The 56,472-nt window shown below is 69.6% G+C and carries 48 protein-coding genes, 1 tRNA gene and 2 rRNA genes (2 of these 51 only partly in view); 19 read left to right on the top strand and 32 right to left on the bottom strand.

Translation table 11 applies throughout. The features are described from left to right. From RGI145_RS00795 to RGI145_RS00810, 4 genes are all read left to right on the top strand, one after another. Window positions 1-2,540, top strand: a 23S ribosomal RNA gene (locus RGI145_RS00795) (it extends 203 nt beyond the left edge of the window). A 207-nt stretch (window positions 2,541-2,747) separates the two neighbouring features. Beyond that, window positions 2,748-2,862, top strand: a 5S ribosomal RNA gene (gene rrf / locus RGI145_RS00800). A 69-nt stretch (window positions 2,863-2,931) separates the two neighbouring features. After that, window positions 2,932-3,008: transfer RNA gene (locus RGI145_RS00805), tRNA-Met, on the top strand. Between the two features lie 109 nt (window positions 3,009-3,117). Then, the gene (locus RGI145_RS00810) at window positions 3,118-5,439 is read left to right on the top strand and encodes a helicase-related protein (RefSeq protein ID WP_075796841.1); all 2,322 of its coding nucleotides are present in this window, start codon (window positions 3,118-3,120) and stop codon (window positions 5,437-5,439) included. 47 nt (window positions 5,440-5,486) lie between these two features. On the opposite strand, the gene RGI145_RS00815 is transcribed toward RGI145_RS00810, so the two are convergent. Then, on the bottom strand, window positions 5,487-6,284 hold the full coding sequence (locus RGI145_RS00815; protein WP_075796842.1) for a hypothetical protein: 798 nt from the start codon (window positions 6,282-6,284) through the stop codon (window positions 5,487-5,489). Between the two features lie 290 nt (window positions 6,285-6,574). Here RGI145_RS00815 and RGI145_RS00820 point away from each other — a divergent pair, with 290 nt between their 5' ends. Next, complete coding sequence (locus RGI145_RS00820; protein WP_075796843.1) at window positions 6,575-7,288, top strand: type 1 glutamine amidotransferase domain-containing protein; 714 nt, start codon at window positions 6,575-6,577, stop codon at window positions 7,286-7,288. Window positions 7,289-7,319: 31 nt separating this feature from the next. Here RGI145_RS00820 and RGI145_RS00825 read toward each other — a convergent pair whose 3' ends face one another. Beyond that, entirely contained in the window at window positions 7,320-7,904 is a 585-nt protein-coding gene (locus RGI145_RS00825; RefSeq protein WP_075796844.1) for a helix-turn-helix domain-containing protein, read from the bottom strand. Between the two features lie 102 nt (window positions 7,905-8,006). On the opposite strand from RGI145_RS00825, the gene RGI145_RS00830 reads away from it, so the two are divergent. Beyond that, complete coding sequence (locus RGI145_RS00830; protein WP_075796845.1) at window positions 8,007-8,228, top strand: hypothetical protein; 222 nt, start codon at window positions 8,007-8,009, stop codon at window positions 8,226-8,228. Continuing rightward, window positions 8,225-9,589 (top strand): LLM class flavin-dependent oxidoreductase, encoded by a 1,365-nt coding sequence (locus RGI145_RS00835; protein ID WP_156878392.1) that lies wholly within the window; start codon window positions 8,225-8,227, stop codon window positions 9,587-9,589. Before RGI145_RS00830 ends, RGI145_RS00835 begins: the two co-directional genes overlap by 4 nt. Window positions 9,590-9,697: 108 nt before the next feature. Here the strand turns inward: RGI145_RS00835 and kce are convergent, their stop codons facing one another. From kce to RGI145_RS00860, 5 genes are all read right to left on the bottom strand, one after another. Further along, on the bottom strand, window positions 9,698-10,627 hold the full coding sequence (gene kce, locus RGI145_RS00840) for a 3,5-dioxohexanoate:acetyl-CoA acetone transferase (RefSeq protein ID WP_075796846.1): 930 nt from the start codon (window positions 10,625-10,627) through the stop codon (window positions 9,698-9,700). Window positions 10,628-10,629: 2 nt separating this feature from the next. After that, a complete protein-coding gene (locus tag RGI145_RS00845) occupies window positions 10,630-11,550 on the bottom strand; it encodes a 3-hydroxyacyl-CoA dehydrogenase (RefSeq protein ID WP_075796847.1) in 921 nt (306 codons plus the stop codon). A 2-nt stretch (window positions 11,551-11,552) separates the two neighbouring features. Beyond that, complete coding sequence (locus RGI145_RS00850; RefSeq protein ID WP_208863904.1) at window positions 11,553-14,117, bottom strand: branched-chain amino acid ABC transporter ATP-binding protein/permease; 2,565 nt, start codon at window positions 14,115-14,117, stop codon at window positions 11,553-11,555. Between the two features lie 10 nt (window positions 14,118-14,127). Next, entirely contained in the window at window positions 14,128-15,003 is an 876-nt protein-coding gene (locus RGI145_RS00855) for a branched-chain amino acid ABC transporter permease (protein WP_027283098.1), read from the bottom strand. A gap of 76 nt (window positions 15,004-15,079) precedes the next feature. Then, on the bottom strand, window positions 15,080-16,333 hold the full coding sequence (locus tag RGI145_RS00860; protein ID WP_075796848.1) for an ABC transporter substrate-binding protein: 1,254 nt from the start codon (window positions 16,331-16,333) through the stop codon (window positions 15,080-15,082). 93 nt (window positions 16,334-16,426) lie between these two features. Here RGI145_RS00860 and RGI145_RS00865 point away from each other — a divergent pair, with 93 nt between their 5' ends. Together RGI145_RS00865 and RGI145_RS00870 are read left to right on the top strand one after the other, a co-directional pair. Then, window positions 16,427-17,128: a GntR family transcriptional regulator gene (locus tag RGI145_RS00865; protein ID WP_075796849.1), complete on the top strand. Its 702-nt coding sequence runs from the start codon at window positions 16,427-16,429 to the stop codon at window positions 17,126-17,128. 29 nt (window positions 17,129-17,157) lie between these two features. Further along, window positions 17,158-17,925: an SDR family oxidoreductase gene (locus tag RGI145_RS00870; RefSeq protein WP_075796850.1), complete on the top strand. Its 768-nt coding sequence runs from the start codon at window positions 17,158-17,160 to the stop codon at window positions 17,923-17,925. Between the two features lie 343 nt (window positions 17,926-18,268). Here RGI145_RS00870 and RGI145_RS00875 read toward each other — a convergent pair whose 3' ends face one another. From RGI145_RS00875 to RGI145_RS00900, 6 genes are all read right to left on the bottom strand, one after another. Next, a complete protein-coding gene (locus RGI145_RS00875; protein ID WP_167668210.1) occupies window positions 18,269-19,678 on the bottom strand; it encodes an amidase in 1,410 nt (469 codons plus the stop codon). Then, window positions 19,675-19,857 (bottom strand): hypothetical protein, encoded by a 183-nt coding sequence (locus RGI145_RS25355; protein ID WP_027283094.1) that lies wholly within the window; start codon window positions 19,855-19,857, stop codon window positions 19,675-19,677. The genes RGI145_RS00875 and RGI145_RS25355 overlap by 4 nt, the downstream gene beginning before the upstream one ends. A 53-nt stretch (window positions 19,858-19,910) precedes the next feature. Beyond that, entirely contained in the window at window positions 19,911-20,516 is a 606-nt protein-coding gene (locus RGI145_RS00885) for a cytochrome b (RefSeq protein WP_075796851.1), read from the bottom strand. After that, window positions 20,513-21,568: a catalase family peroxidase gene (locus RGI145_RS00890; RefSeq protein WP_075796852.1), complete on the bottom strand. Its 1,056-nt coding sequence runs from the start codon at window positions 21,566-21,568 to the stop codon at window positions 20,513-20,515. The genes RGI145_RS00885 and RGI145_RS00890 overlap by 4 nt, the downstream gene beginning before the upstream one ends. Window positions 21,569-21,873: 305 nt before the next feature. Further along, window positions 21,874-22,278, bottom strand: a complete 405-nt coding sequence (locus RGI145_RS00895; RefSeq protein ID WP_156878393.1) for a hypothetical protein — start codon at window positions 22,276-22,278, stop codon at window positions 21,874-21,876. A 139-nt stretch (window positions 22,279-22,417) separates the two neighbouring features. Continuing rightward, entirely contained in the window at window positions 22,418-22,747 is a 330-nt protein-coding gene (locus tag RGI145_RS00900; protein WP_126281909.1) for a hypothetical protein, read from the bottom strand. 210 nt (window positions 22,748-22,957) lie between these two features. Between RGI145_RS00900 and RGI145_RS00905 the strand changes: the two genes are divergently transcribed. Continuing rightward, window positions 22,958-24,274 (top strand): glutamate-1-semialdehyde 2,1-aminomutase, encoded by a 1,317-nt coding sequence (locus RGI145_RS00905; RefSeq protein ID WP_075796854.1) that lies wholly within the window; start codon window positions 22,958-22,960, stop codon window positions 24,272-24,274. 47 nt (window positions 24,275-24,321) lie between these two features. Here the strand turns inward: RGI145_RS00905 and RGI145_RS00910 are convergent, their stop codons facing one another. The 6 genes from RGI145_RS00910 to RGI145_RS00935 form a co-directional block, all read right to left on the bottom strand. Further along, window positions 24,322-24,669, bottom strand: a complete 348-nt coding sequence (locus RGI145_RS00910) for an H-NS histone family protein (RefSeq protein ID WP_083670240.1) — start codon at window positions 24,667-24,669, stop codon at window positions 24,322-24,324. A gap of 638 nt (window positions 24,670-25,307) precedes the next feature. Further along, window positions 25,308-26,915: a gamma-glutamyltransferase gene (ggt, locus tag RGI145_RS00915; protein WP_075796855.1), complete on the bottom strand. Its 1,608-nt coding sequence runs from the start codon at window positions 26,913-26,915 to the stop codon at window positions 25,308-25,310. A 62-nt stretch (window positions 26,916-26,977) separates the two neighbouring features. Further along, window positions 26,978-27,871 carry an ABC transporter permease gene (locus tag RGI145_RS00920; protein WP_083670242.1) on the bottom strand — a complete coding sequence of 298 codons (894 nt, stop codon included), beginning with the start codon at window positions 27,869-27,871 and terminating at the stop codon, window positions 26,978-26,980. A gap of 7 nt (window positions 27,872-27,878) precedes the next feature. Beyond that, the gene (locus RGI145_RS00925) at window positions 27,879-28,934 is read right to left on the bottom strand and encodes an ABC transporter substrate-binding protein (RefSeq protein WP_075796856.1); all 1,056 of its coding nucleotides are present in this window, start codon (window positions 28,932-28,934) and stop codon (window positions 27,879-27,881) included. Then, on the bottom strand, window positions 28,927-30,045 hold the full coding sequence (locus tag RGI145_RS00930; protein WP_075796857.1) for an ABC transporter ATP-binding protein: 1,119 nt from the start codon (window positions 30,043-30,045) through the stop codon (window positions 28,927-28,929). The genes RGI145_RS00925 and RGI145_RS00930 overlap by 8 nt, the downstream gene beginning before the upstream one ends. Further along, window positions 30,042-30,872 (bottom strand): ABC transporter permease, encoded by an 831-nt coding sequence (locus tag RGI145_RS00935; RefSeq protein WP_167668212.1) that lies wholly within the window; start codon window positions 30,870-30,872, stop codon window positions 30,042-30,044. Before RGI145_RS00935 ends, RGI145_RS00930 begins: the two co-directional genes overlap by 4 nt. A 267-nt stretch (window positions 30,873-31,139) precedes the next feature. Here RGI145_RS00935 and RGI145_RS00940 point away from each other — a divergent pair, with 267 nt between their 5' ends. After that, window positions 31,140-32,357, top strand: a complete 1,218-nt coding sequence (locus RGI145_RS00940; RefSeq protein ID WP_075796858.1) for a M24 family metallopeptidase — start codon at window positions 31,140-31,142, stop codon at window positions 32,355-32,357. After that, window positions 32,354-33,583, top strand: a complete 1,230-nt coding sequence (locus RGI145_RS00945; protein ID WP_075796859.1) for a metal-dependent hydrolase family protein — start codon at window positions 32,354-32,356, stop codon at window positions 33,581-33,583. Before RGI145_RS00940 ends, RGI145_RS00945 begins: the two co-directional genes overlap by 4 nt. Before the next feature lie 57 nt (window positions 33,584-33,640). On the opposite strand, the gene RGI145_RS00950 is transcribed toward RGI145_RS00945, so the two are convergent. The 7 genes from RGI145_RS00950 to RGI145_RS00980 all read right to left on the bottom strand — a co-directional run bounded on the left by RGI145_RS00950 (window position 33,641) and on the right by RGI145_RS00980 (window position 44,300). Beyond that, entirely contained in the window at window positions 33,641-34,867 is a 1,227-nt protein-coding gene (locus RGI145_RS00950; protein WP_075799722.1) for a metal-dependent hydrolase family protein, read from the bottom strand. 214 nt (window positions 34,868-35,081) lie between these two features. Then, complete coding sequence (locus RGI145_RS00955) at window positions 35,082-36,866, bottom strand: acyl-CoA dehydrogenase C-terminal domain-containing protein (RefSeq protein WP_075796860.1); 1,785 nt, start codon at window positions 36,864-36,866, stop codon at window positions 35,082-35,084. Window positions 36,867-36,903: 37 nt separating this feature from the next. Further along, a complete protein-coding gene (locus RGI145_RS00960; protein ID WP_075796861.1) occupies window positions 36,904-39,219 on the bottom strand; it encodes a 3-hydroxyacyl-CoA dehydrogenase/enoyl-CoA hydratase family protein in 2,316 nt (771 codons plus the stop codon). Beyond that, complete coding sequence (locus RGI145_RS00965; protein ID WP_075796862.1) at window positions 39,216-40,355, bottom strand: thiolase family protein; 1,140 nt, start codon at window positions 40,353-40,355, stop codon at window positions 39,216-39,218. The genes RGI145_RS00960 and RGI145_RS00965 overlap by 4 nt, the downstream gene beginning before the upstream one ends. A 295-nt stretch (window positions 40,356-40,650) precedes the next feature. Further along, a complete protein-coding gene (locus RGI145_RS00970) occupies window positions 40,651-41,028 on the bottom strand; it encodes a MerR family transcriptional regulator (protein WP_075796863.1) in 378 nt (125 codons plus the stop codon). A gap of 66 nt (window positions 41,029-41,094) precedes the next feature. Beyond that, window positions 41,095-42,927 (bottom strand): long-chain-fatty-acid--CoA ligase, encoded by a 1,833-nt coding sequence (locus RGI145_RS00975; RefSeq protein WP_075796864.1) that lies wholly within the window; start codon window positions 42,925-42,927, stop codon window positions 41,095-41,097. Window positions 42,928-42,941: 14 nt separating this feature from the next. Next, window positions 42,942-44,300 (bottom strand): OmpP1/FadL family transporter, encoded by a 1,359-nt coding sequence (locus tag RGI145_RS00980; RefSeq protein ID WP_167668213.1) that lies wholly within the window; start codon window positions 44,298-44,300, stop codon window positions 42,942-42,944. Between the two features lie 121 nt (window positions 44,301-44,421). On the opposite strand from RGI145_RS00980, the gene RGI145_RS00985 reads away from it, so the two are divergent. Next, window positions 44,422-44,739 (top strand): SCP2 sterol-binding domain-containing protein, encoded by a 318-nt coding sequence (locus RGI145_RS00985; protein WP_075796866.1) that lies wholly within the window; start codon window positions 44,422-44,424, stop codon window positions 44,737-44,739. Window positions 44,740-44,976: 237 nt separating this feature from the next. Here the strand turns inward: RGI145_RS00985 and RGI145_RS00990 are convergent, their stop codons facing one another. From RGI145_RS00990 to nfi, 4 genes are all read right to left on the bottom strand, one after another. Further along, on the bottom strand, window positions 44,977-45,519 hold the full coding sequence (locus RGI145_RS00990) for a hypothetical protein (protein WP_075796867.1): 543 nt from the start codon (window positions 45,517-45,519) through the stop codon (window positions 44,977-44,979). 363 nt (window positions 45,520-45,882) lie between these two features. Further along, window positions 45,883-46,338, bottom strand: coding sequence for a protoporphyrinogen oxidase HemJ (hemJ, locus tag RGI145_RS00995; RefSeq protein ID WP_075796868.1), 456 nt, complete (start codon window positions 46,336-46,338; stop codon window positions 45,883-45,885). Next, on the bottom strand, window positions 46,338-47,003 hold the full coding sequence (locus RGI145_RS01000; protein WP_075796869.1) for an HAD family hydrolase: 666 nt from the start codon (window positions 47,001-47,003) through the stop codon (window positions 46,338-46,340). Before RGI145_RS01000 ends, hemJ begins: the two co-directional genes overlap by 1 nt. 133 nt (window positions 47,004-47,136) lie before the next feature. Then, on the bottom strand, window positions 47,137-47,874 hold the full coding sequence (gene nfi, locus RGI145_RS01005) for a deoxyribonuclease V (RefSeq protein WP_075796870.1): 738 nt from the start codon (window positions 47,872-47,874) through the stop codon (window positions 47,137-47,139). A gap of 119 nt (window positions 47,875-47,993) precedes the next feature. Here nfi and RGI145_RS01010 point away from each other — a divergent pair, with 119 nt between their 5' ends. Continuing rightward, entirely contained in the window at window positions 47,994-48,590 is a 597-nt protein-coding gene (locus RGI145_RS01010) for a 3'-5' exonuclease (RefSeq protein WP_075796871.1), read from the top strand. Window positions 48,591-48,978: 388 nt separating this feature from the next. Here the strand turns inward: RGI145_RS01010 and RGI145_RS01015 are convergent, their stop codons facing one another. Beyond that, window positions 48,979-49,893, bottom strand: a complete 915-nt coding sequence (locus RGI145_RS01015) for an AEC family transporter (RefSeq protein WP_075796872.1) — start codon at window positions 49,891-49,893, stop codon at window positions 48,979-48,981. A 229-nt stretch (window positions 49,894-50,122) separates the two neighbouring features. Here RGI145_RS01015 and RGI145_RS01020 point away from each other — a divergent pair, with 229 nt between their 5' ends. The 3 genes from RGI145_RS01020 to RGI145_RS01030 all read left to right on the top strand — a co-directional run bounded on the left by RGI145_RS01020 (window position 50,123) and on the right by RGI145_RS01030 (window position 52,824). Continuing rightward, entirely contained in the window at window positions 50,123-51,229 is a 1,107-nt protein-coding gene (locus RGI145_RS01020; RefSeq protein ID WP_075796873.1) for a TRAP transporter substrate-binding protein, read from the top strand. Between the two features lie 130 nt (window positions 51,230-51,359). After that, complete coding sequence (locus RGI145_RS01025) at window positions 51,360-51,773, top strand: DUF2501 domain-containing protein (RefSeq protein WP_075796874.1); 414 nt, start codon at window positions 51,360-51,362, stop codon at window positions 51,771-51,773. Between the two features lie 295 nt (window positions 51,774-52,068). Beyond that, window positions 52,069-52,824: an SH3 domain-containing protein gene (locus RGI145_RS01030; RefSeq protein ID WP_075796875.1), complete on the top strand. Its 756-nt coding sequence runs from the start codon at window positions 52,069-52,071 to the stop codon at window positions 52,822-52,824. A 631-nt stretch (window positions 52,825-53,455) separates the two neighbouring features. Here the strand turns inward: RGI145_RS01030 and RGI145_RS01040 are convergent. Beyond that, complete coding sequence (locus RGI145_RS01040) at window positions 53,456-54,136, bottom strand: GntR family transcriptional regulator (protein WP_075796877.1); 681 nt, start codon at window positions 54,134-54,136, stop codon at window positions 53,456-53,458. Between the two features lie 164 nt (window positions 54,137-54,300). Here RGI145_RS01040 and RGI145_RS01045 point away from each other — a divergent pair, with 164 nt between their 5' ends. Together RGI145_RS01045 and RGI145_RS01050 are read left to right on the top strand one after the other, a co-directional pair. Then, a complete protein-coding gene (locus RGI145_RS01045; RefSeq protein ID WP_027280827.1) occupies window positions 54,301-55,233 on the top strand; it encodes a dihydrodipicolinate synthase family protein in 933 nt (310 codons plus the stop codon). 86 nt (window positions 55,234-55,319) lie between these two features. Continuing rightward, a protein-coding gene (locus tag RGI145_RS01050; protein ID WP_075796878.1) for an ABC transporter substrate-binding protein crosses the window boundary here: on the top strand, window positions 55,320-56,472 show its 5' portion. Its footprint extends 446 nt past the window's final position; the window shows 1,153 of its 1,599 coding nt (coding positions 1-1,153); its start codon is at window positions 55,320-55,322; the stop codon falls past the right edge of the window.

Below are 56,472 nucleotides of genomic sequence, written 5' to 3' on the forward strand. Positions count from 1 at the left end.
CCGGAGGAAAAGACATCAACAGAGATTCCGCGAGTAGTGGCGAGCGAAAGCGGAGCAGGCCAGTGATTGTGCGAGAAGAAGCCGAACGGTCTCGAAAGGCCGGCCAGAGCGGGTGATAGCCCCGTAGGCGTAGTGTCTGGCATGATCCTCGAGTAGGGCGGGGCACGTGAAACCCTGTCTGAACGTGGGGGGACCACCCTCCAAGCCTAAATACTCCTTGGCGACCGATAGTGCACAAGTACCGTGAGGGAAAGGTGAAAAGCACCCCGACGAGGGGAGTGAAAGAGACCTGAAACCGAGCGCCTACAAGCAGTCGGAGCACTCTTGAAGTGTGACGGCGTACCTTTTGTATAATGGGTCCGCGAGTTTCTGTTGGCAGCAAGCTTAAGCCGAGAGGTGTAGGCGCAGCGAAAGCGAGTCTGATAAGGGCGCTTGAGTTGCCGGCAGAAGACCCGAAACCGAGTGATCTAGCCATGGCCAGGTTGAAGGTGGGGTAACACCCACTGGAGGACCGAACCCACGCCTGTTGAAAAAGTCGGGGATGAGCTGTGGCTAGGGGTGAAAGGCCAATCAAACTCGGAAATAGCTGGTTCTCCGCGAAATCTATTGAGGTAGATCGTCGTCCGATTACCTTCGGAGGTAGAGCACCGGAAGGGCTAGGGGGGCCCAAAGCCCTACCAAACCCTACCGAACTCCGAATGCCGAAGAGTACAGGACGGCAGACAGACAGTGGGTGCTAAGGTCCATTGTCGAGAGGGAAACAGCCCAGACCACCAGCTAAGGCCCCCAAATCGTGGCTAAGTGGGAAAGCATGTGAGACGGCCAAAACAACCAGGAGGTTGGCTTAGAAGCAGCCATCCTTTAAAGAAAGCGTAATAGCTCACTGGTCTAATCAGCTGTCTTGCGGCGAAAATGTAACGGGGCTCAAGCCACGTGCCGAAGCTGTGGATTGCACGCAAGTGCAGTGGTAGCGGAGCGTTCCGTAGGCCTGCGAAGGGAGACCCGTGAGGGCTCCTGGAGGTATCGGAAGTGCGAATGCGGACATGAGTAGCGATAAACAGGGTGAGAACCCCTGTCGCCGAAAGTCCAAGGGTTCCTGCGCAAGGTCAATCCGCGCAGGGTGAGCCGGCCCCTAAGGCGAGGGCGAAAGCCGTAGTCGATGGAAACCAGGTGAATATTCCTGGGCCTGACAGACGTGACGGCTGCCAACCGTTGTTCCTCCTTATCGGATTGGAGGGGCAGCCAAAGCAGCCCAGGAAATAGCGCTGTCGAGAAAGACCGTACCCGAAACCGACACAGGTGGACTGGTTGAGAATACCGAGGCGCTTGAGAGAACTATGCTGAAGGAACTAGGCAAATTACTCGCGTAACTTCGGGATAAGCGAGACCCCTTCTTGCGCAAGCAAGGTGGGGTGGCACAGACCAGGGGGTAGCGACTGTTTAGTAAAAACACAGGGCTCTGCGAAATCGAGAGATGACGTATAGGGTCTGACACCTGCCCGGTGCCGGAAGGTCAAGGGGAGATGTGCAAGCATCGAACCGAAGCCCCGGTAAACGGCGGCCGTAACTATAACGGTCCTAAGGTAGCGAAATTCCTTGTCGGGTAAGTTCCGACCTGCACGAATGGTGTAACGACTTCCCCACTGTCTCCAGCATAGACTCAGCGAAATTGAATTCCCCGTGAAGATGCGGGGTACCCGTGGTCAGACGGAAAGACCCTATGAACCTTTACTGCAGCTTCGCAGTGGTGCCAGGAAGGAACTGTGTAGGATAGGTGGGAGCCATCGAAACCCGGGCGCTAGCTCAGGTGGAGGCAACCTTGAAATACCACCCTGTTTCTTTCTGGCATCTCACTGAGCCCGGTTAGCCCGGGCCAGGACCCTGCGTGGTGGGCAGTTTGACTGGGGCGGTCGCCTCCCAAAGTGTAACGGAGGCGCGCGATGGTGGGCTCAGGCCGGTCGGACATCGGCTGTTGAGTGCAAAGGCATAAGCCCGCCTGACTGCGAGCGCGACAGCGCGAGCAGAGACGAAAGTCGGCCTTAGTGATCCGGTGGTCCCGCGTGGAAGGGCCATCGCTCAACGGATAAAAGGTACTCTAGGGATAACAGGCTGATCTCCCCCAAGAGTCCACATCGACGGGGAGGTTTGGCACCTCGATGTCGGCTCATCGCATCCCGGGGCTGGAGCAGGTCCCAAGGGTTCGGCTGTTCGCCGATTAAAGCGGTACGTGAGCTGGGTTTAGAACGTCGTGAGACAGTTCGGTCCCTATCTGCCATGGGTGTTGGAGACTTGCGAGGATCTGTCCCTAGTACGAGAGGACCGGGATGGACGTACCTCTGGTGCACCGGTTGTTCCGCCAGGAGCATCGCCGGGTAGCTAAGTACGGAACGGATAACCGCTGAAGGCATCTAAGCGGGAAACCAGCCTCAAAACCAGGTCTCCCCAAGGGCCGTGGAAGACCACCACGTCGATAGGTCGCAGGTGGAAGTCCGGTAACGGATGCAGCCGAGCGATCCTAATCGCCCGATCGAACTCCATCACTCCCCCGCCGCCGCAGTCCCCCTCAACAAGGGACACCGCGCGCAGCACCAAAGCGCACCCGCTCAGTCAGCAACACACACTCACAACACCCGATACCCCGCTCCCTCCAGCCCCAAAGCCCCATAAAGCCACAAGGCCCAGATCCTCCATCACCCAGCGCATCAGGTCGGTACACTACACACACCTCCACGGTTCCCATCCGGTGGCCTGGTGGCCCTAGCGAGGCTGCCACACCCGATCCCATCCCGAACTCGGCCGTGAAACGCCTCAGCGCCCATGGTACTGCGTCTCAAGACGCGGGAGAGTCGGTCGCCGCCAGGCCGCCCGATGGGAACCTACACACACAACACACCGACCCGATCGCCATCACCGCATCACACACTCACCCAACGCGGGGTGGAGCAGCCCGGTAGCTCGTCAGGCTCATAACCTGAAGGTCACAGGTTCAAATCCTGTCCCCGCATCCAAATCCCACTTACACACCATGCCAACGCCAACACAACCTCCCGTAGCAACACGCTCGGGAGGTTTGGTATATTCCAGACCCGCCTTTGCGGGCGTAAGACAATGTGTTCCATGACCGCTCTTTCCCCCGGCAATCCGGCTGAGGCCGCCATTGAGGCGGCCGGTTACGCTGTTGACAGCCGCGAACTGCCGCAACTCCTCCGCCTCGTCATCCGCCGCTTGCCCGCAGATGGCGACACGGTGCGCCTTGCGCTTTGCGAAGTGCGCCGCCGCCGCTGGGCCTCCCGCCTTCTGGATCTCGCCAACCGTGCCGGCCAGGTCTGGGTACAGCGGAGCGATGCGACGAAAGCCGTCGGCGCGATCGAGAATCCCGAGCCGACGGACGACGAGCTTCTCTCGCGACTCGACAGCACGGTGCGGGAGCGCCTGCGGAATCTCGCCCCCACCCCAGAGGGGGTGATGGAGGCAGTGCTGTCCGAGCTCAGCGATGTGTCCGGCACCCAGCTGAATCCGGAACGCCAGGCCCTTCTCGCCCAGGCGGTGGCCGAGGCCTTTGCCCTCGATCGTCCCGCCCTTCGCGATTTCGTCGGCCGCGTCAGCGCCACCGAGCAGACCCGCCGCGCACAGCAGCGCGAAGCGGAGAAGCTCGCGCGCGAACGCCGCCGGGCCGAGGTCAGCCGCCTGCGCGAATGGGAGAAGAGCCTCGTCGGCATCGAGGAGGTCGCGCATATGCTCGACGCCTCGCTGCGTGAGGCCACGCGCTGGGCCGGCACCGGCCTGATCCCCGTCGCCCGCCGTGTCCCCTCGCGCAAAGGGGAGCGCTGGGAGTTCGATCCGGCGGAGGTTGCGGCACTCCGTGGCGAGATGGCCCTCTGGCGCGAGGCGGAACAACCCCGGCCCGGCCGCCCCGCCGCCCCGGCGCTGATCGGCGGCAAGGGCCTCAACGCCGCCGTTGCCCGTGTCGCCGCGCTGGACCGTTTCGCGGCGCATTTCCGCACCGCACGCGCCTTGAACCGCCGCATCACCCTGGTCACTGGCCCGACCAATTCCGGCAAGAGCCACTTGGCGCTGGACCGCCTTTCCGAAGCGGAAAGCGGCATGGCCCTGGCACCCCTCCGCCTGCTGGCGCACGAGTTCCGCGAGGCGCTCGCCAGCCGTGGCATCGCCGCCTCGCTCTCCACGGGGGAGGAGCGCATGCCCGTGGAGGGTAGCCGCCATCTCGCCGCGACCGTGGAGATGTGCCCCTTCCACAACCCGACCGATGTGGCTGTGGTGGACGAGGCGCAGCTTCTCCAGGACCGCGATCGCGGTGCTGCCTGGACGGCCGCGATCATGGGCGCCCCGGCGCGGCATGTCCTCGTGCTCGGCGCGCCGGACTGCGTGCCGATGGTCAAGCGCATTGCCTCGCTCTGCGACGACCCGGTCGAGGAGATCTCGCTCCAGCGCAAGAGCCCGCTGCGCGCCGCCCGCGCGCCGGTGAACTTCGGCGACCTGCGCCCCGGCGACGCACTGGTAGCTTTCTCCCGCCGCGACGTGCTGGACCTGCGGGCCGAGCTGGTGCGGCGCGGCCGTCGCGTCGCCGTGGTCTATGGTGCCCTCAGCCCGGAGGTCCGCCGGGCCGAGGCCGCCCGCTTCCGCGATGGCGAGGCCGATATCCTGGTCGCCACGGATGCCATCGGCATGGGGCTGAACCTGCCCATCCGCCGCATCGTCTTCTCCACCCTGCGGAAATTCGATGGCGAGCAGCGCCGCGACCTGAACACGCAGGAGGTGAAGCAGATCGGCGGCCGTGCCGGGCGCTTCGGGCGCTTCGAGGAAGGCATCGTTTCCGTCCTGGCCGGGGGCGGCACGCCGGAGCAGATCCGCCGCCTTCTGGAGGCCCCGCCCGACCTGCCGGAGGACCTACGCCCCCAGGTGCAGCCCGATGCCGACATCGTTTCCGCCGTGGCGGCGGAGATCGGCTCGGACAGCCTCTTCGGCGTGCTGGCGCGTATCCGCCGGGCCGTGCTGCGGCGGGACGACCCGAACTACCGGCTGGCCGATCTCAGCCAGCAGATGGCCATCGCCACGGCGGTGGACGGCGTGCAGGGTCTCGCCCTGACGCAGCGTTGGACCTACGCGCTCTGCCCGGTGGATCAGCGCGACAACGGCATCGTCCGGCTGGCGCGCTGGGCCGTGGACCACGGTGCGGGCCGCCCGGTCACGCCGCCCATGGCCGGCCGTCTGCCGGCGCCGGAACGTGCCCAGCGCGACGAGCTGGAGCGGGCCGAGAAGGTCCACAAGCGCCTCGTCGCCTGGCGCTGGCTCTCCCTGCGCTTTCCCGAGGCCTATCCCAACCGCGCCGAGGCCGAGGCCGAGACCATGCGCCTCGACCGCTGGATCGAAGACGTGCTGCGCACCCAGCGCCGGGGCCGGGTCGGCCTCTCGGCCTGATACCGGCGCGGCGTCGCGGCCCGTGCCGTCCCGGCCTTCGCGGGCTTCTACTGCTGCGGTCCCTTCCCGGGCATGGGCGGCGTGGCCTGGGCGTTGCGGCTGCCGGCGGGTCGGCCGCGCCGGCGATGGATCGGGATCACTTCGGCCGAGCGCGGCAGGAAGTGCTCTGCGACGCGCCGGGGATCGGCTTCCCCGGCCCGCAGTTCCAGGCAGCGGCCCAGGATGTCGCGCAGGGCACCGTTCTCCGCCGCCGCCAGCGTTTCCATCCAGTCGGCCAGGAAGCCGTTCACCTCGGTGGACATGCCGCGGCTGCAACAGGCGGCCACATCTTCCAGCTCGCGTGCCTCCAGCACCTCCCGCAGCCGCCGCAGCGGCACGGTGACGCCGTGGCGGAGCAGCGCGCCGAAGACGCCGCCCCGGTTCGCCAGCCGCTCCTCCTCCAGCGCCTTCAGAAGATCGGGCACGGCCCTCGCATCCTCCGATTCGAGCCAGGCGCTCGCGACTGTCAGGGCGACCTGCCAGTCCGGGTCCAGCCGCAGGAAGGGCTCCCAGGTGCCGCCCGGCACGGAATGCCGTGCGGCATAGGCGCGCAGGGCCTGCACAGCCTCCCGCCGGCTCCGCAGCGGAAGCCCGTTGGCGAGGCCGAAGGCGTAGAGCTCCTCCAGGGAGGTGCGGGCGGCCCGGTCGTCGTGCAGCCCGGCTCGCAGGCCCTCCCCCAGCAGCATGTCCTCATAGCCCCGCCAGGAACGCAGGCGGCGGTCCAGTGAGGGTTCCGCCAGCAGCCGGGCGAATCCCTCGGGCTCGGCCAGGAACAGGGGCTGCCAGGCGATAGGGGGTCTTGGCATGGAATTCTTCCCTGCGTCCGGTGCGGGTCTCCGAGAACCCGCCCGGCAGTGTGCCGGCATCTGGTTGAGAAAAGGTTAACAGCGCCCCTCGGCACTAAGAATTCGACAATCATTCCGCGTCCGATGGCACCTGCCCATCATGCCGGCCTCGACAAGTGGTGTCGGGTTGCGGAGCGCGGCCGGCAGGGTGAACCCTGTCCGGATAGAGGCGTTCCCGCTGTGCCCCCTGGCCGGGCCCGGCGCTTCCTTTCCGGGGCGCCGCCTTCCGGCCGCAGAAGGAGATCCGGACGATGGCAAAGGGACAAGTTCTGGTGGTCGCGACCTCGCATGGCCTCCTGGGCGACGGGCCGGATCGCACCGGGCTGTGGCTGGAGGAACTGGCCGTGCCCTACTATGCCCTGCTGGATGCCGGCTTCGAGGTGCTCCTGGTCTCCACCGCCGGGGGCGAAATCCCCGTCGATCCGCGCAGCGTGCCGGGCGCCTCGCCCGAACCCAACGGCATCCATGGCGCCGTGGGCCGCTTCCTGGCCGACGAGGGCGCCATGGCCCTGGCCCGCACCTCGTCGCGGCTGGAAGATGTGGCGGAACAGCCCCATGACGCGATCTTCCTGCCGGGCGGCCACGGCGCGATGTGGGACCTGCCGGCCAACCGGCCGCTTGCCGCGCTGATCGGCCAGGCCATGGAGGACGGCAGGTTGGTGGCCGCCCTCTGCCACGGGCCGGCCGGGCTGGTGGCGGCGCATCGCCAGGGCACCAGCGCCCCGGTGGTGGAGGGACGGCGGGTCACCGGCTTCAGCAACCGCGAGGAAGCCGCCACGGGCCTGTCGGAGGTGGTCCCTTTCCTGCTGGAGGACCGGCTGCGCTCCCTGGGCGCCCATTACGAGAGCGGCCCGGAATTCACCGGCTTCGCGCTACGCGACGGCAACCTGATCACCGGGCAGAATCCGCAATCCTCGGCACTGGTGGCGCAGCACCTGATCGCGGCGCTGGAGGAGCATTCCTGATACCGGGCGCCAAGGGGCTCCGCGCCCGGTATCAGCGGCGCGACAGCACGACCAGATAGCTGCAGGGCCGCTCCGAGGCATTCTCGAAGGCGCAGTCCGCCGGGGCGCCCAGCACCAGGCAGTCTCCGGCAGCGAGCCGGTGCCGCGCCGCGCCTTCGTGGAACAGCAACTCGCCTTCCAGCACCCAGATCGCGTGCTTCCAGGCCAGGTAGGTGGAGGCCGGGTAGTCCACCCGCGCGCCCGTGGGCAGTTCCACCCGCACCAGCTCCGGATCGCTGCCCGAAGGTGTCACGGCGCGGCGCATATAGCCCGTGTCCGGGTCGCGCCAGAGCGGCTGCGTGTCCGCGCGCGATACCCGCCCGCCTCCGGCATCGCCCTCGGCCCGTGCCAGAAGCGTGGAGAGCGTCAGACCCAGCGCCGAGGCCAGCCGTCCGAGCAGCGCGGCGGTCGGGCTGGCCTCGGCGCGTTCCACCTTGCTGATCATGGCTCGCGAGACGGCGGAGCGTTCCGCCATCTCCGCGATGGACCAGCCACGTTCCTCGCGTTCCGCCCTCAGCCGGGCGGCCAGCGGGAGCGTCAGGTCGGATAGCTCCGCTTCGTCTTGTATCTTGCTCATTCATCCATCATAGTAGATGTCGCACCGACCGGTGACCAGCCGCCCCCGATCCAGCCGGATGACGCACCACCCCATGGCCTATCGCCCGAAGGACGGGATCGCATGATCCCACCCACCCCGATCGGCCACAACGGGGGCCCGCCGCTGGAGGAGCCCGATCCCGGCGCTTCGGGCCGGCTGCATCTCTGGCGTAAGGCGCACAAGAAGGCCTGGAAGACGCCGCTGCGCGAGATCGCGCTGCGCCGCCTGGCCCGGGCGGAGGAACTGGGCATGACCTATCGCGAATACACGCTCGAAATCCTGGAACGGGGCCGCTACCTGTGAGCCAAGCCAAAGCGGGACGCCAGATCGTCCTGAACGCCTTCGACATGGCCTGTGTCGGGCATATCCAGCAAGGGATGTGGACGCATCCGCGCGACCGCTCCACGGATTACCTCCGCCTGGATCACTGGATGCGCCTCGCGCAGACGCTGGAGCGTGGGCTGTTCGACGGGCTGTTCCTCGCCGACGTGCTGGGCATCTACGACGTCTATGGCGACAGCCCCGATGCGTCGCTGCGCGGCGCGGTGCAGGTGCCGCTGCTGGACCCGATGCTGCTGGTGCCAGCCATGGCCGGCGTCACGCGGCATCTGGGCTTCGGCATCACCTGCAACCTCGCCTATGAGGCGCCCTATCTCTTCGCGCGCCGCTTCTCCACGCTGGACCACCTGACGCAGGGGCGCGCAGGCTGGAACATCGTCACCGGCTATCTCGACAGCGCCGCGCGCGCGATGGGGATGGCCTCGCAGATGGCGCATGACGACCGCTACGACCTCGCCGACGAGTATATGGAACTCGTCTACAAGTTGTGGGAGGGAAGCTGGGCCGACGACGCCGTACGGGCGGACCGGGCAGAGGGTCTCTATGCCGATCCTGCCCGCGTGCGCCGCGTGCGGCACGAGGGCGCGCAGTACCGTCTGGACGCGCCGCATCTGGTGGAACCCTCGCCGCAACGGACGCCCGTGCTGTTCCAGGCCGGCGCTTCCGAGCGTGGCCGCCGCTTCGCCGCACACCATGCGGAATGCGTCTTCGTCAATGGCGGCGCGAAGCCGGCGGTGGCGCAACTCGTCGCCGACCTGCGCGCCCGCGCGGCGGGACGGCCGCTGAAAGTGCTGGTCGGCGCCACGCTGGTGATCGGCCGCACCGAGGCCGAGGCGCGCGACCTGCTGGAGGACTACCGCCGTCACGCCAGCGTCGAGGGGGCCCTGGCCCATGCCTCGGCCTCGCTGGGCATCGACTTCGCCCGCTATGGCATGGACGAGCCGATCGAGGCCGGGCCGACCCAGGCGATCCAGTCCAATGTCGAGGCCGCGAAGCGCGCCGCCGGCCCGGTCTGGACCAAGCGCAAGCTGATCGACCAGTTCGTGCTGGGCAGCCGCCAGCCACCCATCGTCGGCTCGGCGGAACAGGTGGCCGAGGCGCTGATCCGCTGGGTCGAGGAGGCCGATGTGGACGGCTTCAACCTGTCCCGCACCGTGGTGCCGGAATGCCTGGAGGCGGTGGTGGAGCGCGTCGTGCCTGTCCTGCAGGAACGCGGCGCCTTCAAGCACGCCTACGCGCCGGGCACGTTCCGCGAGAAGCTGTTCGGCGCCGGGCCGCGCCTCGCCTCGCCGCATCCGGCGGTGGGGTATCGCTTTCCGGCATGATCCGGCATCAGCAGGAGCCAACGAACCGGGTCCAGGGCGCGCAGCGTCCTGGCGGATGGGGGTATCGGGGGAAGGCGGCGCCTTCCCCCCGGGCCAAGGGCGTGACGCCTAGAACCCCACGCGATCCCCGCCTTTGAGCGACAGGATCTCCCGCGCCTCGTCCGGGGTGGCGATCTCCAGGCCGAGGCCCTCGATGATCTGCCGCACCAGCCGCACCTGTTCGGCATTGCTGGTGGCGAACTTGCCTGGCCCGGCCCAGAGGCTGTCCTCCAGCCCGACGCGCACATTGCCGCCCATGGCCGCCGCCATGGCCGCGATGGGAAGCTGATTGCGCCCGGCGCCGAGCACGGACCAGCGGTAGTTGTCGCCGAAGAGCCGGTCGGCCGTGCGCTTCATGTGCATCACATCCTCCGGATGCGCGCCGATGCCGCCTTGCAGGCCGAAGACCGTCTGGATGAAGAGCGGCGCCTTCACCAGCCCACGGTCGAAGAAGTATTTCAGGTTGTAGAGATGCGCCGTGTCATAGCACTCGAACTCGAAGCGCGTGTCGTTGCCGGCGCAGGTGGTCAGGATGTACTCGATCTGGCCGAAGGTGTTGCGGAAGATGATGTCCTTGTTGGCGAGGTAGGTCCGCTCCCATTCGTGCTTCAGGTCCTTGAAGCGGTCAAGCATCCCGAACAGGCCGAAATTCATCGAGCCGAGATTCAGCGATGCCACTTCCGGCTTGAAGGTCGCGGCGGGGCGGACGCGCTCCTCGATGCTCATGGTCGGCGCGCCGCCGGTGGTCAGGTTCACCACGCAGTTCGTGCGCTGCTTGATGACCGGCAGGAACTTCGCGAAGGCCTCGGGCGTCTGGTCCGGCTCGCCGGTTTCCGGGTTGCGCGCATGCAGGTGGACGATGGCGGCGCCGGCCTCGGCGGCGCCGACCGCGGCCTCCGCGATCTCCTCCGGCGTCACCGGCAGGTGCGGCGACATGCTCGGCGTGTGGATCGCGCCCGTGACGGCGCAGGTGATGATGACCTTGCGCTTGGTGGCCATGCTCAGCGTGTCTCCTGTTCCTGCTTGTGCGCCCGCAAGGCGGCAAGGCGCGCGTCGCGCCACTGCATCCTTTCGGGCAGATCGTCACGCCGCGGCCATTGCCGCATGATCTCGCCTGTCTTCGCCTCGTCGAAGACCTCCGGCCCGGCCGGATCGGCGGCGAGGCGGCGGTAGAAGCCGGTATAGCGGGCGCAGTAGTCGGGGATGCCGCCCGGCGCGTTCAGCTCGATGGTGGCGAAGGGGCCGAGGAAGCTCCAGCGCAGGCCGAGCCCGTCCGCCACCGTGCGGTCCAGGTCCTCGGGCGTGACATAGCCTTCCTCGACGAGGCGGAAGGCCTCGGCCAGCAGCGCGCCCTGGAGCCGGTTGAGCACGAAGCCCTCGATCTCCTTCAGCACCGTGACCGGCACCTGCCCGATGGAATCGTAGATCTCCCGCGCCCGCGCCACCACGGGGGGATCGGTCCATTCGGCGCCGGAAATCTCCACCACCGGCACGAGGTGCGGCGGGTTCACCGGATGCCCGATCAGGCAGCGCGCCCGCCCCGGCAGGTCCTCGGTGAAAAGCGAGCAGCGGATGGCGGAGGAGGAGGAGGCGATGATGGCCCCGCGCGGCGCCAGGGCGTCGAGCTCGCGGAACAGCGCCCGCTTCACCTCCAGCACCTCCGGCCCGTTCTCCTGCACGAAATCCACGCCGTCGAGCGCGGCGGCGAGATCGCGGGCCGCCTGGATGCGGGCGGCGGCGCCCTCCGGGTCCTGGCAGAGCCCGTGCTCCGCCAGGTTGCGCAGCCCTTCGGCGCAGAGGGCGCGGGCCTTGTCCGCCACCCCCTCCACCGGGTCCCAGAGCCGGACCTCCCAGCCCGCCCGGGCGAAGATCATTCCCCAGGCGCGGCCGATCAGGCCGCTCCCCGCGATGCAGACGCGCATGCTCACAGCCACAGCACCTTCCGACGCAGTTCCTCGTCCTCGCGCAGCAGCCGGGATTCACCCAGCCACTGCACCGCGCCGCGTTCCAGCGCCACGGTCCGGTCCGACAGGGCCAGAGCGAGATCGAGATGATGGTCCACGATGATGATCGAGACTTCCCGGCGCAGCCGGTCGAAGCACTCGAACAGCTCCTCCGTCACCGCCGGGGAAAGCCCCTCGAAGGGCTCGTCCAGCAGCAGCAGCCGCGTGTCGCCGGACAATGCCCGGGCCACCGCCACCATCTGCTGCTCGCCGCCGGACAGACGGTCCGCCGCGACGTTCCAGCGCTCGCGCAGCCGGGGGAAGAATTCGAGCACGCGCTCCTCCTCCCAGTGCACGCCCGCGCCGGTCAGGCGCTTCAGGCGTCCGAGGCCCAGATTCTCGCCCACGGTCATGCCGGCGAAGAGGCCGCGGCCCTGCGGCACGAAGCCCATGCCGCGCCGGGCGATCCGGTCCGGCGACAGGCCCGCGATCTCGTCGCCGCCCAGCACGATCCGGCCGGAGGCCGGGCGCGCCGTGCCGATCAGCGTCTTGAGCAGCGTGGACTTGCCCGCGCCGTTGCGGCCGAGCAGCGCCACGATCTCGCCCTGCCGAACCGTCAGCGACACGTCGTTCAGGATGTGCGACTTGCCGTAGAAGGTGTTGACCTTCTCCATCACCAGCAGGTCGTGCTCCGTCGCGGCGCTGGGGCGCGGCCTGGCGGCCACGGCGGCGGCGCCGGAGCCGAGATAGACCGCCTGCACCCGCGCATCGTCGCGCGCCTGCTCCACCGTGCCGTCCACCAGCACGGCGCCATCGGCCATCACCGTCACCCGGTCGGCCATGCGGAAGACGCGGTCGATGTCGTGTTCCACCAGCAGCACGGGGATGTCGGCGGAAAGCGACTTGATCAGGTCGCCCACGCGCTCCCGCTCCGCCGCGGCGAGGCCGGCCAGCGGCTCGTCCAGCAGCAGGATGCGCGGCTTCGTGGCCAGGGCCAGCCCCATGTCGAGCAGGCGCTGCCCGCCATAGGAGAGGCTGCCGGCCTCCGCCCGCTCCACGCCGGCGAGGCCGGTCCAGCGCAGCAGCTCCTCCGTGTCCTGGTGCAGCTCCGGGATGGATTCCGCGTCGCGCCAGGCATTGAAGCGGGCCGGGTGCCGCGCCTGCACGGCGAGGCGGATGTTCTCCTCCACCGACAGGCCCGGGAAGAGATTGGTGATCTGGAAGCTGCGCCCCAGCCCGGCCTGGGTGATGGCGTGCGGCTCCATGCCGTCCACCCGCTGCCCGTCCAGCAGCACCCGGCCCTCATCCAGCGGGAACATGCCGGAGAGCAGGTTGAAGGCCGTGGTCTTGCCCGCGCCGTTCGGGCCGATCAGCGCGTGCAGGCGCCGGTCCTCCACGGCGACCGACACGCCCTGCACCGCCTTCACCGGGCCGAAGCTCTTGCGCATCGCCTCGGCGGAGAGCACCGGCCCCGCCGTGCGGCCCTCGCGGATGAAGCGGGCGGGGATGCGGCCGCTGGCCCCGGTGCGGCGCGCGGACATGGCGGCGCCTTCCGTGGCCTCCCGGCGGAAAGGCTTCAGCAGGCGCTTGCCGATGCCCACCAGCCCATCCGGCGAGAAGAGGATGAAGCCGACGAAGAGCAGGCCGAAGATCAGCAGCCAGTTCGCCGTGTAGATGCTCAGGAACTCGCGGAACAGGATGTAGAACAGCGCGCCGACGGCCGGCCCCAGGAAGGAGCGCATGCCGCCGATCACCACCATCGCCAGCAGCTCGCCCGAGAAGGCGATGGCGATGGGATCGGCCGAGGCGAAGCGGTGGTTATAGACGCTGAGCACCCCGGCCAGCCCGGTGATCGTGGCCGAGACCATGAAGGCCACCAGCTTGTAGCGGTTGGTGCTGTAGCCGATGAAGCCGGCGCGCTGCTCGTTCTCGCGGATCGCCACCAGCACCGTGCCGAGCGGGGCGCGGCGCAGGCGCCAGAGGCCGATCAGCACGGCGAAGGCGACCACCGCGACAACGGCGTAATAGGCATAGGGATTGTCGAGCGCGGCGTAGCGCCGCACGTTGCCGAGCCCGTTCTCGCCGCCGGTCAGGTCGGTCCAGCGGAAGGCGATGGCGAAGAGCATCGCCGTGAAGGCCAGCGTCAGCAGCGAGAAGTACACGCCGCGCCGCCGCAGGATCAGCGCCCCCGCGACCAGCGAGGCCACGGCCACGATGACCAGGGCGCCCAGGCCCGGAAGGAGCATGTCCGTGGGCAGGAAGTGCCGCTGCAGCAGCGCCGCCGCATAGGCGCCGATGCCGAACCAGGCGCCATGGCCGAAGGAGACCAGCCCGGTCCAGCCGACCAGGATGTTCAGCCCCATCACGGCGATGGCGAAGACCACCACATCCGTGGCGGTGGTCATGGTGAGGCCGATCGCCTCCATCAGGAAGGGCAGGGCCACCAGCATGGCGGCGGCGGCCAGGATCTGCCCGATCTGGCGGGAGGGGGCCTCGCGGCGCACCGTCTCGGCCGGGCTCACGGCGGGGGAGGTGTCGAGGGGCATCACGGGAACCTCACTCGAAGCGCTGGATGCGCTCGCCCAGCAGGCCGCGCGGGCGCAGCAGCAGGACGAGGACCATCAGCAGATAGACGGAGGCCTCGGTGGCCGGGGGGAAGTAGTAGGCGGCGAGGCCGCGCACCACGCCGACGATGAGCGCCGCCACCACGACGCCCCAGAAGGAGCCGAGGCCGCCGATCACCACCACGACGAAGGCGAAGGTCAGGATCTCCGCGCCCATGGTCGGCGTCACGCCGGTCACCGGCGCCATCATCGTGCCGGCCAGGGCGGCCAGCCCGACGGCGATCATCACCACCGCGGTCATGTAGGGCTTCAGCGAGATGCCGAGCGCCGCCACCATGTCCGGGTTCTGCACGCCCGCCCGCACCACGCGGCCGAAGGGCGTGCGCGTCAGCAGCAGCCACAAGCCCGCGACGCAGAGCACGGCGACGCACAGGATGATCAGCCGGTACTTGGAATAGATGAAGTCGCCGATGAAGACCTGCCCGCGCAGCCAGAGCGGGATGGAGAAGGGCAGCGGCGCGGCGCCGAAGATCATGCGCAGCGCCTGTTCCGCCACCATGGCCAGGCCGAAGGTCAGTAACAGGCTCAGGATCGGGTCGCCACGGTAGAAGCGGCGGAGCATGAAGCGTTCCACCAGCAGGCCGAGCAGCGCCACCGCCACGGGCGAGACCACCAGCGCCCCGCCGAAGCCGATGGTGGGCGTCAGCGCCACGGCCAGATAGGCGCCGATGGCATAGAAGGCGCCGTGCGCGAGGTTGACGATGCCGCCCAGGCTGAAGATCAGCGACAGGCCCAGGGCGATGAGCAGGTAATAGGCGCCGATCAGCAGGCCGTTGAGGACCTGCTCCAGCACGAAGACGAATTCCACGATCCGCGCTCCCCCAAATGGTCGCGTGGGGCGCCGCGCCCGCCTCCGGAAAGGCGAACGCGGTGCGTGACGGCGTTCAGGCCGGGAAGGAGCAGGCGTTCTCCGCCTTGGTGGTGGCGATGCTCTCCAGGCTCTCGTCGGGCTTGGGGAAGCTGCCATCCGGCTTGAAGATGTCGTACTGGTTCTTCACCTGATCCGGCGGCAGCGCGGTGATGGCGTACATCTCCATCATCAGCTGGTGGTCCCAGGCGCGGAAATAGCCCTCGCGGCTCTTGGAGATGTCGAACTTCGCGCCCTTCTCCAGATGCTCGACCACCTTGGCCGGCTCGATGGACTTCAGCTCGTTCATCGACTGCGCGATGACCTTCATCGCCGTGTAGTCGCTCCAGCCCTGGTTCTCCGGCGGCTTCTTCCACTTGGCGCGATAGGCATCCGCGAACTTCTTCGCGGAAGGCGCCTCCAGCATGTGGTGCCAGACCACCGGCCAGGTGCCGAGGAAGTTGCCCTGTCCGGCGCCCCAGGCCAGCGCGATGTCGAAGCCGAAGCCCGCGACCGGATAGCTCAGCCCGAACTCGCTGTACTGCTTCAGGAAGTTGGTGATCTGCGCGCCCGCGAGGTTGCAGATCACGATATCCGGCCGCGCCTGCCGCAGCTTGAGCAGGAAGGGCGAGAAGTCGGTCAGCTCGGTCGGCACGAGGTCCTCGCCCGCCGCCGTGGCGCCGTTCTCGCCGAGGAACTTCCTGGCGACGCGCAGCAGGTCATGGCCGAAGGCGTAGTCGGCGGTCAGGGCGTAGTACTTCTTCCCCTTCACCAGCCCCTGCTGCAGGATCGCGTTGCCGGCGGTCCGCACCATCATCGTGTTCTGCGACTCGGTGTGGAACATGAAGCGCTGGCAGTCGGAGCCGCGCAGCGCGTCGGAATTGGCGCCGGTGTTGATGAACAGCACCTTCTCCCGCTGCACCACCTGCCCGATGGCCAGCGCCGAGGCGGAATTGATCTCGCCCACGATGCAGGCGACCTTGTCGCGCTGCGTCAGCCGCTCGGCCTTGGCCGAGGCGGTCTGCGGGTTGACGCTGTCCTCGTACAGCACCTCCACCTTGCGGCCGTTGATGCCGCCGCCGGCGTTGATCTCCTCGGTGGCGAGCTGCACCGCCTGCACCGCGAATTCGCCGAGCGGGCCCAGGAAGCCGGTGCGGGGCGTCAGGTGCCCGATGCGGATGACATCCGGCTGCCCCTGCGAGAGGGCGGGGTGGGCCAGGCCGACAGGAAGGATTGTCGCGGCGCCGGCCATGAGAAGGCCGCGACGTGGCAGCAGCACGTTCTTGGACATCGTCTTTTCCCTCAACAGGGCTCTGTGGCCCTTGTTGTGATCTGTGATCACAGTTAGCTTGCCGAAAGCATCGGTCCTTGTCCAGTCTCCTTCATGACCTCCGCCGCGGTTCTCGCCGACCTTCCCCTCCTCGCCCGGCGCACCCTGGGTGAGACCGTCTATGCCGCCCTCTCGGAGCTGCTGGCCTCGGGCCAGCTCGGCCCCGGCGAGAGGCTTTCCCTGCGCGACAGCGCCGCGGCCCTCGGCGTCTCGGTCATGCCGGTGCGGGAGGCGGTGAACCGGCTGGTGGCGGAACAGGCGCTGGAGGTCACGCCGGGCCGCGCCATCCGCGTGCCGGTGATGAGCCAGAGCGAGTTCGAGGCCCTGGCCGAGACGCGGATGGCCGTGGAGGGCCTGGCCGCCGCCCGCGCCGCCACGTACCGCAGCGCCGAGTCCCTGGCCGCGATCCGCAGGGCGGAGAGCGCCTTCCGCCTGATGGCGGAGGAACCCGTGCCGGACCGCGTGCGCCTCGTCGCGCTGAACCGCGACGTGCACTTCACCATCTACCGCGCCGCCTCGCTGCTGCCGCTGCAGGAGATCATCGCGCGGCTCTGGCTCAAGGCCGGGCCGGTGCTGAACCTCGACCTGCGGGAGCACCCCGAGCGGGTGCGCCAGGGCTCGGCGCTGCGACGCCATGCCGAGGCGCTGGCGGCCATCGAGGCGGGCGACGGCGCCGGCGCGAGTGCCGCCATCGCCGCCGATATCCGCGACGCGGCGGATTTCATCATCGCGCATGGCCGCCTGCCGGAAGGCTAGCGGCTGGCGCCTGACAGGGAGGAAGAAGAATGGACCTGGGCATGACCGGGCTGCGCGTGCTGGTGACGGCGGGCGCGGCGGGGATCGGGCGCAGCATCGTGGAGGCCTTCGCCGAGGAAGGCGCGCGCGTCTTCACCTGCGACGTGGACGCGGCGGGGCTCGCCACCCTGCCCGAGGGTGTCGGGCACCAGGTCACGGATGTGGCCGACCGCGCGCAGGTGGCCTCGCTCTTCGAGAAGGCCGTCGCCACGCTCGGAGGGCTGGACGTGCTGGTGAACAATGCCGGCATCGCCGGGCCTACCGGTGCCGTGGAGGAGATCCATCCCGAGGACTGGGACCGTTGCATCGAGGTCTGCCTGACCAGCCAGTTCAACTGCGCCCGGCTTGCCGTCCCGCATCTGCGCCAGAGCGACAATGCCTCGATCGTCAACCTCTCCTCGGCGGCGGGCAAGTTCGGCTTCGGCTTCCGCAGCCCCTATGCGGCGGCGAAATGGGGCGTCATCGGCTTCACCAAGTCGCTCGCCATCGAACTGGGCGGCGCCGGCATCCGCGTGAACGCCATCCTGCCCGGCCTCGTCGCCGGCGACCGGCAGCGCCGCGTGCTGGAAGCGAAAGCCCAGCAGCGCGGCATCGGCTTCGCCGAGATGGAGCAGGTTGCCTTCTCCTACACCTCGATCAAGGACTACGTGACGCCGCGCCAACTCGCGGACCAGATCCTGTTCCTCTGCAGCCGACGCGGCGCCACCATCTCGGGGCAGGCCATCTCCGTGGATGGCGATACGCGGATGCTGGCCTGAGACTCGGGCGTCGCTTTCGTGGCTGACCGCGGGGGAGGCTCCGCTTGCCCCAGGAGCCCCCACCGCTGGGGGAATGGTATTCCCCCAGACCCCGCCTTGAGCTGGCTCCGGGTGACAAGGTCAGCCTGTGGCCCGATCCCCGGAAGCAGGTGGATCGGCAAGGCTCTCCAAAAAGATGATCGCCATCTCCGTGCTGGCGGCGCCGGCAGTCCGCCGGAGCGCCATGCGCTCCGGCGTGATCAGGCGTCAGCGAGGGCCAACGAACGGGGTCCAGGGCCCGCAAGGTCCTGGCGGAGTGGGGGTTTGGGGGCGAGGCGAGCCTTGCCCCCAAAGGAACGCCCGATCAGTCTTCCAGCAGCATCGGGCAGGCCGGATTCCCCGCGACCCCTGCAACGGCCGCCGCCAGGGTGAAGAGGCGCCGCTCGTCGAAATAGCGCCCGACGAACTGGGCCGCGAGCGGCAGGCCGCCGGAGGACAGGCCGGTCATCACCGCCAGGGCCGGGTGGCCGGTGACGTTGAAGGGCGTGCGCGCCTGCCGGGCATAGGTCCGGGCGATCTCCGCCGGGTCGTCGATCCGTGCCGCCGGGTCCATGGAGCTGGCGCAGAGCAGCACGTCCACCTCGCGGAAGGCTTCCTCCACCGCCGCGATCATGCGGTGGCGGGCACGCTGGGCGCGGCCGAGATCCTCCGCCGTGAGGAAGGCGCCGGTCAGCAGCGAGGAACGCGTGAGCTGCGCGTAGTCGCCTGGACGCTCCCGCAGCCAGCGCGCGTGGATGGCGAAGGCCTCGGCGTGCAGGATGACGCGGTTCACCGCCGCGAACTCGTCGAGCGAGGGCAGGGTAACGTCGCACACCCGCATGCCCAGGGCGCCCAGCCATTCCGCCGCTCGTTCCAGCCCCGCCGCCATCTCCGGATCGGCGGGCATGTCGCGCTCGTGGAAATGCCGCACGAAGCCGACGCGCAGCCCCTTCAGGCTGCCGGCGGGGCCGGGGCGGTACTCCGCCGCCGGCGGCATGGTGCTGCCAGGGTCCTTCGGATCGTGGCCGGCGATGGCCTCCAGCAGCAGCGCGGCATCCTCGGCGCTGCGGGCCATGGGGCCGATATGGTCGAGCGTGAAGGCGAGCGGGAAGACCCCGGCGCGCGAGACCAGCCCATAGGTCGGCTTCAGCCCGGTGATGCCGCATTGGCTGGCGGGATTGCGCACCGAGCCGCCGGTATCGGTGCCGAGCGCCAGCGGAAAGAGCCCCGCCGCCAGCCCGGCGCCGGAACCGGAGGAGGAACCGCCCGGGTGGTGGTCCGTGCCCCAGGGATTGCGCGCCGCCGGGAAGGGCAGGTCGTGGCAGGGGCCACCGATGGCGAATTCATGCGTGGACAGCTTGCCCAGGATGATGGCGCCCGCCGCGCGCAGCCTGGACACGGTGGTGGCATCCCGTGCCGCGATGTTGTCGAGCAGGATCTTCGAGTGGCAGGTGGTGGGCAGGCCGGCGACATCGATGATGTCCTTGATGCCGACGGGCACGCCATGCAGCGGGCCGCGCTTGCGCCCGGCGGCGATCTCGCGCTCCGCCTGCGCCGCGGCCTCCAGCGCCGCCTCGGCGTCGAGGCGGATGAAGGCATGGATCTTCGGGTCCAGCCGGCCGGCACGGTCCAGGAGGTGGCGGACCAGCACGGTCGGCGTCAGTGTCCCGGCCTCGTAGGCCGCGGCGATCGCTGCGGCGCCGAGCCGGTGCGGGGCGGTGTCGGGGTGGCTCACGGGCGCGGCCTCACCTGCATGGGCGGCCAGGGCTCCGCCGCCGGCTCGGGGTCGGGCGGCAGCTTGCCGCGCGCATCGGCGGCTCGTCTCGCGGCGGCCAGGACATCGTCGCGATGTCCGGCCAGGGCTTTCTCCAGGCCCATGACACGGGCCAGGGATTCGATCAGGGAATCGTCCATGGCGGACAGACTGGCATATGCCGTGCCAGCCGGCCCGCCCCGGAATGCGCGCCCTATTCCGCCGGACGGACCTCCCGGCCCGCCGGCACCGGGGCCATGGCCTCGAAGACACCGTCGCGGCGCACCAGCGCATGGAACAGCGCCGCCGCCAGATGCATCAGGATCAATGCGAAGAAGGCGAGCGCCAGCCAAGTATGGGCGCTCCGCAGCAGCGTGTGCAGGCTGTCGCTCGGCGGCAGGATCAGCGGCAGCGTCACGCCCCCGAACAGCACCACCGGATAGCTGGCGGCCGACAGCATGCCCCAGCCGATCAGCGGCATGGCGATCATCAGCGCATAGAGCGCCACATGCGACAGATGGGCTGCCAGCTTCATCGGCTCCGGCAGGTCGGCGGGCAGGGGCGGCGAGCCCAGGCGCCAGCGTATGAACAGGCGCAGCAGCGCCAGCACCAGGATGGCGATGCCGAGCGGCTTGTGGATCGAGACGAGGGTCAGGTAGCGCGGCGCGATGGTGGAGACCATGCCGATGCCGATGAAGAGCATCGCCAGGATGCAGACCGCCATCACCCAGTGCAGCAGGCGCTGCAGCGGCGAGAAGGTCCGGGGCGCCGGCCGGACGGCGGCGGGGACGGCGGAAGCCGGGCGGAGGGACGCGCTCATGGGCGGGCTCCCGCCGTCTGGCGGGGATAGGCCTTGGCCTCCGCGGTGCGCCGGTCATAGGACACGGCATAGGCGGCGGAACGCGCGGCGGGGAACGGGTCCTCGGAGGTGGAGATCCCGGCCGGCAGGATGGTCGGGTCGAAGTTGATGTCGCGGCAGGGGCCGTCCGCCTCCTCCTCGATCCGCTGCACCACCAGCATGCCGGCCGTGACGCTCCGGCGGTCCGCCGGCCAGGCCTTGCTGGGGTCGGCGATGGGGTCGCCCGGATCGGCGACGGTCACCACCATGCTCCAGCGCACCGGACCCTGGGTCACGCGCTGGCGGATCTCCTGCTCCAGGAAATCCGGGCCGCGCCCGGCGAGCTCCCCGGGTTCCACCAGCACCGGCTGCGCCTCCGGCCGCAGCGACCAGCGCACCGCGCGCGCCGTGCCCGAAGCATCGGTGAAGGTGAAGGCATTCAGGCTGTTATAGGCTTCCTCGGCATAGCTGGCGGTCCAGGGCGCGCTTTTCGCCCAGGCGCCGAAATTCGCCAGCTCCGGATGCGCGGCGACGAAGCCCGGCATGGCCTGCGGGTCCTGGCTCGCCTGTGCCTGCAGCAGGTCATAGAAGGCCTGCGGCGTCGCCACGGGAAAGAAGGGCGCGTCGATCAGGGCGCTGCGCCAGACCTGGCCATCCGGCGCCGTGATCTGCAGCCCCAGGCCACGCACCCGCGCCGTCGCATCCGCCGCCTTCGGGTCCGGCGTGGCGAGGTTGAAGCGGCCGAGCACGGCGGAATTGCCCTGGGCGAAGACCGAGGCCTTCGACAGCGCCGCGCCGGACCCGTTCGATTCGAAGCGGCCGGTGAAGCAGATGCCCTTGGCATGGTTGCGCCGGTGCCCGAGGGCGGGCCCCCCGGGAGGTGCCAGGGCGTCCACCACCTTCGCGGGCGTCACGCGCCCGGGGGAGAGCCAGCCGGCGGTATAGGCGAAGGCGGCGGCGCTGCCGCCCACGACCGCCGCGATGGCGACCAGCGGTATCAGCGCGGCACGTGAGGGGGAAACGGGTTGCGGCATGCAGTTCCATCCTGCGGCCGGCGGGGCTCCGGGCTTCGTTCAGACCCGGTTGGGCCGGGCCGGGATGGCCCGCTGGAAACCCGCCGTGACATATCGGTGCCCACAGGTTTTCCCATCGGCCGCGGCTTGGAAACGCAACATCTTGGTGAAGGGCTGGTCCGGCGCGCCGTCGTAATCCAGCGGGAAAGGGCCTATTCGCCGCACAGCGGGGCAGACCGTTGCCTTGCCCCGGCGGGCAGGGCGACACCGGAACCGCGGTGTCGCCCGGTCCTCCGGACGGCGTCGATCTCAGGAAGCCGCCCGCATCAACCCTGGCGCGACGGCTTTTCCTCCAGCCGCCGCCGGGCGCGGCGCAGAAGCCAGCCGGACAGGCCCGGGGCGCGGGAGATGGCGTTGCGCAGCGCCTGGAGGTCGGCCTCGGCCCGGGAACGCGCCAGGGCGGCTTCCACGGCATGGCCGCGGGCGACCTGCCGGGCTTCCTCCAGCTCCGCCAGACGCCTGGACAGGGCGGCCCGGGCCGCCTCGGGTTCACGCGCCAGTGCCAGCCGTTCCAGGGTGGCGCGGGCCTCCCGCAATTCCTGCCGCAGCCGCGCGATCTCCGTCTCGGCCTCGCCGCCGGTCCGTCCCTGCTCCAGGACCGGATTCTCCGCGGACTTCGCCCGGGGCTTCGTGGTCCGGCGGTTGGCGCCCTTCATCTGACGACGACCCATGGTCACCCCCTTCCTGCTGACCCTCCCCGGCTACCATCCCCGGGCGGAGGCGGGTAGCGCCAAGGGCGGTTCAGGGGAGGGGGCGGCAAGCGGAAGCCGGTGCTCCCGCCCGGGCCGGGGGCTGCGGAGGCCTCCGCGCTCAGTCCTCCGGCACGTCCTTGAGCTCGAAGGCCACGGCCACCTGGGCCAGCGCGACGGTCGCGCGGCCACGTTCCGTCGGGGAGGTGAGGAGCGGGCCGGAAAGCCGCGGCGCATCCGACGCCGTGGCCATGTTCACGTCGAGCAGGACATGTCCCGTGCGCGACACATGGATGGCGTCGATGTTGCGGATGATCATGGTGTGGCCCGTGGTCAGCAGCAGGCCGAAAAGCCAGTCATCCGCCATCATTCGCCCGGCGAACCAGGCGGGCATGACCTCGCCGAGACGCAGATCGTCGGCGCTGTCGATGGTTGTCCAAAAATCGTCCATGAACAACCCTAACGTGAAATCCTTATCGGACAATTCACAATATACTTCTTATCGTCAAACTTCCTCACCGCTAATAAATGAGACGGAGCATGGCGGTGCAGCATGGGTCGGCCGCAGAGGCTGGCCAGCGGAAAACGCCATGGCCGGGGCGTTTCCACCATGGCGGGCGCGGCGGCAATCCCAAACCGATCGGCGGAGCTTAGCGGAAGAATGCCCTATCCCGAATCCAGACGGTTGCAGGCCAAGGCCCATGCGGCGATTCCCGGCGGGGCCCATACTTACGCCAAGGGCGACGATCAGTTTCCCGAACTGGCCCCCGGCTTCATCGAGCGTGGCGAGGGATGCCATGTCTGGGACGCGGACGGCAACGAGTACATCGAATACAGCCCCGGACTGCGCGCCGTCGGGCTGGGGCATGGGCATCCCGCCGTGCTGGCCGCGGTGCGGGAGGCGCTTTCCCTCGGCACCAATTTTTGCCGCCCGCACCGGCTGGAGGTGGAATGCGCCGAGGCTTTCCTGTCCATGGTGCCCGCCGCGGAGATGGTAAAGTTCACCAAGGATGGCAGCACCGCCGTTTCCGCCGCGGTGAAGATCGCGCGCGCCGCCACGAAGCGCGACATGATCGCCTTCTGCGCCGACCATCCCTTCTTTTCCTATGACGACTGGTTCATCGGCACCACGGCGATGGATGCGGGCATTCCGCCGGTGAATGTCAGCCTGAGCCTGCGCTTTCCCTACGGGGATATCGACGCCCTGCGCGAACTCTTCGTGGCCCATCCCGGCCGGATCGCGGGCGTGCTGATGGAAAGCTGCAAATACGCCGACGCGCCGCCGGGCTACCTGCAGGCTGTCCAGGCGCTGTGCCAGGAAAACGGCACGCTTTTCATCCTGGACGAGATGATCAACGGCTTCCGCCTCGCGAACGGGGGCGGCCAGGAATATTACGGGCTGGAGCCGGATCTCAGCACGTTTGGCAAGGCACTGGCCAATGGCTTCGCCATTTCCGCCCTGGCCGGAAAGCGCCGCTACATGGAATTGGGGGGGCTGCAGCACGAGGGGGAGCGGGTCTTCCTGCTTTCCACCACCCATGGCGGGGAAACGCATTCCCTGGCCGCCGCCATCGCCACGATGCGCGTGTATCGCGAGGAACCCGTGGTGGAGACCATGCAGCGCCAGGGCGACCGCCTGGCAACCGCGCTGCGCGAGCGGACGGCGGCGCTGGGCCTAGCGGAGCATGTGCCGATCGAGGGGCGGGGCAGCAACCTCGTTTTCGGCACGCGGGACGCGGAGGGCAAGGCCTCCCAGCATTTCCGCGCCCTGCTGATGCAGGAGCTGATCCGGCGCGGCGTCATCGGCCCCTCGCTGGTGATCAGCTACGCCCATGACGACAACGCCATCGACCGCACGATCGAGGCTTTCGAGGGAGCCCTGCCGGTCTATGCGCGGGCCCTGCGGGACGGTGTCGGGAAGTACCTGGTCGGCCCGCCGACGAAGATCGTTTATCGCCGTTACAACAACCACGGCTGAGGCGCCGCCTTCGGGGACCGGGCTTCGCGCCCGGCCCCGCGACGGGTTCAGATCCGGAAGCTTTCCCGGTTCTTGCCATCGGCCTCCGCCATCACGATCCAGGCGGGCGGACGGCCGCGGCCGGACCATTCCTCCCCATTGGGGCCGCGATACTTGGCGGCCGCCGCGCCGGCGGTGGCGCGGCGGACCTTGCGGCTGCCGCGGGCCGGTGCCTCGGACTGGACGAGGCCTTCAAGCGACAGGCCCAGGGCCGCCGCCTTCTCCTCCATTTCCGCCAGAAGGTCGCGCTTCGCATCCGCCAGTTTCTCGCGACGCTTTTCCTCGGCGCTGCCGATCAGGGCGGTCAGTTCCGGGACCGAAAGATTGTCGAGATTGATCGGGGATTTGTTGGTCATTTGTCTTCTGATCAAAACGAGGGAAGGGGAATAAATCGCCCCAATAGATGTGGAATTCCGCGCCGGCCGCAATAACCCTTTCCGGAAATTTCGGAAAGAAGTTTTCCGGGATGATTTTTCACTTTCGGAAGGTTTCCAGCAGTCCGGAAAGGCGGAACCGCCACCGGCCTGGAAAACCAGCGAAATCCACGCCGATCATGCGCAGCTTGGCCCGATATTTGCCGTTTTGCGTCTCCGGGCCCTGAGCGGGTCCCTATCCGAGGATGTATTTCCCGGAAATACCACTACACGGAATGGCCGGTTTTTCCGATCGTCGCCTTCCGTGGCTGCCCCGGGGGCAAGGCGCTGCCTTGCCCCCGGCCTCCCACACCCCGGGCTTTCGTTGGTTCCGGTGGCAGCCGTCAGCCTGACATCCGGTCCCTGGGGGCAGGTGGATCGGCGGGGCTACCCGAACAGAAGAAAAAGCCTCGTCCACGCTGGTGGCACCGGCAGCTCGCCGGAGAGCGATGCTCTCCGGTGCGATCCGACGTCAGCCAGAGCCAACGAATGGGGTCCAGGGCGCGCAGCGTCCTGGTGGATAGGGGGTCCGGGGGAAAGGCGAAGCCTTCCCCCCGGGACGGCGCAACAACAGACCCCAATCAGGCAGACATCGCCATGCCATCCCGCTGCGGATCGGCGCCACCACTGCACGCGCCATCGCGGATCAGCAGCCCGTGCGGCGCCCCGAAGGCGTAGCTCTGATAGGAACGTGCCACGGGATAACCCTCGGCTTCCAGCGCCGCCTGGATGCCGTGGGGAATGCGGTTGCTGACATCGATCGTATCGCTCAGCGCCACGATGCGCGGCGCCGCCACCGCCTCGGCCATGCCCATGCCGAAATCCACCACGTTCATGATCGCCTGGGCGATGGCGGGCACGATGAAGGTGCCTCCCGGCGCGGCGATCACCATCTCCGGCCGTCCGTCGCGGAAGAGCATGGTCGGCGCCATGGCGCTGGCCCGGCTCTTGCCCGGGGCGATGGAGGCGGCGCGGCCGGGGCGCGGGTCGAAGCCGCTCATGCAGCCGTTGTACATGAAGCCCAGCCCCTCGGTGATGACGCCGGAGGGATTGCCCAGCGTGTGCGTCAGGGCGACGGCATTGCCCTCGCCGTCGATGACGCAGGCCACCGTGGTATCGGGCGGGTCGGCGGCCTTCTCCGCGCGCGGCACATGCGCACGGGCGCCGGAGCGGATGCGGTCCGCCAGCATCGCAGCATGGTCGCGGGACAGCAGCATCTCCAGCGGCACATCGACGAAATCCGGGTCGCCCATATGGGCGTCCTTGTCGATGGTCATCCATTTCATCGCCTCGGCCAGCAGGCGCAGATGCTCCGGGCCGCCATGCTCCAGCGCGGCCAGATCGAAATGGTCCAGGATCTGCAGCAGCTCGATCAGCGAGGCCCCGCCGGAGGGCGGCGGGTTGGAGGCGACCCGCAGGCCACGGTAATCGCCCCAGATCACCGGCTTCTCCCGCACCCGATAGCTCGTGAAGTCCTGCATGCCGAGCAGGCCGCCACGCTCCTGCATGTCGGCCGCCATCGCATGGGCCATGTCGCCGCGGTAGAAGACCTCGGCACCGCCCTCGGCGATCCGTTCCAGGCTGCGCGCCATGTCGGGATTGTCGAGGATCTCGCCCGGCCGCCGCAGCCGCCCGTCGTCGCGGAAATAGACACGGCGCCCCGTTTCGGTGAGGCGGAGCTTGTCCTCCATGTTCACTTGGCCGTCGCTGCCATGGTCGATGGTCCAGTAGTAGTGGACATAGGGGCGGATCATCACGCCGCGCCTCGCCTGGGCGATGGCGGGCGCCATCACCGTCTTCAGCGGCATGGTGCCGAAGCGCGCCAGGGCGGTGGTGTAGCCGGCCACGTTGCCCGGCGTGCCGATGGCGCCGGGGCCGATATCGTTGATCTGGTCGGAAAGCAGGAAGACGAAGCCGTCGCGCGACTGGCCCACGAAGCGGTCCGCCCACATGCCCGACGTGGCGGCGAGCGGCGCGCGGGCGAAGAATTCCAGCACGCTGTGCTCGCCGCGCTTCGGCATGCAGACCTGCATGGCGCCGAAGCCGCCGATGCCGCACATCTGCGGGTCCACCACGCCCTGGCTGAAGGCGCAGGCGATGGCGGCATCCACCGCGTTGCCGCCCTGGCGCAGGATCTCCACCCCCGCCTCCACCGCCTCGGGCTGCGGTGCCACGACCATGCCGCGCATGCGGTGTCCTCCTGTTCTCGGTTCCTCGGGGGGTGGAAGGCGGGGCCGCCCCCGCCTTCCGTTCAGATCCGGTAGCGCCGGGGGATCAGCAGGCTGCCGAAGGTGGTGAGCAGCAGCGTCGTGGCCATCAGGATCAGCGCGAGCGCCGAGGCGAAGGGCCAGTTGTTGTTGGTGCTGAACTCCCAGTACAGGATCGGCGCCATCATCTGGAAGCGCGGGCCGCCCAGCAGGAAGGGCGTGGCATAGGCGTTCATCGCCAGGATGAAGCAGAGGATGCAGGCCGTCGCCGTGCCGGGCAGGGCCAGCGGCCAGACCACGCGCCAGAAGCGCCGGTCGGGCGCCGCGCCCAGGCTCTGCGCCGCCTCCTCGATGCGAGGGTCGATGGTTTCCACGGCACTCTGGATCGTCAGCACCACGAAGGGCAGGTTGATCGAGACGATGCCCAGGACCACGGCGGTGGAGGTGTACATCAGCTCCAGCCCCTCCCCCGTCAGGGCGCGCCAGGCGTTGTCGATGATCCCGCCATGGGCGAAGAGGATCATCCAGCCTACCATCCGCACCGTGCTGCCCACGAAGAGCGGCAGCACCAGGGCCAGCATGAACAGCCCCTTCCACCGGCTCTGCGAGCGCGCCAGCCGGTAGGCGATGGGCATGCCGAAGATCAGGCAGAGCAGGGTGGAGGCGACGGCGACCAGCAGCGTGGTGCGCAGCACGGCGAGATAGAAGGGGTCCGAAACGAAGCGGACGTAGTTCTCCGCCGTGACCATCTCGATCATCAGCTCGGTCGGGTCGTAGCGGTTGAGGCTGAAGCGCAACAGCAGGAGCAGCGGCAGCAGCAGCATCACCAGCACCAGCAGCGTGGCCGGCGCCAGGAAGAGGGAGGCCGGCGCGGCCTGCCCCCTTTCCCGGTGGGGTGCCGGGTGCGCCAGTGCCGCGGCGGTCGCGGTGTCGGCCATGTCCGCCTCAGCTCCCGGCGATGTTCTTCTTCCACCACTCCGAGGTCGCGCTCTGCAGCTTGCCCAGCACGCTGTAGTCGGGTGGCAGCATCTTCACGTCGGCGGGCAGGGCGAGCTGCTCGCCCACCTTGCCGGTCAGCGGGCAGTTGTCCACCGTCGGCAGGTAGCCCATCTTCGCCGCGAACTCCGCCTGGGCGGAGGGCTCCAGCATCGCGTTCAGGTACTTGTAGGCCGTCTCCTTGTTCGGCGCGTTCTTCGGGACCAGCATGCCGGCGACGTAGAGGATGTTGCCTTCCTTGGGGAAGGAGGCCTTCACCGGGATCCCCGCGTTCTGCCACATGATCACGCGCGCCAGCCAGATGATGCCGACATCGATCTCGCCCGACTTGATGCCGGCGCCGATGGAATCGGTTGAGGGATAAAGGCGCAGCCCGTTGGCGTTCAGCTTGCTCATCATGTCGCGGGCGGCGTCGGTATCGACCTTGTTCGGGTCGCCCGTGGCGGCCAGCGCCGCCGCCATCATCACGTAGAAATAGTTGCCGTTCCCCAGCCCGACGCGGCCCTTGTACTTCGGGTCCAGCAGGTCCTGGAAGCTGGTGGGCGGGTTGCTGACCTTCTCGGGGTTATAGATCAGCACCTGCGGGCTGTAGATATGCGCCACGAAGGCGGGGTCGCGCAGGTTCGGCAACACATGGACGAGGTTGGGCACCTTCGTCTCGTCGATCGGCTCGACGAGGCCGGCGGCCGAGACCTCATAGCCACGGTTGGCCTGGGTGCAGGCCACGTCCACCGCGCCGCGCGGCAGGCGCCGCTGCGCGTAGAGCTTGGCGACGCGCGGGTCCTCGTCGCCGAGGTCCTGCACCACGGTGATGCCCTTGGGTGCCAGCAGGGGCTCCTCCACATTGGCGCGCAGCAGGTTGGCGTAGTCGCCGCCCCAGGTGCCGACCACCATCTGCTCCGCCGCGCGGGCGGAGCGGATGAAGGGCAGGCTCAGCGCGCCGGCGGCACCGGCTAGCACGAGGCGGCGGCCGGGAGAGAGAGCGGGATTCAGGATGTCAGGCATTCGCGTTCCACCTTGTTTCGGCAGTTTCGGGACGTTGCGAGGGCAGCGGCGCCCCCTTGGCATCGAAGAGTCGCTCGGCTGCGTGATCCCAGCCCAGGGTCACGGCCGTCCCCGCCGCATGAAGGCGGCCGGGCTGGCTGGTGGGGTCGCGCACCAGGACCCGTGCCCCGGTGCCGAGGCGGACCAGGTGCTCCCGCACCGGGCCGAGATAGTTCGCCAGTTCCACCACGCCCCGCACCTCGCCCGCACCGCCCTCTCCGTCCTCGCGGATCGACAGGCGCTCCGGCCGCAGCGCCAGGGTGCAGGCACCGGACCCGGCATAGCGGCCGGCGAGGCGCAGCGCCGTGCCCTCCGCCTCCATCACCGCGCCGGAGGCGTCGAGCCGCCCCTCCAGCATGTTGCTGCGGCCGATGAAGCCGGCGACGAAGGGGGTGGCCGGGCGCTCGTAGAGATCCTCCTGCGTGCCCGTCTGCTGCACCTTTCCGTCCTTCATCACCACCAGCCGGTCGGCCATCGCCATGGCCTCGTCCTGATCATGCGTGACCATGATGGTGGTCAGGTTGGATTCCCGCTGCAGCAGGCGGATGTCGCGCCCGACATCGCCGCGCAGCGCGGCGTCGAGGTTGGAGAGCGGTTCGTCCAGCAGCAGCACGCGCGGCTGGATGGCCAGCGCCCGGGCCAGCGCCACGCGCTGCTGCTGCCCGCCGGAAAGCTGGCGCGGCAGGCGGTCGGCCAGCGCCTCCAGGCGGGCGAGGCCGAGCATCTGCTCCACCCGCGCCTTGCGTTCCGCCGCCGGCACGCCGCGCATCTCCAGCCCGAAGGCGATGTTGCGCGCCACGGTCAAGTGCGGGAAGAGCGCGTAACTCTGGAAGACGATGCCCATCTCCCGCCGGTGCGGCGGCAGGGCCAGGATGCTCTGCCCGTCCAGCCGCACATCGCCGCCGCTGGCCTGGATGAAGCCCGCCACCATGCGCAGCGTCGTGGTCTTGCCGCAGCCGGAGGGGCCGAGCAGCACCACCATCTCCCCCTGCGGGATGTCGAGGCTGACCTCGTCCACCGCCACGGTGGGACCGTAATGCTTGCTCAGCCGGTCGAGGGTCAGGCGGCTCATGCGACCACCCGCGACAGGCGCACATGGCGGTCGAGCACGGCGAGCGCGACGCCCACCAGCACCACCTGCGCCACCGCCACGGCGGCCACCAGCGGATCGAGCCGGTATTGCAGGTATTGCAGCACGGAGATGGGCAGGGTGGTCATGCCGGGCGCGATCAGGAACAGCGTCATCTCCAGGTTCTCGAAGGACACGATGAAGGCGAAGAGCGCGCCGGCCACGATGCCGCTGCGCATGGCGGGCAGGGTGACGCGCCAGACCACCAGGAAGGGCCGCGCGCCCAGGCTGGCCGCCGCCTCCTCCGCCGAGCGGTCGTGGTTGGCGAGCGAGGCGAGGCAGAGCCGCACCACCCAGGGCAGGGCGATCAGCACATGGGCGGCGATCATCAGCCAGACCGAGCCGCTGACCGCGAGCTGCGTCCGTTCCTCGAACAGGATGGCCAGCACATAGATGCCGAGGCCGATGGCGATGCCCGGCATGGTCAGCGGCGCGAGCAACAGGGTGGAAACCAGCGAGCGGCCACGGAAGCTGTAGCGCGACAGGCCGATTCCCGCCGGCACGCCGATCAGCAGGCTGACCGCCACGGCAGCCAGCGCCACCACCAGGCTGGTCTGCAACGGACCGCCGAATTCCGGGATGATCCGCGCGTACCAGTGCAGCGTGTAGCCGCGCGGCGGGAAGGTGATCAGCGTCTCGTCGAAGACGCTCAGGTACAGGGTGAGGACGAGCGGCACGAAGATCAGCGCGAGGCCGGCCGCCGTCAGCGCGGCCACCAGCCACCTTTGCAGGACCTGCCCCGCGCCCGATGCAGGAACAGCCTGGCTCAAGGATATCGTCCCTGCATCCGTGCAAGGCAGGTCATCGTCATCACGCGCCTCATTCCTGTGCTCCCGGAATCCCTATCCGCATCCGCCGGGAGGACGCAACGCCGGAGCCATTGTCGCAACCTCGGTGGAAAACCCCGCAAAAGCAATCGCCGTGCCATGCGGTGCAGCATATGTCCGGCCCGCTCCGCCGATGCGCGCGCGGCGCTGGCGTGCCCGGATGGTTTCTCCTAGCGTCCTGCGCGCAAGGTTGAGGATGAGGGGTCCGGGATGGTCGCGGGTGTTGGCGGATCGAGCTTCGAGGCGGAACTGGCGCGCCTGACGCCGGTGGCGGAACGGGTCGCGCCGATCTCGACGGAGGAGCTGAAGGCCCGGGTGGCGAAGGCCCAGGCGCTGATGCGCGAGCAGGGGATCGGCGCGCTCTACCTCGATACCTCCACGAACCTCGCCTATTTCACCGGCATCGGCCTCAGGCTCACCGAGCGGCTGCACGGCGCCATCATCCCGGCCGAGGGCGCGATCGCCTATCTCAGCCCGGCCTTCGAGGAACCAAAGACGCGGGAATACATGCGCTTCGGCGACGACGTGCGCGTCTGGGAGGAACACGAGGACCCGACCGCGCTGGTGATCGAGACGGTGCGCGGCATGGGGCATGAGGGCGGCACCATCGCCATCGATCCGGCGACGCCCTTCTTCACCGTGGACGGGCTGCGCCGCGCGGGGAACAGCTTCGGCTTCACCAGCGCGGCCACGATCACCGAGGCCTGCCGCCAGGTGAAGTCCCCGGCCGAGATCGCCATCATGCAGGCGGCCAACGACATCACGCTGAAGGTCCAGAAGGCCACGGCACGGGCCCTTTCCGCGGGGGTGGGCACGGCGGAGGTGAAGGCCTTCCTCGACGCGGCGCACCGCAAGCTGGGCGGCGTGCCGGCGGGCGGCGCCGTGCAGTTCGGCGAGGCCACGGCCTATCCGCATGGCGTGCCCTATGAGCAGGTGCTCCGGGACGGCGACATGGTCCTGGTCGATACCGGCTGCACCCTGCATGGCTACCGTTCCGACATCACCCGCACCTATGTCTTCGGCGAGCCGACGCCGCGCCAGCGCGAGATCTGGGAGCTGGAGCAGCGCGCCCAGCTCGCCGGCTTCGTCGCCGCGAAGCTCGGCGCGCCCTGCGAGGCGGTGGATGCCGGGGCGCGCGGCGTGATCGAGGCGGCGGGCTTCGGCCCCGGCTACAAAACCCCCGGCCTGCCGCACCGCACGGGCCACGGCATCGGGCTCGACGTGCACGAGGCTTCCTTCATGGTGCGCGGCAACCGCACGCCGCTGGCGGTGGGCATGTGTTTCTCCATCGAGCCCACGATATGCATCTACGGCGAGTTCGGCGTCCGGCTGGAGGACATCGCCTATATGACCGAAAGCGGGGCGCGCTGGTTCACCCGGCCCTGCCATTCGGTGGACGATCCCTTCGGCGTGGAGACCGCGCGATGAGCCTGTTCCTGTTCACTGGCGGCTGGGTCCTCGATCCCCGCGACGGCAAGCCGCGCGGCGGCGTCGAGGTGCTGGTCGAGGACAAGGTGATCCGCGAGGTCTCCGACCGGCCCATCCGGAGCGAGGCGGCGACGCGCATCCCGCTCGGCGGCCGCGTGCTGATGCCGGGGCTGATCGACGCGCATGTGCATGTGGTGGCGGCCATGGCCAACCTCGCCGCCAATGCGCTGCAACCCTCCTCCCTCGCCGCCTTCCGTGCGGCGGAGGTGATGCGGGGCATGCTGATGCGCGGCTTCACCACGGTGCGCGACCTCGCGGGTGCCGACCGGGGCCTGGCCGATGCGCAGGCGCTGGGGCTTTTCGACGGCCCCCGCCTGATCATCTGCGGCAAGGCGCTGTCGCAGACCGGTGGCCACAGCGACGGCCGCGCCCGCTCCGACAACCGCGCGCCACCGGAGCGCCGAGTCGGCACGATGGGGCGGCTGGTGGACGGCGTCGATGCGGTGCGCCGCGCGGCGCGCGAGGAGCTGCGCGAGGGCGCCGACTTCATCAAGGTGATGGCCAATGGCGGCGTCGCCTCGCCCACCGACCCGATCCACATGCTGCAATTCTCGCGCGACGAGCTGAAGGCGGCGGTGGAGGAGGCGGAGAATTCCGGCACCTATGTCTCGGCGCATCTCTACACGGACGAGGCGATCCGCCGCGCCGTGGAATGCGGCGTGCGTTCGCTGGAACACTGCAACCTGATCCGCCCCGAGACCGCGCGGCTGGCGGTGGAGCGCGGCTGCTATGCCGTGCCGACGCTGATCACCTACGAGATCCTGGCCACCGAGGGCGCGCGATGGGGCCTGGGCCCCGACAGCGTGGCGAAGATCGAGACCGTCCGGCGCGGCGGCCTCGAATCCCTCGCCATCATGCGGGAGGCCGGGCTGGAGATGGCCTATGGCAGCGACCTGCTGGGGGAGATGCACGGCTACCAGTCGGGCGAGTTCGCGCTCCGCGCCCGCGTCCTGCCCGGGATCGAGGTGCTGCGTTCCGCCACCACCGTCGCGGCAAAGGTCTGCGGGCTGGAAGGCCGCGCCGGCATCATCGAGCCGGGGGCGGATGCCGACCTGATCGTGGTGGAAGGCAATCCGCTGGAGGACTGGAGCCTGCTCGAAGGCCAGGGCAACCGCATCCCGGCGATCATGCAGGCGGGCCGCTTCGTGAAGCGGAAATTGGCCTGAGCGCCATGCCTCCCCCGGTGGGCCGCGAGACGGCCCACCGGCATCCCGCCCGCGACGCTAGCCGCCCTTCATGAAGACGCCGCCCTTCAGGATCATCGGCATGTGCCGGCCCTGGAAGGTCAGCAGCGACAGGTCCTCCAGCGGATTGCCGTCCACCACGATCAGGTCGGCATGGGCGCCGGCGGCGACGGTGCCGATCCGGCCTTCCATGCGGCAGAGCTTCGCGGCGACATGGGTGGCGGCGGCGATCACCATCTGCGGCGGCAGGACCCGGCCACGGATCACGAATTCTTCCGACTGGTGGCGGTGCATGGCGCCGAGCAGGTCGCTGCCATAGGCCATCGGCAGCCCGGCCGCCTGCATGCGGGCAAGGGATTCCATCCCCGCCAGCCGCACATCGTCCACCTTCGCCACGGCCTCCGCGCCGATGCCGAGTTCCTCGCCCTCGGAGGATAGCTTGTCATAGGTCACCAGCGTCGGCACGGCGAAGGCACCCTGCTCCGCCGCGAAGCGCGCCGTGGCCTCGGTGATCAGGTTGCAATGCTCCAGCGAATGGACGCCGCATTCCACGGCGCGGCGGATGCCCTCGTCCGTGTAGAGATGTGCCGAGACATAGGTGCCGGCATTGCGCGCCTCCTCGACGGCGGCAGTGATTTCCTCGCGCGAGAAGCCCAGGAAATGAATCGGGTCGGTGGGCGAGGCGACGCCGCCATTGGCCATGATCTTCACGAAGCGGGCGCCGGACTTGATCTCCTCACGCGCCGCGCGCCGCACCTCCGGCACGCCGTCGCAGAGCCGGCCCAGCGCGCCGAGGCGCGTGTTGAAGCGCGGCGCGCTGTTGTCGAAGGGGCCGCGGAAGTCGCAATGCCCGCCGCTCTGCGACAGCGCCTTGCCGGAGATGACGAGGCGCGGCGCGGGGAAGAGCCCTTCCTCCACCGCCACGACCTGTCCGTGATCGGCACCGCCGACATCGCGCACGGTGGTGAAGCCGCGCATCAGCATCTCGCGCAGCAGGCGGATGGAGCGCGCCATCACCAGCGAATCCGGCAGCGTCGCACACTTGGCGAGGCTGGCGTCGATGGCGTTGATATGGACGTGGCAGTCGATCAGCCCTGGCATCAGCACCTTGCCCGACAGGTCGATGGTGCTGGCACCCTGCGGCGCCCGTGCCTGGGGCGAGACCTCGCGGATCAGGCCGTTCTCGATCACCACGCCCTGCGGGGCCGAAGGCTCCGGGGCGGTGCCGTCGACGATCCGGGCCTGGGCGAGGAAGAGGCTGGTCATGCTGTTCTCCATCTCGGGGCGCGGGGCGGCGCGCCTTCTCCGTCGCGCCACCCTGGCCGGGATGGCGGAGCTCGTGCAGATCCACCCGGACCTGGACAGGCCGGCGGCGTGGCATCGCCGGTGCAGGCTTCGTGCCACGCCAACCGCCGCGGATGTTACGAAGGGCTGGCGGCATCCACCAGCCCCCCATCCGGGGCCGGGAAAGACGGCCCCTTCAGAACGCCGCGTCGTCGAACGCCATCATCGAACCCCCGCCCGCCAGGATGGCCGAGGCCAGCGCGCCGGTTTCCGGCAACAGGCGCTGCATGAAGAAGCGCGCCGTGGCCAGCTTGGCGGCATAGAATTCCGGCGTCTCCCCGCCATCGCCCCGCAGCGCGGCCTCGGCCATCAGCGCCCATTGGTGCGCCAGGGCGGTGAGGCCGAAGAGGCGCAGGTAGTCCGTCGCCCCGGCACCGATCTCGGTGGGGTCGGACAGCCCGCGCCGCGCCAGCTCCGCTGTGCATTGCTGCAACCGGCCGAAAGCCTTGGACAGCGGCAGGATGAACTCGCCCATGCGCTCGTCCTCCCCGTACTGCTCGATGAAGGCGAGCACGGGGTGGAAGAAGCGGCGGAGATAGCGCCCGGCATGGGCCGGCATCTTCCGCCCGGCGAGGTCGAGCGCCTGGATGCCGTTGGTGCCCTCGTAGATCTGCGCGATGCGGGCGTCGCGGACATACTGCTCCATGCCCCATTCGCGGATATAGCCGTGCCCGCCCATCACCTGCATGCCGTGGTTGGCGCATAGCGTGCCGAGATCGGTGAAGAGCGCCTTCACGATCGGCGTCATCAGCGCGACATGGTCCTCGGCGGCCAAGCGCTCCTCGGGCTCCGGATGGCGGGTGGCGATGTCGTGCTGGAACGCCACGGCGACGCCCAGCGCGCGGCAGCCCTCGGTATAGGCGCGCATGGTCAGCAGCATGCGCCGCACATCCGGATGCACCAGGATCGGGTCGGCCGGCTTGTCCGGATACTTCGTGCCGCCCAGCGCCCGTCCCTGGAGGCGTTCGCGCGCATAGGCCACGGCGTTCTGGTAGCTGACCTCGGCGATGCCCAGTCCCTGGACGCCGACGGAAAGCCGCTCCTCGTTCATCATGGTGAACATGGTCCGCAGGCCCTTGTGCGGAGCGCCCACCAGCCAGCCCTTCGCCCCGTCGAAGTTCATTACGCAGGTGGCCGAGGCCTTGATGCCCATCTTGTGCTCGATGGAGGCACAGGACACGCCGTTGCGCTGCCCCACCCGGCCATCCTCGTCCGGCAGGAACTTCGGCACCAGGAACATGCTGATGCCCTTCACCCCCGGCGGTGCGTCCGGCAGCTTGGCCAGCACGAAATGCACGATGTTCCCGGTCAGGTCGTGCTCGCCCGCGGAAATGAAGATCTTCGTGCCGTTGACCCGGTAGCTCCCGTCCCCCGCCGGCACGGCCCTGGTGCGGATCAGGCCGAGATCGGTGCCGCAATGCGGCTCCGTCAGGCACATCGTGCCGCTCCACTCGCCGGAGACCAGCTTCGGCAGGTAGAGGTCCTTCATCTCCGGCGAGCCATGCGTGTGCAGCGCCGTGTAGGCGCCGTGCGACAGGCCGGGATAGAGGCTGAAGGCGAGGTTCGCGGAGCAGATCATCTCCTCGAACAGCAGCGAGATCGTGCGCGGAATCCCCTGGCCGCCATAGGCCGGGTCGCAGGCCATCGCCGTCCAGCCGCCCTCGCGGAAGGCGTCATAGGCCTCGCGGAAGCCTTTCGGCGTGCGCACCACGCCATTCTCGTAATGGCAGCCTTCCTCGTCGCCCGGGCGGTTGATCGGGAACAGCACCTCCTCGCAGAGCTTCGCTGCCTCCTCCATCACCGGATCGATCAGGTCCGGCTGCATCTCCTCGCAGCCCGGCAGCGCCCGCAGCCGGTCCATCGCCACGATCTCGCCGAGCAGGAAGCGCATGTCCCGCAGCGGTGCCTTGTAGCTCGGCATGTCCGTTCCTCTCTCTGTTCAGGCCAGGACCAGGGCATCAGTTCCGCAACGGCCTGCCCGTCTCGAGCATGTGCTCGACGCGGGCAAGGCTGGCGGGATGGCGCAGCAGGGCCATGAAGTGCTTCCGTTCGAGGGACAGCACGCGCTCCTCCGGCACCTCCTCGGTATAGTCCGCCGCCTCGCCGCCGGTGAGCGTGTCGGCGAGATACGCGCAGACCACCTCGTCATGCGGCGTCGCCTTGCCGAGCTTCACGGCGCTGCCCACGGCGAGGTCGAGCGCGGCACGGCCGGACGGCCCGGCAAGGCGCAGCGGCGCGGGCTGCTGCGGCTCGTAGCCCTCCACCATGGCCAGCGCCCGTTCCCTGGCATCGGCCAGCAGGCGGTCGCGGTTCATGGTGATGCCGTCCGTGGCGCGGAGGAGCTGGAGTTCCTTCGCCTCGAAGGCGGATTTCGCCACCTGTGCGGTGGAGATCATCTCGAAGGTCTTGGCCAGCGGTGGCATCGGTCCGTGCGGCAGGCCGGGCGCCGACTGCCAGCGGCGCAGCAGGGTGGCGCAGCCCCCCCAGCCGGGGATCAGCCCGACGCCGACCTCGACGAGGCCGATATAGCTCTCCGCATGCGCCTGCACCGCGTCGCAGTGGAGCAGGATCTCGCAGCCGCCGCCGAGCGCCATGCCGGAAGGCGCGCCGACCACGGGGAAGGGGGCGTCGCGCAGCGCGCGATAGGTCTTCTGCCCCTGCTCCACCAGGGATTCGATCTCCCCCCAGGCGGCGATGTTCGCGGCGAAGAGGGCGAGGCCGAGATTGGCCCCGGCGGAGAAATGCGAGCCCTCGTTGTGGATCACCAGCGCGCGGAAGGCACCCTTCTTCCCCAGCGCGATGGCCTTGCCGATCAGCGCCATGACCTCCGGGTCCAGCGCGTTCATCTTGGTGTGGAATTCCAGGCAGGCGGCGCCCTCGCCGATGTCCCAGAGGCTGGCTGAACCGTTGCGCAGCAGCGGCTTCGAGCGGCGCTTGATGTCGGCCAGCAGCAGCACGCCCTCGGCCCGCGGCACGGGATGGTATTCGCCGTCCACTCCCAGGAACTGCAGCACGCCGCCCTCGGTGCGGTAGAAGCTGCGCTCCCCGGCCCGCTCCAGCAGCGCGGGCACCGGACGCCCTTCCTCGCGCAGTGCCTGGGCCAGCCAGCCGGGGCCGAGCCGGTCGATCAGCTCGAAGGGCCCGTATTTCCAGTTGTAGCCGAGCCGCATCGCCGTATCGACGGCATCCACGTCATCCGCGATCTCCCCCACCAGCGAGGCGGCATAGGAGAGCGTGTCCAGCAGCAGCGCCCGGGCGAAGCGGCCGCCGCGGTCGGGATGCGCCACCAGCCGGCGCAGGTCCCTGGCCCCGGCCTCCAGGCTTTCCAGCGCCGGCTTCTCGCTGTCGCGGTCCTCGCCCGTCCAGAGGTCGATGGCGCGCTTGAGGCTTTTCCCGCCGGCATCCTGGCCACGCGTGTAGAAGCCGCCCAGCTTGCTCTTGCGCCCGGTGCGGCCGCTCTCGATCAGCTTCGTCACCACCGGATGCTCGCGGTGCAGGGCGCGGTAGGCATCGCCTTCCGGCAGGCTGGCGAGCAGGCTGCGGGAGACATGCGGCATCAGGTCCAGCCCGACCAGGTCCAGCAGGCCGAAGACGCCCGTCTTCGGCACGCCCATCGGCCGCCCGGCCACGGCATCGGCCTCCTCGATCGAGAGGCGCAGCTCCGTGGCATGGTTCACCGCCGACTGCATCCACAGCGTGCCGATGCGGTTGGCGATGAAGCCCGGCGTGTCCTTCGCCATCACCACCGTCTTGCCGAGGCGCCGGTCGGCGTTCTCCCGGATGGTGGCCAGCACACCTGCGTCGGTCCGCGGCCCGGCCACCACCTCCAGCAGCCGCATGTAGCGGGGCGGGTTGAAGAAATGCGTGATCAGGAAGTGCCGCGCGCGTTCCGCCGGCATGCCCTCGGTCAGCGCCTGCAACGGGATGGTGGAGGTGTTGGAGGACAGCACCGCCCCCGGCTTCAGCACCCCGTCGAGGCGGGCATAGAGGTCGCGCTTGGCCTCCAGCCGCTCGGTGATCGCCTCCACCACCCAGTCGCATTCGGCGAGCAGGCGCAGGTCGCTCTCCAGCTCGCCCGGCTGCACCAGCTTCGCTGCGGCCCGGCTCATGAAGGGAGCCGGATCGGCCTTGAGCATCGCCGCCACCGCCTTGGCCGCGCCGCCTGGCACGACATCCAGCAGCACCACCGGCAAGCCGGCATTGGCCATCTGCGCCGCGATGCCGGCGCCCATCACCCCGGCGCCGATGACGCCGACCCGCTGGATCGTGCTCATTCCACCGCCTCCAGCACCGTGGCGATGCCCTGGCCGCCGCCGATGCACTGGGTGGCGAGCGCATAGCGCCCGTTCTGCCGCCGCAGCAGCGAGGCGGCCTTGCCCACGATGCGCGCCCCCGTCGCGCCCAGCGGATGGCCGAGCGCGATGGCGCCGCCATCGATGTTCACCATGGCCGGATCGAGCCCCAGCTCGCGGATGCAGGCGATGGACTGGCTGGCGAAGGCCTCGTTCAGCTCCACCACGTCAAGGTCGCCCACCCCGATCCCCGCCCGGGCCAGTGCCTTGCGCGAGGCCTCGACCGGCCCCATCCCCATGATCTCAGGCGCGCAGCCCGCCACGGCGATGCCGCGGATGCGGGCCAGCGGCTCCATGCCGCGCGATCGTGCATGTTCCTCCGAACAGACCAGCAGCGCCGCGGCGCCATCGGTGAGCGGCGAGGAGGTGCCGGCCGTCACCGTGCCTTCCTTGTCGAAGGCGGGCTTGAGCGAGGCGAGCCCGTCCGCCGTGGTGTCGGGGCGGATGCAGCCATCCGCCTCCACCGTCCCGGTCCTGGTGCGGATCGGCACGATCTCGGCGGAGAAATAGCCCTCCGCCTGGGCCTTCGCCGCCCGGCGCTGGCTCTCGGCAGCGAATTCCTCCTGCTCCCGCCGCGGGATCTGGTGCCGCCGCGCGACATTCTCCGCCGTCTCGCCCATCGAGATGTAGGCTTGCGGGAACTCCTTCGCGAGCACGGGATGCGGCAGCGGGTTGAAGCCCATGATCGGCACCCGCGACATGCTTTCCACCCCGGCGCAGAGGAAGGCCTCCCCCGCCCCCATGCGGATCGCCCCCGCCGCCTGATGCACCGCCTGCATCGAGGAGCCGCAGAAGCGGTTCACCGTCACCCCGCCCGCCGCCTGCGGCAGCCCGGCCAGGAAGCTCGCCAGCCGGGCGATGTTCAGCCCCTGCTCGCCCTCCGGAAAGGCGCAGCCCATGACCACGTCCTCGATCGCCGCTGGGTCCGCCTTCGATTCCGCCAGCAGCGCCCGCATCACCTGTGCCACCAGCTCGTCGGGCCGGACCCTGGCCAGGTCCCCCTTGCCGGCGAAGTGAAACGGCGAACGCCGATAGGCCGCGATCACCACATCCGTCATGGCTCGTTCCTCTGGTCCTTGGTGTTCTTGCGCGGCGCTCCGGAGAGGGCTCTGCCCTCCCCGGACCCCACCCGCCAAGGGACGCTGGTCCCTTGGAACCCTGTGGGCGCTCCGCGAGGAGGAGCTTCGACCGCCATTGCGCCAGGTGGCGACCGGCTGGCCATCACCCCTCCTCGCGGAGCGCTCATGGCGGGGTCTCGGCGGCACGCTGTGCCGCTGAGCGGCCCCTTCTTCAGCAAAGGGTCCGGGAGGCAGAGCCTCCCGGTTCCCGGGCCGAAGCACGAAGCCCCGAGGGTCAGCCCTGGCCGGAAAGGGCCTTCGCCGCCTGGGTCTCGATGTCGCGCAACTCGGTGAGGGTCTGTTCCAGGTCGGTGCGCTGTTGTTCCAGCCGGACGATGCGTTCGCGCACGCTGTCCAGCAGCCAGCGGATCTGTTCCGCCTGGCCGTGCCGCGCGTCGTAGAGGTCGAGATACTCGCGGATCTCGTTCAGCGAGAAGCCGAGGCGCTTGCCGCGCAACACCAGCATCAGCCGCGCCCGGTCGCGCCGGTCGAAGACCCGCGTGGTGCCGGCGCGTTCCGGGGCGAGCAGCCCCTTCGCCTCGTAGAAGCGGATCGCGCGCGGCGTGATGCCCAGCTCCTCGGCGAGCTGGTTGACCGTATAGAGCTGGCGCAGCCTGGAACCCCCTGTCTGCGGTGTGGCGGATGGATGCCGGAGCCTGTCGCGCTGGGTGGGTCATCGTCAGGCCCCTCCGCGCGGATGGCGCTCGCGCAGCTCCTGGCGCAGCTCGGTCTTGGAGAGCTTGCCCACCGCCGTGCGCGGCAGTTCCTCGCGCAGCTCGATCAGCCGCGGCCGCTCGATGGGCGAAAGGCGCTCCGCCAGGAAGGCATGCAGATCCTCCATCGTGAGGGAGGCGCCGGGGCGCGGCTGCACGAAGGCGGCGGGGCTCTCGCCGCGATACGGGTCGGGCATGCCCAGCACCGTCGCCGCCGCCACGTCGGGATGGGTGTAGAGCGCTTCCTCGATCGCGCGCGGATAGACGTTGAAGCCGGAGCACAGGATGATGTCCTTGATCCGGTCCACCAGCGTCACATAGCCGTCCGGCGCCATGATCCCGACATCGCCGGTGCGCAGGAAACCGTCGGGGAGCAGCACGCGCGCCGTCTCCTCCGGTTCCCCCCAATAGCCCTGCATCACGTTGGGCCCGCGCACGCAGAGCTCGCCGCGCTCGCCCGGCAGCAGGGCGCGGCCCGGGTCGTCCAGGGCGCGGATCTCCGCCTCCACGCCCGGCAGGGGCAGGCCGATGCTGCCGGCGCGGTTCTCGCCCACCAGGGGGTTGCAGAAGCAGACCGGCGAGGCCTCGGTGAGGCCGTAGCCCTCCACCAGAACGCAGCCGCTCGCCGCCTCGAAATCATGCTTCACCTCCAGCGGCAGGGGCGCGCCGCCGGAAATGCAGAAGCGCACGGAGGACAGCATCGCGCGCGGCGTGCCGGCATCGAGGATCGCCTTGAACAGCGTCGGCACGCCGGGCAGCAGGGTTGGCGGCTTGCGGCGCAGCGCCGTGCGGAAGCTAGCCTGGTCGTAGCGCGGCAGCAGCACGATCTCGGCACCCCAGGCGAGGCCGGCATTCAGCGCCACGGTCATGGCGAAGACATGGAAGAAAGGCAGCACGGCGAGCAGGCGCTCTTCGCCCTCGCGGCATTCGTGGAACCAGCACCGCACCTGCTCCAGGTTGGCGGTCAGGTTGGCATGGGTCAGCACCGCGCCTTTGGGCCGGCCGGTGGTGCCGCCGGTGAATTGCAGCACCGCCACGTCGCCGGGAGTTATGGCGGGGCCGTCACCCAGGGGCGGCGCCTCCAGCAGCGTGTCGAAGAGCGTGACCTGCGGGTCGTGGCGCGGCACGGTGCCGATGCTGGCGCGGCGCGCGAGGCGGAAGCCGATGCCCTTGAGCGCCGGCAGCGCCCCGGCGAAGCGGCAGGCCACCACGTGCCGCAGCGGACCGTCCTCCCGCCCCGGGCGGCGGAGCAGGCCGAGCACGCGCTCCAGCATCGGCTCCAGGTCGAGCACCACCATGATCCGCGTGTCCGAGGCGCGGGCCTGGGCCGAGAGTTCCATCGGCATGTGCAGCGGGTTGAAATTCACCACCACGCCGCCGGCCTTCAGCACGGCGAAGTAGCTGATGACGTAGAAGGGGCAGTTCGGCATGCAGAGGCCGACATGCGTGCCCTTCCGCACGCCCAGGCGGCGGAAGCCCTCGGCGGCGCGGTCCACTTGCGCGCCAAGCTGGGCATAGGTCCAGCCACGGCCGAAGAAATCGAGGCAGGGCCGCTCCCCGAAACGCGCCACCGCATGGCGCAGCATCTCCGGCAGGGTGGCGGGGACGGGCAGGGCGCCCCAGTCCACCCCAGGCGGATAGCTGGCGAGCCAGGGATGGACGGCGTCCTGGTGCGGCACTCCGCCCGCGCCGCCGGGGGCGGGCGCCCTGTCCGGTGGCGGGGTGGAAAAGCCGGAGGAGGGCGGCGGCACCGGCCGGGCCCGTTCCGCATCGCCTGCCATCGTTCCGTCGCCCTGCATGTCCGCCCCCGCCGCTACAGGCTGATTCGCGCCTGCAGCGCGAAGACATCGACCGAGTTGCTGTAGCGCTGGTCGAGGTCGCCCCGCAGGAAGTCGGCCGAGCCGGGGCTGCCGGCGCGGAGGTGCACGACGCCATCGCGAGCGAAGATGTGCGAATAGCCCGCCGAGATCTCCATCCGATCCGTGACCTTGTAGGAAGCGCCGACCGAGAGCCAGTAGCGGTCCGTGTCGGGCACCCGCGGCGTGCGGTAGGCGCTCTTCACCGGCGACTGGTCATAGGCGAAGCCGGTGCGCAGCCGCAGCTTCTCGTTGAGCTGGTATTCCGTGCCGATCGAGGCGAAGACCGTGTCGCGCCAGTTCTCCGCCGTCACTGTGTCCGCGCGGCCATCCGCCTTGATGCGGAGCTCCTGGAAGCGCGACCAGTTGGTCCAGCTGACATCGGAGAGCAGCGTCCAGCCACGGCCGAGATCCTGCCACAGGCCGAGGGTCGCGCTTTCCGGCGTGGTGACCTTGGCGCTGCCCCGGGCGGCGCGGAAGCTGTTCGCCAGGGCGGAGGGCACGTTTTCGAAGCTCAGCCAGGAACCGTCCAGCTTCTGGAAGACCGCGGAGCGGAAACTGGCGCCGAGCCGCGTTCCGGGATGCGGCTCCCACAGCGTGCCGATCTGCCAGCCGACGGAATAGTCGTCGCCCTTGACCGAGCCGATCCCGTCGGCGCTGCCCGGCGTCAGCCCCAGCCGGCCGAGCCCTGCGGCGGCGCCGACCGAGCCGAAATCCACCGCGTTCGACAGGCGCGCGCTCATGTACTGCACGATCAGCGAGGCACCCACCGAGAATTCCGGCGTCGCCTTCCAGGCCACCGAGGGTGTCACCTCGAAGGTGCGCAGCACGCTGGTCATGGCGTGGTAGCGGGCCACGTCGCCGGCCTCGGTCTTGGTGATCAGGCCCCAGGGCGAGTTCATCGAGAGGCCGAGCCACCAGTCGGGGGACAACTGGTACGTGGCATAGCCCGCCGGCACCAGGGCGCTCTGGGCCACGTCGCCGCCCGTGCCGCCCAGGACCGGCGATCCGCCGAGCGCCGCGCCCCGCCGGCCGCTGCTCGAATCCACCTCGGCGCTCGGGGACACATAGGTGAGGACCTGGCTGGCCTGGAAGCCCGGCAGCCGGACCATCGAGGCGGGATTGAAGAACTGCATGGAGGGGTCGTCGGCGCGCGCGGTGCTACCGGCGAAGGAGCTACCCTGTCCCAGCGCGCTCTGGTCGCGCAGGAAATAGCCGGAGGCCTGGGCCGGTGTGGCGCCCCATCCCATGACGGCGACGCCAACGGCGGCCCCTGCGGCGAGGCTCCGGCAACAGCAGCGGGCTGTTCCCTCCATGTCCATCTGTCTCCTCTCCTTGCGGGGGCCGTTCACAGCCGGCCCTCCGATTTGTAACCTATTAGGGAGGCAGTTGACGTTAAGGTCAACAGGAATCGATTCTGCAACGCGGGAGGCCCCCATGGTTTCGACGGACGAGCTGATAAGCGCCATGCTTGCGCGAGCACCGGCTCTGCGCAGGCTTGGCTACAAGGTCCGAATCGATATCAGCGATTTGGATGAGAGCGTGCTTCTGGATGCAACCGGAAGTCAGCTCGATATTCGTCCGGCCTCGCCCGAGGACGAGGTGGACACCGCGCTGCGCCTCAGCGCCGCGGACCTGGGCAAGCTGATGGCCGGGCGCCTCAACCCCATGCTCGCCTTTTCCACCGGCCGGCTCAGGGTCGAAGGATCGAAGGGCGTGGCTCTCAAGCTCGCCAATCTGCTCGACGAGGATTGAGACGGGGGCGGCTCCCGCCGGATGCTCCGCGTCTCGCATCCGGCATCGCGCCGGAAAGCCGTGCTCCCGGACGGGTTGCCGGTACCACCAGCGCGGGAAGGGGGTTCAGAAAGGAAAAGGGGGAGGCGCGATGCCTCCCCCTGATACCGTTCGGTTAGAGCCACCATCCTGGCCCGCCTCTTGGGGTGCGGACAGGATGGCATGGCGGTCCTCCGCCTTAGGCGAAGGCCCGCCGGGTCACTGGACCTGGCGCAGGCTGCCGTCCGGCATCCGCTCGAAGGCACCGCCGCCGCCCAGGAAGGCGCCGTTGATGTCGCGGGTGCTCTTCGCCGCGTCCGGACCGCCGATCACGACGCCCGTGCCCGTGGCGGCGGGCGCCGCCGGGGCGGCCTTGGCCGGGGCCGCACTGGCCGGGGCCCCAGGGCGCTGGCGGCGCTGGAACGGACCGGTGCCGGGGCCGCCGCGGGCCTCGGAGCCGACGCTGCTCGTGTCGCGCGGGGTCGCGCCCGGCGTGGCCTGGCTGTTCGGCTGGCTCGCCATCGGGCGCAGCTCGCGCGGCTCGGAACCGACGCGGCTGTTGTCGCGCGGGGTCGCGCCCGGCGTGGCCTGGCTGGTCGGCAGGTTCTCCAGCGGCTTCAGCTCGCGCGCCGTGGAACCGGCGCTGCTGTTGTCGCGCGGCGTCGCCTGGCTCGGCGTCAGGGTGGTCTGGGCCTGAACGGCGATCGGAGCGATCCCCGCCGCCAGGGCAAGAGCGAGGATCGTCACATGGCGTTGGGCCATTGGCATGTCTCCATCTTGATCGCGCGGGCCGGCAAGCGAATCCGCCTCGGCGATCTGGCTGCCCGGCTATCATGAAGTTGCGGCAGAACGGCCACAACCTGCCTGTTCAACTGTTGCATTTTTGCAGCGTGGGCTTTTGCCAGGGAGAAATCCTGCGGTGAGTGTTTGGTATTTCGCAATATAAACCGCGCGGTTGCGTCCATAGCTCCCATGAGATCATGCGTGGCGACTTGAACGCAGGCCGGTCCTTGCAGTGCGGCAACGGGAAGTTGCATCATCACATTTCTGTGATTTTACGCGAGATGGATGAGCCGGGCGCCTTGGCGGCCGTGAAAGACCGCGTGCCGGCCGGCGAAGCCAGGTTCAGAAAGGCCGCACGATCACCATGATCACGATCAGCACCAGCAGCACGGTCGGCACCTCGTTCACCACCCGCCAGAAGGTCGCCGAATGGCGGCGCTCATCGGCCAGGAAGTGCTTGCGCTGGACGGCGAGGTAGCCGTGCAGGGCGCTCATCGCCAGGAAGCCGAACATCTTCGCGTGCCACCAGCCCGCGCTCCAGTCCACGACGCCCGGGGTCATCACCAGGGTCAGGCCGAAGATCCAGGTGGCGATCATCGCCGGGTTGATGATGCCGCGCAGCAGCCGGCGCTCCATCACCTTGAAGGTCTCGCTCATCGGCGAGCCCGGCGCGGTGTCGCTGTGGTACACGTAGAGGCGCGGCAGGTAGAACATGCCGGCCATCCAGGCGATGACCGAGATCAGGTGCAGCGCCTTGGTCCAGGGATAGAGCTGGCCCAGGTCCAGGATGCCCCCCATCACGCCGCCTCCTCGTCCAGCCCGAGCAGGCCGGGCAGTTCCGAAAGCTCCTCGAACAGGGCGGAAACGCCCACGGCGCGCAGCGCCTCCGGCTCCGTCCTGCGGCAGAAGCCCAGGACTCGGCAGCCCGCTGCCACCCCGGCGCGGGCGCCGGTCGGGCTGTCCTCGATCACCGCGCAGTCCTCCGGTGCCGCGCCGCAGGCCGTCGCCGCGGCGAGGTAGATGTCCGGATGCGGCTTGGGCCGCGCCACATCCTCGAAGGAGAAGATCCGGTCGCCGAAAAACGGCGCGAAGCCCAGCCGGCCGAGCTTGGCGGACAGTTCGAGCCGGGAGGAATTGGAGGCCAGGGCGAGGGGCAGGGGGGAGCGGCTCAGCCTTTGCAGCAGCGCCTCCGCCCCCGGCACGGGCGGCACCTCCCGCGCCATGGTTTCCGTCACCTTGCGCTTGAGTTGCTCCGTCCAGTCCGGTGGCAAATGGCCGAGCTTCGCCTTCACCACGGGTGCCATGTCCGGCAGGGCCATGCCGAGGAAGACGGCGCCCGACTCCTCCGGTGTCAGCGCCCAGCCGCGCGCCGTCAGGTCCTCCGCCAGCACCCGGTCCACCAGATGCTCGCTATCGGCCAGGACACCGTCGCAGTCGAACAGGACCGCCTTGAAACCCCTCATGCCTCGCTCCGTCTTGCCGCCGTCGCCCCGATGCCTACTGGACCCGGGCCGGCCGGTCGATGCCCGCGCCACCGGAGGCCAGGGAAGGACGTTGCACAAGGACGGCCGGGAGATGACACGGGAGCAGCGGAGGTCAAGTGGCGGACCCTGCCGCCACGCCGGGCACCTCCGCATGCATTCCCAGGGCGAGACGCGCCGCGTTCGCTGCCAGATGGGCCTGTCGCGTCGCTTCCGGCAGGCGGTAGCCACGCAGCCCGCGCAGCACCCATTCCACCGCGCTGGCGAGCGAGATCCGGTGCCCCACGGAAACATAGACGGGGTTGGAGCGGCGCCGCGTCCGCAGCACCACCGCCAGCACCTGCCCTTCATGGACGAGGTTGACCCGGTCGCCTGGCTCCGGCCCCAACTCGCCGTCCGGATGGCCGAAGAGGCGCGACTTCGCCACGCCGATCGTGGGCACGTCCAGCACCACGCCGAGATGACAGGCGACGCCGAGCCCGCGGGGATGGCTGGCGCCGTGCCCGTCCACCATCACGAGATCGGGCTTCCGCTCCAGATGTCGCCAGGCCTCCACCAGCACCGGCACCTCGCGGAAGCCCAGGAAGCCCGGCACATAGGGCATGGGGGCACGGAGCACGGCCGCCTGGCTCTCCACGCCGGCGCCGCTCCCATCCGGATCGAGGGTGACCAGCGCCGCGAAGATCCTCTGCGCCGGATCGAAGCGGTCCAGGCTGGTATCCGCCCCGCCCAGCCGGTGCACCGGGCCGAAGGCATCCTCGCGCACCACCCGGGCCGCCATCTCCCGCTGCACCTGCCTTGCCCGGACCAGATCCGGCGGGCGGAGCCAGTCCTCCGGGATATCCTGCTGCATTCCCGCGCCGTTCCTCTCCTGCTGCTCTCCATGAAACCGGCGGGAAGGCCGCCGGTTTGGGCGGGACCGGACGGCCCCGCCCTTACCGGATCGCGCCGGGCTGTCCTAGGATGGCGGGAATGATGGACCTCGCCACGAAACCCGCCCCGGCGCACCCCGTGCTTTCCCTGCAGAGTGATGTGGTCGTCTTCGACACCGAGACCACCGGCTGCACCATCGGCGACCGGGTCGTTTCCCTTGGCGCGGTCCGGCTCGATCCCGCCCTGGACGTGGTGGCGACCCTGCATCTCGTCTTCGCGCCGGGCCGCCGCTGCCACCCGGGCGCGGTGCGGGTCCATGGCCTGACCGACCGCTTCCTGGCCCGCCAGCCGGCCTTCGAGGCCCATGCCGGGGAGGTCTCGGCCTTCTTCGAGGGGGCCGTGGCCTGCGCGCACAACCTCGCCTTCGACCGCCGCATGCTGGGCGGGGAATTCGACCGGCTGGGCCTCACCCGGCCCTGGCAGGGGGAATACTGCACCTTGCGCGCCTGGCGCCTCTACCGCCCTGGCCAGCGCGCCGGGCTGGATGCCGCCTCGGCTGCCCTGGGCCTCGCCCGGGAAAGCGACCAGCACGGCGCGCTGGAGGATGCCTGCCTCGCCAGCCAGCTCCTCCGCGCCCTGCACGGTCTGCCCCCCGGTCGCATGACCCTGCACGATCCGACGAACCTGCGGGACTGATCCCGGACCGGGTTCGCCCGGCTGTTCCGGCGTTGCGCCGTCCCGGGGGGAAAGGCTCCGCCTTGTCCCCCGGACCCCCTATCCGCCAGGACGCTTCGCGCCCTGGACCCGATGAGCTGGCACCTGCCGGCGCCGGATCGCGCCGGAGAGCCATGCTCTCTGGCGGACTGCCGATGGCACCAGCGCGAACAGGTGTTTTTCCTTCTTTTCGGGAGCCCCACCTTTCCGCCTGCTCCCAGGGATCGGGGATCAGGCTGACGGCCGCCATGCGGAGCCAACGAAAGCCCGGCGGTGTGGGGGTTCCGGGGGCGAGGCAGCGCCTCTCCCCCGGAGCCAGCCACCAAGGGAGCCGTTGTGCGGGTCAGGCCCGACGGCGGCGTCCGGCGGGTCAGGGCAGTAGCAGCCAGACCCAGAAGGGCAGGCTCAGCACCGCCAGGATATGCTGTCCGGTGGTCATGGCGGCGATGAGCGGCGCGTCGCCGCCCATGGCGCGCGCCATGACATAGCCTGTCGTGGCGGTCGGCATCGCCATGAACAGCACGGCGACCGAGGAGGCCAGGGCGTCGAGGCCGAAGAGCCGCGTCAGCATCAGGGTGAGGAGCGGCATCAGCAGCAGCTTCTGCGCCGCCACCAGATTCTGCAGCAGCGGCCGGTCCCACAGCGCCCCCGGGGTCAGCGCCGCCCCCACGGCCAGCAGGCCAAGCGCCACCGAGGCGCCGCCCAGCGCATGCAGCAGCGGCCCCACCCCCGGCGGCAGGCCGCCGAGGGCGGAAAGGGCGAAGCCCAGCAGGCAGGCCAGGATCAGCGGGTTGAGCGCCACCTGCCGCAGCACCGAGGCCGGGCGCGGCCAGCCGCGCTCACCGCCCATGGCGAAGGCGATGGTCAGGATGAGCTGCACGCAGGGCACGATCAGCCCGGTCGTCACCCCGCCCAGCGCCACGCCGGGCGGCCCCAGGACGCCGCCGGTGACGGCGAAGGCGACCAGGTTGTTGAAGCGGATCCCTCCCTGCAGCACCGAGGTCGCGCTGGCATGCCCCTGCCGCATCAGCCGGGCCAGCAACAGCGCCAGGGCGGTGCCGAGCAGCAGCGCCACCCAGATGCTGGCCGCCATGCCGCCGAACGGCAGGTTGCGCAGGTCCACCGAGGAGATCGAGGACACCAGCAGCGCCGGCATCAGCACATAGAAGACCAGTCGCTCGATGCCCGCCCAGACCGCGCCGTCGCGCAGCATGCGCCGCTTCAGCAGCATGCCGAGCACGATCAGCCCGAAGGCGGGCACGAAGGCGTCGAACCACATGGTCATGGCCGGACGGGTCCGCGGGAGGGGGGCGGTGCTGCATCGATTCGCGTCATCCCCGGCAGGCTATGGCATATCGGCGGAGGGGCCAGGGCCTCCGGGGCACCCAGTGGATGAGGCGGACCGGGCCGGCGTCGCGCCCGCCCACCTCGCCGCCCACTTCGCCGCCTACCTCTGGCGCTTCCGCTCGTTCTCTGCTGCTGTTGCGGCAAGAACCGGTTTCGGGAGGACCCCCATGCAACGCCGTGCCCTGCTGACCGCCGCCGTGGCGGCCGCGCCCGCCCTGCCCGCCGCCGCCCAGGCCCCGGCGCCCGCCGGCGGCGCGGAGGGCATGCCGGAAGTCCGTTGGCGCCTGACCAGCTCCTTCCCCCGCTCCACCGACATCCTCTACGGCACGGCCGAGAAGATGACGAAGCGCGTGGCGCAGCTCACCGACAACAGGTTCCAGATCCGCCTCTTCGCGGCGGGCGAGATCGTGGGCGGGTTGCAGGCGCTGGATGCCGTGCAGAACAACACGGTGGAGGCCTGCCACACCGCCACCTACTACTACACCGGCAAGGATCCCTCCTTCGCCTTCTTCACCGTCGTGCCCTTCGGCATGAACGACCGTCAGCAGACGAGCTGGTACCAGCAGGGCGGCGGCCAGGCGCTGATGGAGGAGCTGCTGAAGGACTACAATGCCGTGCCCTTCATGCTCGGCAACACCGGCGCCCAGATGGGCGGCTGGTTCCGCAAGGAGATCAAGGGCCTCGACGACGTGAAGGGGCTGAAGTTCCGCATTGCCGGCCTGGCGGGCGACATGTTCGCCAAGATGGGCGCGGTACCGACGCAGCTCGCCGCCAGCGACATCTACCCGGCGCTGGAACGCGGCACGATCGACGCGGTGGAATTCGTCGGCCCGCATGACGACGAGAAGCTCGGCTTCGCCCGCGTCGCGCCCTACTACTACTATCCGGGCTTCTTCGAGCCCTGCGCGCAGACGCACCTCCTGGTCAACCAGCGCGCCCTGGCCGCGCTGCCGCCGCATTACCGCGCGGCGCTGGAGACCGCCTGCGCCGAGGCGAACACCGACATGCTTTCGCGCTACGACCAGAGCAATCCGGAGGCGCTGCGGCGGCTGGTGGGCGCGGGCACGCAGCTCCGTCCCTGGCCGCGCGACGTCATGACCGCGGCCTGGAAGGCGGCGAACGAACTGTATGACGAGATCGGCAACCGCAACGAGCGCTTCAAGCGGATCTGGGAAAGCTACCGCAAGTACCGCGACGAGGAGTTCCTCTGGTTCCGCGTCGCGGAATACAGCTACGCCAATTTCGCCTTCACCGCGGCGCAGACGGTGAAATAGCCGTGCCGGGCGAGGCGGCAGCCCGCGCCTCGCCCTTTCCGGCCGCGCACGAAATCCTGTAGCCGACCCGGGTTGTGCCGGGGGGCGGCCTGTGCTCCGTCACCGCCTCCCGGAAGGTAAGGAGACGCCGATGCGACATCTCGTGACAGGCCTCGCCGCCATGGCCCTGCTGGCCGCCGCGCCCGCTGCCGTCACCCCCGCGCGGGCGCAGTTGATGGACACGCTGAAGAACGCCGCCGGCAACAGCCTCGGCAGCATCGCGGTGCCGTCCCCGGCCGCCGCCAGCAGCAGCAACATCGCGGGACTCATGCAGTACTGCGTGCAGCAGCGCCTGACCGGCGGCGCGGAGGCGGCCTCGGTGAAGGACCAGCTCCTGGGCAAGCTCGGCGGCACCGCGAAGCAGAGCAGCAACCCGGGCTTCGTCGAAGGCTCCAAGGGCGTGCTGGACGCGCAGGGCAAGAGCTTCGACCTCGCCAGCCTGAAGAGCGAGCTCGGGCAGAAGCTGTGCGACCAGGTCCTGCAGCGCGCCAAGTCACTGCTCTGAGGCCATCCGCCGCGCGGCCCCCGGGCACTGCCGGCGGGGGCGCCTGACGAAAGGCACAGTGGGCGGAGGACGCTTCCACCGGCCGCGCCACCCGTCGCCTGGCCGGGCCGTGTTCCCTGGCCCATAGGGCATCGCGCCGGTGAATTTCCGCCGGTCCGGCCAAACGTTACGATGGCAGCGGCGTTCTGTCCGCGAGTGGCCGGCTTGTCGGGTATGGCGACGCTGTTCCGGCGCGGCCGGCGTCCTGCCATGCCATGGGCCGGAGGCCCTCGACGGGACAGGAGGATCGGGTGCCGTGAAAGCCGTCATTGGACCGGGAATCGTCCGCGCCTGCACCGGCCTGGCCCTGCTGGCCGCGCTGGCCGCCTGCAACGAGAAGGACGCCAAGGACGGGGGCGGGCCTGACCGCCTGACGCAAGCCCAGGCGGCCACGGAGGCCGCCCTGCGCGCCGGACTCGCCTCCTATGGCCAGCCGGAGCTCCGCGCGGTGCAGAGCTATGTCCAGGCGATGCCAAACACGGTGGCCGTCTGCGGACAGGTCAACGCCAAGGGCGCCAGCGGCGCCTTCGTGCCCTTCGTGACCGTGGTGACCTATCCCGATGGCGCGGACCCGGCGCTGGAACAGCATGTCGCCTTGTCGGATGTCGAGGCGACGCGGGTCTATGTCGAGACCGTCTCCCGCTGCCGGGAGGAAGGCGGGCCGAAGCCCACCCTGCGGCAGGCCGCCCCGCCGCTCCTGCCGCCGGTCCCGGCCAACCTGCCGCAGGTGACGCAGGTGACCACCACCGTCGTGGTACCGAAGGGGGCGGACAGGGACCCGGCACAGCAGCGCACTCCGGCAGCGGCGGCCCAGAGCGCTTCCGGCACGCTGTCGATGCGGCAGCCGGGGAATCTCCGCGCGCATCCGAATGGCGGCGGGCAGGTGCTGCGGGTGGTGCCGGCCGGGACCAGCCTGACGATCTTCGGCACCGCTCCCGGCGGGTGGTATCAGGTCGGAGATTCCAGCCCCGAGGGATGGATCCATGGCAGCCTCGTCACCTTGCGGCGCTAGGACGGATCACCCGGAAGCCTGAATCCGCGGACGCACGAGGCACACCGCTCGAATTCCCGATTTACGTGTCCGGACGGGGATTCTGCTCGCGCGATGGATGATCTAACCTATCGGCCGGGCACGGATTCGAACACTTGGCCGATGACCGCCGGCCAGGGTCGGGCCCCGAGACGACAGGAGATCCTCCGTGGAACGACGCCGCCTGTTATTCGGCCTCTTGGCGAGCCTGTCGGTTGCGCCGGTGGTGGCGCTGACCGCACCGGAGGCCGAGGCCCAACCCGCACCGGGCGGTCCCCCCGGTGGACCTCCCGGTGGCCCCCATGGCGGCCCACCGCACCCACCCCGTCGTCCGCCGCCTCCGCCGCCCCGCCGCCGTCGCCGGCGCGTCCATCGCCGGCCGCCACCGCCACCACGGCATTACTGACCTCCCTCTTTCAGCAGGTCACCGACTTGGTGACAGCCGGAGCGCAGCCCCGCCGCTGGGCCGGACATGCCCGGGGGCCCATGCATTCCGCCATTCGCATGATGCGAAGGGATGGCGTTTGCCGGCCCTCGGCGCGTCATGGTTCGGGAGCAGCCACAGCGGTGACATTGCCTGAGCGGATGGGCCGTCCCGGGCAGGGGCGACAGCTCAGGCCGGAGTGGCGGGCAGGGGGCGTTCGCGAAGGAAGGCTTCCAGCGCCCCGGCCACATGCGCCACATGGGCGCGCAGCAGGGTGACGGCCGCGGCGACCTCGCCCTGGCGGCAAAGGCGCACCATCTCGCGGTGCTCGCGGTCGGCGCGCGCCAGTTCCGTCGGGTCGGCGGAAAGCTGCAACCGCGTGTAACGGTCGCATTCCTGCAGCAGGTTGGCGACCAGCGCCTCGGTGCGCGGCTTGCCGGCGCGGCTGTAGAGCAGGCGGTGGAGCTGCGTGTTCAGCTCGCCCCAGCGCCCGGTCTCGCCCTCGGCCAGGGCCTGGGAATAGTCCGCCACGATACGGTCCAGCGCGGCGAAATCCGCCCCGGTCAGGCGCGGCGCGGAATGTTCCAGCAGGCGCGGCTCCAGTAGGGCGCGCAACTCGAAGGCCTCGCCCACCTCCTCCGCCGAGAGGGCGGCGACCGTGGCGCCCTTGTGCGGCGAGATGCGGACGAAGCCCTCGGCCTCCAACTGGAACAGCGCCTCGCGCACGGGGATGCGGCTGACGCCGAATTCCTCGGCCAGACTGTCCTGGCGGAGCTGCGCGCCGGCCGGGTAGCGACCGTCGAGCACGCGGCGGCGGATTTCCTCCAGCACGGCGGCCGAGACGGTGCGGTGTTTCAGCGGCACGTTCATCCACTCTCCTCTCCCACCCGCCCGGCCTGACGCCGGGCGAGTGGAGCGCCCGATGTGGCACCGGCAGGTGTGCCTGTCATCCGGCGCAAAAACCTGTTGACTTGGATATTGTATAAAATCTACGAAGACGCCACCCGCAATCCCGTGACCGCCGGAACCGAGCCATGACCGCCAAGATCGACTGGCAGGGCGTCTTCCCCGCCGTGACCACCCAGTTCCGCGACGACCTGAGCCTGGACGTCCAGGCGACGCATCGCGTGATGCAGGCGCTGATCCGCGACGGCGTCTCGGGCCTGATCGTCTGCGGCACGGTGGGCGAGAACTGCTCCCTCTCGAAGGAGGAGAAGGTGGCGGTGATGGAGGCGGCCAAGGACGCCGCCGCCGGCCGCGTGCCGGTGATCGCCGGCATCGCCGAGTTCACCACGCCCTTCGCGTCGGCGATGGCGAAGGAGGCCGCGCGCATCGGGCTGGACGGCATCATGGTGATGCCGGCGCTGGTCTATTCCTCCAAGCCGCACGAGACGGCCGCACATTTCCGCGGCGTGTCCAAGGCCACCGACCTGCCGGTGATGGTCTACAACAACCCGCCCATCTACAAGAACGACGTGACGCCCGCGATCCTGGCCTCGCTGACGGATTGCGAGACCATCGTCTGCTTCAAGGAATCCTCGGGCGACGCGCGCCGCTTCACCGACCTGCGCAACATGGTGGGCGACCGCTTCCGCATGTTCGCCGGCCTCGACGACACCGTGCTGGAAAGCGTGATGCTGGGCGCCGAGGGCTGGGTCTCCGGCATGTCCAACGCCTTCCCGGCCGAGGGCGAGGCGTTGTTCCGCTTGGCCAAGGCAGGCCGCTATGCCGAGGCACGGGCGCTCTACGACTGGTTCATGCCGCTGCTGCACCTCGATGCGCGCCCCGACCTCGTCCAGTGCATCAAGCTCTGCGAGCACATCATGGGCCGCGGCACCTTCCTGACGCGCCCGCCGCGCCTGGAACTGCCGGAGGCCGAGCGCGCCGAGGTCGAGGCCCTGATGCGGGCGGCGCTGGCGAAGCGGCCGAAGCTGCCGGCGGACCTCGCTTTGCCCCAGGCGGCCTGATCCGCCAACCCGTCCCGGCACAGCCCCCGACACAGCCATCATCAGGCGCGTGCCGGGACGGACCGGCCGCGCAGGAGTCATCCGCCATGACACTGCACCGCCGCACCCTTCTCTCCGGTGCCGCCGCCCTTGCCGGGGGCGCCACGCTCGCCCGGCCGCATTTCGCGCGGGCGCAAGGCGGGAAGAGCGCCACGCTGCGCTTCATCCCCTCGACCCCGCTGCCCTCGCTCGATCCGATCGTCGCGACCAGCTACGTCATCCGCAACCACGGCTACCTGATCTACGACACGCTCTTCGCCACCGACGAGACGTTCGCGATCCGGCCGCAGATGGCGAGCGAGTGGCAGACCGCGCCGGACGGGCTGAAATGGACCTTCCACCTGCGCGACGGCCTCGCCTTCCATGACGGACAGCCGGTGCGGGCGCAGGACTGCATCGCCTCGATCCAGCGCTGGTCGAAGCGCGACGCCTTCGGCCAGACCTTCGCCGCTTTCGTCGAGGGCTACGATGCCGACGACGCGCGCACCTTTTCCGTGCGGCTGAAGCGGCCCTTTCCCATGCTGCCGGCGGCGCTGGGCAAGCTGTCCTCCAACGTGCCCTTCATCATGCCCGAGCGTGTCGCCCAGTCCGATGCCAGCAAGCCCATCGCCGACGCCACCGGCTCCGGCCCCTGGCGCTTCGAGGCGAAGGAATGGATCCCGGGGCAGAACGCCATCTATACCCGCAACGCCGCCTACAGGCCGCGCGAGGAAGCGCCCTCCTGGGCCGCGGGCGGCAAGGTCGCCAAGATCGATCGCATCGAATGGCTGGCGCTGACCGAGCCCGCCGCCGCCGTGGGCGCCATGGTGCAGGGCGAGGTGGACTGGTACGAGCAGCCGCCGATCGACCTGCTGCCGGTGTTGAAGCAGAACCCGAACATCCGCATCCAGAACGTGCCGCTCGGCCTGATCCTGCTGATGCGCTTCAATCACGCGCAGCCGCCCTTCGACAATCCGGGTGTCCGCCGCGCCGTGATGATGGCGATGCGGCAGGACGACTACATGCAGGCGGTGGTCGGCAGTGCGGAATACTACAGGGAAGCGAAGACCTTCTTCACCCCGGGTTCCCCCATGTCCACCGGTGCCGGTGGGGCCGAGGCGATGCGGGGCAGCCTGGAGCAGGGCCGGGCCATGCTGAAGGAGGCGGGCTACAAGGGCGAGAAGGTCGTGCTCCTCGCCCCCGCCGACCAGCCCATCGCCT

The sequence above is a fragment of the Roseomonas gilardii genome (assembly GCF_001941945.1).
Lineage (GTDB): Bacteria > Pseudomonadota > Alphaproteobacteria > Acetobacterales > Acetobacteraceae > Roseomonas.

Coding starts and splice junctions, on each gene's coding strand:
- RGI145_RS00810 (WP_075796841.1), top strand. CDS start 3,118: ATGACCGCTCTTTCCCCCGGCAATCCGGCTGAGGCCGCCATTGAGGCG.
- RGI145_RS00815 (WP_075796842.1), bottom strand. CDS start 6,284: ATGCCAAGACCCCCTATCGCCTGGCAGCCCCTGTTCCTGGCCGAGCCC.
- RGI145_RS00820 (WP_075796843.1), top strand. CDS start 6,575: ATGGCAAAGGGACAAGTTCTGGTGGTCGCGACCTCGCATGGCCTCCTG.
- RGI145_RS00825 (WP_075796844.1), bottom strand. CDS start 7,904: ATGAGCAAGATACAAGACGAAGCGGAGCTATCCGACCTGACGCTCCCG.
- RGI145_RS00830 (WP_075796845.1), top strand. CDS start 8,007: ATGATCCCACCCACCCCGATCGGCCACAACGGGGGCCCGCCGCTGGAG.
- kce (WP_075796846.1), bottom strand. CDS start 10,627: ATGGCCACCAAGCGCAAGGTCATCATCACCTGCGCCGTCACGGGCGCG.
- RGI145_RS00845 (WP_075796847.1), bottom strand. CDS start 11,550: ATGCGCGTCTGCATCGCGGGGAGCGGCCTGATCGGCCGCGCCTGGGGA.
- RGI145_RS00850 (WP_208863904.1), bottom strand. CDS start 14,117: ATGCCCCTCGACACCTCCCCCGCCGTGAGCCCGGCCGAGACGGTGCGC.
- RGI145_RS00860 (WP_075796848.1), bottom strand. CDS start 16,333: ATGTCCAAGAACGTGCTGCTGCCACGTCGCGGCCTTCTCATGGCCGGC.
- RGI145_RS00865 (WP_075796849.1), top strand. CDS start 16,427: ATGACCTCCGCCGCGGTTCTCGCCGACCTTCCCCTCCTCGCCCGGCGC.
- RGI145_RS00870 (WP_075796850.1), top strand. CDS start 17,158: ATGGACCTGGGCATGACCGGGCTGCGCGTGCTGGTGACGGCGGGCGCG.
- RGI145_RS25355 (WP_027283094.1), bottom strand. CDS start 19,857: ATGGACGATTCCCTGATCGAATCCCTGGCCCGTGTCATGGGCCTGGAG.
- RGI145_RS00885 (WP_075796851.1), bottom strand. CDS start 20,516: ATGAGCGCGTCCCTCCGCCCGGCTTCCGCCGTCCCCGCCGCCGTCCGG.
- RGI145_RS00890 (WP_075796852.1), bottom strand. CDS start 21,568: ATGCCGCAACCCGTTTCCCCCTCACGTGCCGCGCTGATACCGCTGGTC.
- RGI145_RS00895 (WP_156878393.1), bottom strand. CDS start 22,278: ATGGGTCGTCGTCAGATGAAGGGCGCCAACCGCCGGACCACGAAGCCC.
- RGI145_RS00900 (WP_126281909.1), bottom strand. CDS start 22,747: ATGGACGATTTTTGGACAACCATCGACAGCGCCGACGATCTGCGTCTC.
- RGI145_RS00905 (WP_075796854.1), top strand. CDS start 22,958: ATGCCCTATCCCGAATCCAGACGGTTGCAGGCCAAGGCCCATGCGGCG.
- RGI145_RS00910 (WP_083670240.1), bottom strand. CDS start 24,669: ATGACCAACAAATCCCCGATCAATCTCGACAATCTTTCGGTCCCGGAA.
- ggt (WP_075796855.1), bottom strand. CDS start 26,915: ATGCGCGGCATGGTCGTGGCACCGCAGCCCGAGGCGGTGGAGGCGGGG.
- RGI145_RS00920 (WP_083670242.1), bottom strand. CDS start 27,871: ATGGCCGACACCGCGACCGCCGCGGCACTGGCGCACCCGGCACCCCAC.
- RGI145_RS00925 (WP_075796856.1), bottom strand. CDS start 28,934: ATGCCTGACATCCTGAATCCCGCTCTCTCTCCCGGCCGCCGCCTCGTG.
- RGI145_RS00930 (WP_075796857.1), bottom strand. CDS start 30,045: ATGAGCCGCCTGACCCTCGACCGGCTGAGCAAGCATTACGGTCCCACC.
- RGI145_RS00940 (WP_075796858.1), top strand. CDS start 31,140: ATGGTCGCGGGTGTTGGCGGATCGAGCTTCGAGGCGGAACTGGCGCGC.
- RGI145_RS00945 (WP_075796859.1), top strand. CDS start 32,354: ATGAGCCTGTTCCTGTTCACTGGCGGCTGGGTCCTCGATCCCCGCGAC.
- RGI145_RS00950 (WP_075799722.1), bottom strand. CDS start 34,867: ATGACCAGCCTCTTCCTCGCCCAGGCCCGGATCGTCGACGGCACCGCC.
- RGI145_RS00955 (WP_075796860.1), bottom strand. CDS start 36,866: ATGCCGAGCTACAAGGCACCGCTGCGGGACATGCGCTTCCTGCTCGGC.
- RGI145_RS00960 (WP_075796861.1), bottom strand. CDS start 39,219: ATGAGCACGATCCAGCGGGTCGGCGTCATCGGCGCCGGGGTGATGGGC.
- RGI145_RS00965 (WP_075796862.1), bottom strand. CDS start 40,355: ATGACGGATGTGGTGATCGCGGCCTATCGGCGTTCGCCGTTTCACTTC.
- RGI145_RS00975 (WP_075796864.1), bottom strand. CDS start 42,927: ATGCAGGGCGACGGAACGATGGCAGGCGATGCGGAACGGGCCCGGCCG.
- RGI145_RS00980 (WP_167668213.1), bottom strand. CDS start 44,300: ATGGAGGGAACAGCCCGCTGCTGTTGCCGGAGCCTCGCCGCAGGGGCC.
- RGI145_RS00985 (WP_075796866.1), top strand. CDS start 44,422: ATGGTTTCGACGGACGAGCTGATAAGCGCCATGCTTGCGCGAGCACCG.
- RGI145_RS00990 (WP_075796867.1), bottom strand. CDS start 45,519: ATGGCCCAACGCCATGTGACGATCCTCGCTCTTGCCCTGGCGGCGGGG.
- hemJ (WP_075796868.1), bottom strand. CDS start 46,338: ATGGGGGGCATCCTGGACCTGGGCCAGCTCTATCCCTGGACCAAGGCG.
- RGI145_RS01000 (WP_075796869.1), bottom strand. CDS start 47,003: ATGAGGGGTTTCAAGGCGGTCCTGTTCGACTGCGACGGTGTCCTGGCC.
- nfi (WP_075796870.1), bottom strand. CDS start 47,874: ATGCAGCAGGATATCCCGGAGGACTGGCTCCGCCCGCCGGATCTGGTC.
- RGI145_RS01010 (WP_075796871.1), top strand. CDS start 47,994: ATGATGGACCTCGCCACGAAACCCGCCCCGGCGCACCCCGTGCTTTCC.
- RGI145_RS01015 (WP_075796872.1), bottom strand. CDS start 49,893: ATGACCATGTGGTTCGACGCCTTCGTGCCCGCCTTCGGGCTGATCGTG.
- RGI145_RS01020 (WP_075796873.1), top strand. CDS start 50,123: ATGCAACGCCGTGCCCTGCTGACCGCCGCCGTGGCGGCCGCGCCCGCC.
- RGI145_RS01025 (WP_075796874.1), top strand. CDS start 51,360: ATGCGACATCTCGTGACAGGCCTCGCCGCCATGGCCCTGCTGGCCGCC.
- RGI145_RS01040 (WP_075796877.1), bottom strand. CDS start 54,136: ATGAACGTGCCGCTGAAACACCGCACCGTCTCGGCCGCCGTGCTGGAG.
- RGI145_RS01045 (WP_027280827.1), top strand. CDS start 54,301: ATGACCGCCAAGATCGACTGGCAGGGCGTCTTCCCCGCCGTGACCACC.